Below are 56,990 nucleotides of genomic sequence, written 5' to 3'. Positions count from 1 at the left end.
CGCCATCGCCCGCGAATGCGGCGCGGGCGTCTTCCTGCACGCCGGTCCGGAGGTGTCGGTGGCGTCCACCAAGGCGCTCACCAACATGACCGTCTCCTTCGCCATGCTCGGCCTCGTCCTGGGCCGAGTACGCGACCTGTCCGCCGCCGCGGGCGAACGCATCGTCTCCGGACTGCGCGCACTGCCGGAAGCCATCGAATCGGTCCTCGAAGCCGACGACCAGATCGCCGATGTCGCCGCCCGATATGCCAAGGCGCGCAGCATGTTCTTCGTCGGCCGCGTCCGCGCCTGGCCGGTCGCCCGCGAGGGCGCGCAGAAACTCAAGGAGATCAGCTACATCCACGCCGAGGCCTACCAGGGCTCCGAACTCAAGCACGGCCCCCTGGCCTTGATCGACCCGGAAATGCCGAGCGTGGTCCTCGTCCCCAAGGACGAACTCCTCGCCAAGAACATCACCACCATCGAACAGATCAAGGCCCGCGGCGGCCCCGTCATCGCCGTCACCAATACGGACCTTCCGGACGGCTTGGCAGACGCCGTAATTCGCGTCCCCGAAGTTGCCCCCGAACTCGACCCGATCATCCTCACGATCCCACTGCAGCTACTGGCCTATCACACGGCGGTGGCTCTCGATCGGGATGTGGACAAGCCCCGCAACCTCGCCAAGAGTGTGACCGTCGAATAAGGGGTCCCGGGGGCTCAGCCCCCGCCTCTTAAGGGGGTTTCGGAGGCTTAGCCCCCGCTCCCCACACCACCCTTTCGTGCACGAAAGGGATTGCTGTGCCACAGTGGTCGAATGGAGCTGGGGAGCATTCGCAACAAGGTCATCATCGCCGCTCTGCTCGCGGTCGTGGGCGGCATCATCACCGTGCTGGTGAGCAAGCGCCCGCAGCTGCCCGCACCGGCCCCGGAGCCGCCGCGCCTGGGTTACTCGCGCAACGGCTCCGCCCCGGAGCGGGACCTGTCAGCGACTCACTGACCGCTTGTACTGCCGCACCGCCAGCGGCACGAAGATCACCAGGATCACCGCGATCCAGATAAACGTGGTCGCGACCGGATGTCGCATGGACCAGACATCCGCGCTCGGCCCGAGCGGACTGGTGTTGCCGAACAGGTTCCGGGTGGCCTGCGTGACCGCCGAGACCGGATTCCATTCGGCGATGACCCGTAGCACCGTCGGCAGTTCCGAGGCCGGCACGAAGGTATTGGCGATGAAGGTGAGCGGGAAGATCACCATGAAGTTGGCATTGTTGTAGAGCTCGGGCGTCCGCACCAGCAGCCCGATCACCGCCAGAATCCACGACACCGCATAGGCGAACAGCAACAGCAGGACGTAGGCGAGCACGGCGTCGAAGAACGATCCGCGAATGCGCCAGCCCACCGCCAGTCCGGTCAGCGACATGACCACCAGGCTCACCACATTCATCACCATGTCGGCGAGGGTGCGCCCGATGAGTACCGCCGCGGGCGCCATGGGCAGTGAGCGGAAGCGGTCGATGATGCCCTTCTGCATATCCTCGGCGAGGCTCAGGCCGGTGTAGGTGGCGCCGAAAACCACGGTCTGGGCGAAGATTCCGGCGATCAGGAATTCGCGGTACGAGGTGCCTTCCAGCTTGATCGCCGATCCGAAGACGTAGGCGAACAGCAGCACGAACATGATCGGCGAGAGCGTCGAGAAGACCAGTACATCGGGTACGCGCCGGATCTTGATGACATTGCGTTTGGTGATGGTCAGGCTGTCGCTCACCAGCATGGCGAAGCGCTGTGCCGCCGAAGGCTTTTCGGCGACGGCGAGGGTGGCGCTCATCGGGCTGCACCGCCCACCGGCTGCTCGGCGGGCTTGGCGCCGTTGACCAGCTCGTCGGCCTCGTGGCCGGTGAGCGACAGGAACACATCGTCCAGTGACGGCCGGCGTAGCCCGACATCGTGAATCGTCACTTGATGTTCGGTCAGCAGTCCGATCGCATCCACCAGTGCCTGCGAGCCGTCCGCGACCGGGACGATGATGCGGCGCAGTCCGGGCTCCAGCCGAATCTCCCCCTGCGCCAAGCCTTCCAGCGCCCGCTGCGCGAGGGCGAGACTGTCCACGTGATCGACGACGAGTTCGATGCGGTCGCCGCCGACCAAGGCCTTCAACTGGTCGGAGGTGCCTTCGGCGATGACCCGGCCGTGGTCGATGACGGCGATGGAATCGGCCAGCCGGTCGGCCTCCTCCATGTACTGGGTGGTCAGCAGCAGCGTGGTGCCGCCCGCCACCAATTCCTCGATGACATCCCAGAGATCGAGGCGCGCACGGGGATCCAGGCCCGTGGTGGGTTCGTCCAGGAACAGCACGGGGGGATTCGCGACCAGCGCGCCCGCCAGGTCCAGGCGTCGGCGCATACCGCCCGAATAGCCCTTCACCGGCCGATCCGCGGCGTCGGCGAGACGGAAGCGATCCAATAGTTCGCGAGCGCGCTCCTTACTGCGCTGCGTCCCCATGTGATACAGCCGCCCGACCATCTCCAGGTTCTCGAAACCGGTGAGGTATTCGTCGACGGCGGCGTATTGGCCGGACGCTCCGATCCTGGAGCGCAGCAATTGCGGATCCTTCAGTACATCCACGCCGGCGACCGTGGCGTGCCCGCCGTCCGGGACCAGCAGGGTGGTGAATACCCGGACCGAGGTCGTCTTCCCGGCGCCGTTGGGGCCGAGCAGGGCGGTGACCGTTCCTTCGGGGACCGAGAGGTCGAGTCCATCCAGTGCGGCGACTTTGCCGTACCGCTTGACCAGTCCCTCGGCGACGATTGCGTCGGGCATGACTCTCCTGATGTCTCGTGTGTGCGCAGGTGGCGGGGCAAGACCGGACTTCGCTGACCAGTATTCACCGACCGATTGGTCCTGGTCATCCGAATTCCAGTGCTACGAACACATGTTCGCACCGGGGTACGACACTTTTTCCTCAAAAAATCTTCGAACTCGGCGACCCGATAGCCACACAAAACCGTGTTGTCGCGTAGGATCGGTGCAGTCGGCCCCTCCCCCCCGGGCCGACCTTACGCGGGCCTCGGCTAACTCCCCCCCTTCGCCGAGGCCCGCCCCCATGTCCGGGGTAGGTTCACACCAGGGGGCGAATCACATTGCGGCGCAGCACATGCCCGTGCAAACGATTGATTCCCTTCACGCGCACCGTCGCCAAATTACGCAAAGAGAATTCCGGATCATCCTCGATCGCGAGAGCCGCACCGTCGTCGATCAAGACCGTTCCCGGCCGCGCCACACCGGTGAGCCGCGCCGCCACATTCACCACCGAACCGTAGAGATCACCGAACCGCTGCAGCACTTCGCCGTAGGCCAGGCCCACCCGCAATTCCTGCGTCACACCGTGCGAGGCCGTCGCGGCCTCCTGCACGGCCAGCGCGATCCGGGCGCCCTCGGTGGCGGTGGTGGCGGCGAACATGACTTCGTCACCGACGTTCTTGATGACCCAGCCGCCATTGGCCACGATCGCATTGCTGGTCGCCGTCTCGAACGCCTCCAGTAGTGACGACAGTTCCTCCGGCTCCAGGTGCCGGGTGAGCCGGGTGTAGCCGACCATGTCGGCGAACCCGATGGCCAGCACCCGCATGGTGTCGCCGGCGACCGCGCCCTCGTCCAGTGACCGGGCCAGCGCCGCGTCCAGGTGCCGGCGGAAGGCGTACCGCTGCAAGGCCTCGAACTCGGTGATGACCTCTTCGGTCGCGACCCGGGCCAGCTCCTTCGGATCGGCGGTCGGATCCTCCTGGGTGCGGGCGGCGATCCGGGCCAGGATCTCCTCGGTCACCAGATCCACCTGCCACTCGGCCAGCCGCGCCATGGACCGGCCCAGGGTGCGCGCCGCCGTGGTCTGCCGGTGAATGTCCGCGCTGGCGAGCACATTCAAGCGACTGAACCCCTTGGCGGCCTGAATGTCCGCATCGGTGTATTCGACCGCGGCGTCATCGGGATCGGCCGGGAAACCCAGTGACACCCACAGCCGGCGGGTGGCCGAATTGGGCAGCCCGCTCAGCTTCTCCACCTCACGCCGGTTGTATTTGCGCGGTCCGTCGAGCAGGTACGGCTCCACCACGGACTGCACCAGTTCGGAGATCTCAGCGGAAGCCATGATCGCCACCTTACGTCCGCACCGCGCCGGAAATCCGCCCCTTGTCCCGTGTCACAGCCGAGCGCTGTCGCATGTCACAACGGATCGGCCCGCCTTCGGTTTCACTGCACGATTCACGTGAAACCACGCTGCAACCTCGCCCGCCTATACACCGCATCTCCGCAGATCCGACACTCACGCCGGCTGCTTTGCCGACGCCGTCGTCTCTCCCAGTTGCAGTGCCGTCGTGACCATTCCGACCATCAACTCACGCGGCGCGGCCGCCCACCCGGCGCCTCGGCCGGTCCCCTGCCAGAAGGGCTGCGATCGCTTCCGGTGATGCGTCAGGCAGGAGGTGATGTATCGCAAGCAAGCTCAACAGACGCTCGCGATCCTGCCCCGGTGGCAACTTCGACGCCGCGTCCTTTGCCGCCTCGGTGCGCTTCGAGTTCTCAACAGCCCGATCCAGGCGACCGAGGTTGTCCTGGACAACCTTTTCCAGGTCACCGGCTCGTTTGTAGAACAAGGCGGCGATCCCGGAAGGGAGAGCGTCACTGATTGTCGTGAAGATCGCGATGTCCGGACTACCGAAGATGACGATGCCAGCCGCGGTCAGCAGTACGGCGATTCCGAGGACGCCGGATATCAGGTAGGCCCAGAAGTAGATTCCACTCCGGCGCTTGGCGGACTCGATGTGATCCAGATACTGCTTTGCTTGCAGCGCGTCGATGCTGGAGGCAGGCTGCGAAATGGCGTCATCGCCAGCGTCCCGCACCATCTCGTCGACAGCGGCGCCGCGCATGTAGGCGACGACGTTGCACATATCCGAGCGCGTCATACGCCACTGTTTGCCCGCGCGGACAGCTGTCACTTCGCCGGCGACGATGCGGCGGCAGAGCCAGGCGGCCGACGGCGCACCGGTGTACTCGCAGACCTCATCGAGTGAGAACGTCTCAAACTCGGCATGTTCAGGCCTCATGCGGGCATCGCTCGAATCTGATCCATATGGATCAGATTAATAGACAGATGGATCACTTACAATCGGCCGATCTGTCCCATTTGGATCACAAATTGATCCGAAGGGGTTGCATGCTATTTGGAACAGAACAGATACTGATCCGCATGGACAACAAACAGGCGAACGCCGTCATCGGCGCGAACCTGCGCGGCCTGCGCGGGAAGCGCGGCTACAGTCGCGAAAAGTTGCACGACCTGTCCGGAGTGCCGGTGATCACAATCAGGCGAATCGAGGGCGGCCTCCGAGCCGCCCCCGTCGATGTCCTCCTCGGGCTATGCAAGGCCCTGGGCGTCAACGCCGGCGACTTCCTCAACGCCGCCCAGGCCGAAATCGAGCAGGTCGCCAGCGCGCAGGCCGGCGAGTGACGCGGCGATCAGTAGCTCGGACGCGTCGAACGCGACCCTGCGGTCGAGACGGGCCCGTAGCCCTTTGGCGGATAGCCCGAGCGATCGCTCGACCTCAGCACGGTCACGACTACCCAGCCCGCCGGTCAGTGCGGCGGTCGCCGACAAGCTCTGCATCCACCGCGTCGCCCCCGGCGGAAATTGTCTCGATGAGCCCCGGAACACACCGCGGGCCAACGGCGGCAACTCCTTTCGATGGGGGGTGTTTGAATTCCCTTCCGAAATCACGTGATTCAACGCTCCTCCGCACCCGAGAACCATGTCGGCATGCCAAGCCCCCCGACTTGGGCCGGTACGCCGAATTGACCTGCCGACCTCCCGGCAGCTAGGTCAACACCGCAAACAGTAGTGCCCATATTTGGGCACCGCAATAAGGAGACGGGATAACCTCACGCCATGGATCGGGGCAGCCTCAACCGAGCGTTCGGACAGGAGCTACGAGATCGCAGAAAACTTGCTGGGATGACGGCCGAGCAGATGTGGACACGACTGCGATGGCGTCGTAACACCTACCGGCGCACCGAGTCCGGTGAGCGGGATGTGACGCTGGCCGATGTCTTCGATGTTGCCGAGATCCTGAACATCTCCCCCACAACGATTTTCGCTGCCACGAAGAAGCGATGGCAGACCGGTGAGTATCCAAATCCGTCCGCCGGCGATGAATGGCGTGAAATCCTCGGATTGTGAGCGATTTGTCCAATTCGGCGCAGTAGGTCATTGAATTAGTCGCAATCTGTCACTGATGAATCGTACGATGCCGCTATGCTTTCCGCACTGTCCGTGCTGTCCGCCCTCGTGTGGTTGCTGCTCACGATTTGTGCGGTTCGAGTGCTGTACCTTCGTCGGGACTACTCTCTCCTCACTGGCGGCCTATGCGCGGTCGCGCTCGCATTCGTGCTCTATCTGCCGGGGGTCAATCGCGTCGTCGACCGGCAGCTGGCGGACGCTCCCCTTCATCTGGTGAACGTGGCACACCTGGGGCACATCCTGCTCACGCTTGCAGCGTGGTGCGCACTCGGGCGCAGTGCGTTGAAGGTCTTCAAACGAGAACAAGACACCCCGGACTGGCTGCGTGGTGTCCTGGACCGCACCCGGCGCAGTGCATCGGCCTTCACGAACACCGTCATGTGGTGGTGGAACATCTCGAACGCCGTGACCGCGGCGGTGGTTCTGGTGCTGTGGTTTTCGAGCGACCTCTCGCGAATCCCGGTGGACGACATGCTCGATCTACACGATCCGAGCTCACGCGCGGTAGCTGTGCTCTATGGCACGTGGGCCTTCGTCGGCGGGACCCTCGTCGTGACCGGCTCGCTCATCGGGTTGCGATCCGTCCGTGCGCCACGCCGTGCACTGTGGGTGACGCTCGGAATCGGCTGCTGCGGCATCGGATACGCCGCGACGGCTCTCGGCCTCGCTGCAATGGGGGGTACGCCCCTCCTGCAAGCGCACAGAGAGACCGTAATGGAGATCTGGGCCATCCCCGGCATGGTCCTGCTGTCAATAGGGGGAACGGCCGCCATCGTCGCCAAGGCTCGTGGCACTGCTACATCCAGGGTCGCCGACTAGGCATCGGCCTGCGGGCAAGCCAAGGGGGCACAAACGCGAAAAACCGCCCCGGGGGGCGGTTTCGGGCACAGGATGAGTAAAAGAGTGGAGCCTAGGGGAATCGAACCCCTAACCCCTGCCTTGCAAAGGCAGTGCTCTGCCAATTGAGCTAAGGCCCCGTACGGGATTCGTGAATCCCTGAGACTTGAATCAGCGGGTGGTGACCTCGTGCCAGAGGTCCGCGTCGCTGCGCTGGCGCAACTTGCTGATTCCGAAGATCACCGCGGCGACAATGCCGATCGTGAGGAGAAATTTCATGAATCCCACCCTACTGTGATGTTCGGGAGTGGGCCTAGGAGGACTTGAACCTCCGACCTCTTCGTTATCAGCGAAGCGCTCTAACCGCCTGAGCTATAGGCCCTCATCTTCGGCTCCGAGTGTGTTACTCGAACCGAGGCAGAAGATTACCGTACCCACCCGAAGATAACCAAAACGGCCGGTCAGCGGCCTGCGAGCGCAGGCGCGGACCGGCCGTCCGGAACATCGTTTTCTAGTCGGGATCGGCCAGCGTGACCTGAATACCGCCGACGAGATCGGTGCACTGGTTGTAGACGAAAACGCCCACTGTGGACAGGGCCGTCAACAGCACGACATTGATCAAGCCGATGATGCCGGCGTAGCCGAACACCGTGCCCGCGTCGATGAGCGACGACGAGGAGCTGTCCGACGACACCATGTCGGTGAAGGTGGAGTTCAGTCGCTCCCACACGCCCATGCCCTCGAGGACGAGGTACAGCAGGCCGACGGCCAGCATCCACACGAAGAACAGCGCCACGCTGATCACCAGCGAGACCTTCAGCGTGGACCACGGATCGATGTGGCGCAGCTGCACGGTGGCCCGCAGCGGCTCACCGGTGGCGGCGGCCTGCGCGACCGCCGAAGGGGCGGACGGCGAGACCGGTCCGGCCGGCGGGATCGGCTCCGGCGGCGGCAGCGGGTGCCGCAGTTCGGACAGATCCGGCAGATCCTTGACCAGTTCGGGACGCGCGATGCTGCGGGTGGGTCCGTCGATGCCGACGGACTTCACCATGGCCGCCTCCTTGCGCGCGGCCTTGGCCGCCAAGTCGGCGGTCGTCCGGGCATTGGAGACACCGGCGTTCAAGCCACCGCCTCCGCCTCCGCTGCTCAGACCGCCGCCGGGGCGGCCGGTGGTCGGGGCCTGGCCGGGCCGGTACAGGTTGGACTGGGGTTCCCGCTGCGGCAGCTGCGACCAGCCCCCTTCCTGATAGGGCGAACCACTCTGCTGCTCGTCACCCGACTCGGCTGCCGTGACCTCGTGCGCCTGCGCGTCGGCGAAATCGCCGGACTGGTCCGACATTTCGGGCGATTGCGGTGCACTGCCCTCGCCCGAACCCGTGCGCGGAATGGGCCGCGGCGGGATCGGAGACGGAGCAATTCTCTCGGTCACGCCATTGGCATGACCGCGCTGGTCATTCGGCTGATTCGTGGTCAATGGTGAATCCTTCGATCCGTTGTGCCGCCGCTGCTGTGGTGAAACTACTGCTTCGCCGAACCGCTGGTGTCATCTTCGGCAACCTGGTCGGGCTCATCCGCGTTCCGAGCGATCGCGAGCAACGTATCGCCCTCGCCCAGGTTCATCAACCGCACACCCTTGGTTTGGCGCCCGGCTTTTCGAACCTGGTTGGCCGCGGTGCGAATGACCCCGCCGCCGGACGTGATCGCGTACAGCTCATCCTCGTCATTGACGATGAGCGCACCGACCAGACTGCCACGCTTCTCGTCGTACTGAATCGTCAGGACACCCTTGCCGCCACGACCCTGCGCCGTGTACTCGCCGATGGCGGTGCGCTTGGAGTACCCACCCGCGGTCGCGACAAGCAGATAGATGCCCTCTTCGTCGCGAACCACGTTGAGCGACAACAGCTGATCGTCGGCATTGAAACGCATGCCCTGCACGCCGGAGGTGGCGCGGCCCATCGGGCGCAGCACCTCGTCATTGGCGGAGAAACGGATGGACTGACCGTGCGCCGAGACGAGCAGCAGGTCGTCCTCCGCGGAACACAGTGCCGCGCCGACCAATTCGTCACCATCGCGCAGATTGACCGCCACGATGCCGCCGGTCCGGTTCGAATCGAAGTCGGTCAGCTTCGACTTCTTCACCAGGCCGTTGCGAGTCGCCAGCACCAGATACGGCGCGTCCTCGTACGAGGTCAGCTGAATGACCTGGGCGATCTTCTCGTCCGGCTGGAACGCCAGCAGGTTCGCCACGTGCTGACCACGCGCGGTGCGGTTCGCCTCCGGCAACTCGTACGCCTTGGCCCGGTACACGCGACCCAGGTTGGTGAAGAACAACAGCCAGTCGTGCGTGGACGTGATGAAGAAGTGGCTGACAACATCGTCCAGCTTGAGACCCGCACCCTGCACGCCCTTACCGCCACGCTTCTGCGAACGATAGAGGTCGGTCTTGGTGCGCTTGGCGTACCCGGTCTCGGTGATGGTGACGACCACGTCCTCGCGGGCGATCAGATCCTCGTCCTGAACGTCACCGTCCGCCGCGATGATCCGGGTGCGGCGATCGTCACCGTGCTTGTCGACGATCTCCTGCAGCTCGTCGCGGACGATCGAACGCTGCCGCTCCGGCTTCGCGAGAATGTCCTTCAGGTCCGCGATCTCGGCCTCGATCTTCGCCAACTCGTCGAGGATCTTCTGCCGCTCCAGGGCGGACAGGCGGCGCAGCTGCATATCGAGGATGGCGGTCGCCTGGATCTCGTCGATATCCAGCAACTGCATCAGGCCGGTGCGCGCGGTCTCGGTGTCGGCCGAACGGCGGATCAACGCGATCACGGCATCCAGCTGATCGAGCGCCTTCACCAAGCCGCGCAGGATGTGGGCCCGCTCCTCGGCCTTGCGCAGCAGGTACCTGGTCCGCCGGACGATCACTTCCAGCTGGTGGGTGACGTACAGCCGGATCATCTGATCCAGGCGCAGCGTGCGCGGCACCCCGTCGACGATCGACAGCATGTTCGCGCCGAACGACGTCTGCAGCTGGGTGTGCTTGTAGAGGTTGTTCAACACCACCTTCGCGATGGCGTCCCGCTTCACCGTCACCACGATGCGCATGCCCGCGCGGTCCGAGGACTCGTCGTGGATGTCGGAGATGCCGGCGATCTTGCCGTCCTTCACCTGCTCCGCGATCGCGTTGATGAAGTTGTCGGTATTGACCTGGTACGGCAGCTCGGTGATGACGATCGTGGTGCGGCCCCGGTTGTCCTCCTCGATCTCCACCACACCGCGCATGCGGATGGAACCGCGGCCGGTGGTGTAGGCGTCGTGGATGCCCTGGGTGCCGACGATCAGGCCGGAGGTCGGGAAGTCCGGGCCCTTCACGCGTTCCATGCAGGCGGCGAGGGTGGCTTCCTCGTCGGCCTCGAAGTTGTCGAGAGCCCAGTAGATCGCCTCGGCCAGCTCGGTCAGGTTGTGCGGCGGGATGTTCGTCGCCATACCGACGGCAATACCGTTGGAACCGTTCATGAGCAGCGCGGGCACCCGCGCCGGAAGCACGACCGGTTCCTGCGTCTTACCGTCGTAGTTCGGGATGAAATCGACCGTCTCGTGGTCGATCTCGCGCAGCATCTCCATGGCCAGCGGCGTCAGCCGGCACTCGGTGTAACGCATGGCGGCCGCGCCGTCGTTACCGCGCGAACCGAAGTTGCCCTGGCCGTCGACCAGCGGATACCGCAGCGACCACGGCTGCGCCATACGCACCAAGGTGTCGTAGATGGCCGTGTCACCGTGCGGGTGGTAGTTACCCATGGTGTCGGCGACCGGGCGCGCGGACTTCACATAACCGCGGTCGGGCCGATAACCGTTGTCGTACATCGCGTACAGGATCCGGCGGTGCACCGGCTTCATGCCGTCCCGCACCTCGGGCAGCGCACGTCCCACGATCACGCTCATGGCGTAGTCGATGTAGGAGTTCTGCATCTCCTGCTGGATATCGACCGGTTCGATGCGGTCGCCGCCCGACGGCGGAAGTTCGGTCTCAGTCATGAATTGGTCTCCGTAGGAAGTCTTTTGGTGGTCCGATGACGCAGCAAGGCCGAAAGGCAGGGGTCAGGGGGCGATTCCCGGTCCCCTACCTGCCTCCGCTACACGTCGAGGAACCGCACGTCCTTGGCATTGCGAGTGATGAAGCTGCGCCGCGCCTCCACGTCCTCACCCATGAGGATGGAGAACAGCTCGTCGGCGGCCGCGGCGTCGTCGAGGGTGACCAGGCGCAGCACCCGGACGGCCGGGTCCATGGTGGTCTCCCACAGCTCCTTGGCATTCATCTCGCCGAGACCCTTGTAGCGCTGGACGCCGTCGTCCTTGTTGATCTTCTTGCCTGCGGCCAGACCGCGCTCCATCAGGCCGTCGCGCTCGCGGTCCGAGTACGCGAACTCGGGCTCGCTGCGCTGCCACTTCAGCTTGTACAGCGGCGGCTGCGCGAGATACACGTGACCCTGCTCGACCAGCGGCCGCATGAAGCGGAACAGCAGGGTCAGCAGCAGCGTCGAGATGTGCTGGCCGTCGACGTCGGCGTCGGCCATCAGCACGATCTTGTGGTACCGCAGCTTGGCGATATCGAACTCGTCGTGGATGCCGGTGCCGAAGGCCGTGATGATCGACTGGACCTCGTTGTTCTTGAGGACGCGGTCGATCCGGGACTTCTCCACATTGATGATCTTGCCGCGCAACGGCAGGATCGCCTGGTACATCGAGTCGCGGCCGGACTTGGCCGAACCACCGGCGGAGTCGCCCTCCACGATGTAGATCTCGGACTTGCTCGGATCCTTGGAGCGGCAGTCGGCCAGCTTGCCCGGCAGGCCACCGATATCGGTAGCGGACTTGCGCCGCACCAGCTCTCGCGCCTTGCGTGCCGCGACCCGGGCCTGCGCCGACGAAACCGCCTTCTGCACAATGGTCTTCGCGTCGGCCGGATTGGCCTCGAACCAATGCGAGATGTGCTCGTTGCAGGTGCGCTGGACGAACGACTTCACCTCGGTATTGCCGAGCTTGGTCTTGGTCTGGCCCTCGAACTGCGGGTCGGCGATCTTCACGCTCACGATGGCGGCCAGGCCCTCGCGGATGTCGTCACCGGTGAGGTTCGCGTCCTTCTCCTTGAGGAGCTTCTTGTCCTTCGCGTACTTGTTCACCACCGTGGTGAGCGCCGCGCGGAAGCCTTCCTCGTGCGTGCCGCCCTCGTGGGTGTTGATGGTGTTGGCGAAGGTGTGCACCGACTCGGAGTAACCCGAGTTCCACTGCATCGCGACCTCGACCTCGTGACCGGTGCCCTTACCGGTGAAGGACATGATCGAGTTGTGGATCGGCTGCTTGGTGCGGTTGATGTGCTTGACGAAGTCCTCGAGCCCGCCCGGGTAGTGGTAGGTGCGAGTCTTCACCTTCGGCGTGGCGACCCGCGCGGTCTCGTCGGCGTGCTTGGGCGCCTCGGCGGTCTCGCTGACCACCTCGTCGGTGATGTCGGTGTCGCTGATGCGCTGGTCGGTCAGCGTGATGGTGAGTCCCTTGTTCAGGAACGCCATCTCCTGCAGGCGCCGCGCCACCGTCTCGAAGCTGAAGGTGGTGGTCTCGAAGATCTCCGGATCCGGCCAGAACCGGATGGTGGTGCCGGTGCGCTTGGTGGGCTGACCCTGGATCAGCTTGCCCGGCTTGGAGTCCTTGTATTCCTGGGTCCAGTGGTAACCGTCGGTGTCGACCTCCGCCTCGAGGCGGGAGGACAGCGCGTTCACCACCGAGATGCCGACGCCGTGCAGACCGCCGGACACCGCATAGGATTCGCCGTCGAACTTACCGCCGGCGTGCAGCTGGGTCATGACCACCTCGATGGTGGGCACACCCTGCGCGTGCATGGCGACCGGGATACCGCGGCCGTCGTCGACGACCTCGACGCCGCCGTCGGCGAGCATGGTGACATCGACGCGCGTGGCGTACCCGGCCATCGCCTCGTCGACCGAGTTGTCGACGACCTCCCAGATCAGGTGGTGCAGACCGCGCTCACCCGTGGAACCGATGTACATACCGGGGCGCTTGCGCACCGCTTCGAGACCCTCGAGGACGGTGATGGAGTCGGCACCGTACGTCTGCTTGCCTTGCGTGGGCTGGGTCGAGCCGTCTGCATTGGAGTCCATGGCAGCCACTGGTCGGTAGCTCTCCTTACTTGCTGATCCTCCCGGCACAGTGAACGGCACACGTCGGGCCCTCTTGGCATGTCTGCTCGAGAGTTACGGGGCCCCACGCGCGGGCGCTGCGGAACGCGCCGGGAGGTATCGCCGCTAGTTACTCCACCATCCTACTGGTACGACCCGCACAGAATGCACCTATGACACCCCTGAGTGACCCGTACGGGAGTGAAATCGACCATCAACGTGTCCGGCCATAGGCGCGGGGTGTCCCGGTAGCTTCAGCGGGCACTCACACGGGTCGCCGGAAACTGTTAGCGACAGGGTTCGCGTCGATCATCGTGGTTCCACGTGAAACAGGTCGGCCGACCAGCATCGACGGGCTACCCGTAGGTGTCGCGCGGGCCCCTGCCCTTGATGTGCCGCTCACCCTTGCGCCAGCTGGGCGCCGTCGGGCCGTTGATGCGCAACTGGGTCACCACGTTGTTGCCCACCGCCGCCGCGATCTTGGCCAGGATCTGCGACTGGAACATGCGTAGCTGCGTCGCCCAGGCCGTCGACTCGGCCTGAATGCTCAGCACGCCGTTCTCCAGGGACACCGGCTGCGCATGCGAGGCGATGTCCTCACCGACCACCTCCGGCCAGCGGCCGAACACCGTGCCCTCGGCCACCTTCCCCGACCAGCCGCGCCCCTTCGCCAGCGACATGGTCAGCGACGACAGCAGTTGCGGATCACGCTCGTCCGGACCCGCACCGGACCAGCCGCGGCGCCCGCGCAGCGCACGCACCCCGCCCTTGCGCGGCGACGCCCGGCCCTGGCCCACGGACTTCCCGGCCGCGCGGGCCGCGGCTCGCGCCTCCTCGAGGGCTCGCCGCGCGAGATCCACCCCGCGCAGTTCGGGCTCCGGACTCGCAGCACCGGAATCGTTGTTTTCCGGCTGGTCAGCCATCTGCAACCTCTCTCCGTCCGGGACCCTGTTCCGACCGATTCTGCCCCATGCCACCGACAACCATCCGGGACATCTATTCGGCGATCCGGGAAGTGCGACTGTCGGCCTCGCCGACCGTCTCCACACGCATCGGCGTGGACTCCAGTTCCGCCGGAACATCTTCCGCCACAGCGGCGGTGATCAACACTTGCTCGGCGGTCGCGGCCACGGACACCAGCGCGGTGCGGCGGCGGCGATCCAGTTCGGCGAACACATCGTCGAGAATGAGCACCGGATCGGTACCGGCCGTCCGCAGCAGCTCGAACGCCCCCAGCCGCAAAGCCAGTGCGAACGACCACGATTCACCGTGACTCGCGAAACTCTTCGCGGGCGCGGAACCCAGCATCAGCTCCAGATCGTCCCGATGCGGGCCGACCAGGCATACACCGCGCTCCAATTCCTTGGGACGAGCTGTGGACAACTCCTGCAAGAGGATGGCTTCCAGCACCTCCTCGTCATCGTCACGTGGCGTTCTGGTGACGTCGAGGAATTCCGGCGGCAGGCTCGAGCTGCGGTAACCGATTGCGGCGGGCCGCGATTCGGGCGCGATACCCGAATAAGCCTGTGCAATATGTGGATAAAGCTCGTGTACCAACCGCAGCCGCTGCGCCACCAGCACCGCACCGTGCGCCGCGAGGTGCCCGTCCCACACGTCGAGGGTGCTCATCTCCGCACCGCGCGCACCCGAACGGGCATTCCGCCCAGCGGTTTTCAACAGGGCCGAGCGCTGCCGCAGCACCTTGTCGTAGTCCGCGCGCACGCCGGCCAGCCGCGGTAGTCGCGCGGTGGCCAGCTCGTCCAGGAAGCGCCGCCGCTCCCCCGGATCGCCCCGGACCAGCGACAAGTCCTCCGGAGCGAACAGGACGGTCTGCAGAATCCCCAGGATCTCCCGCGTCCGGCGCACCGGAGAACGGTTGATCTGCGCGCGATTCGCCGAACCCTGGTTCAGCTCCATATCCACACGCAACTCACGACCGGTGTTGACAACCGTCGCACCGATCCGCGCCCGCTGCGCACCCATGCGAATCAGCGGCGCATCGGCCGCCACCCGGTGTGAACCCAGTGTGGACAAGTAGCCGAGGGCCTCGATCAGATTCGTCTTGCCGTTCCCGTTGGACCCCAGGAAAACGGTTCTACCAGGCGGTAATTCGAGCTCGGCCGCCTCCCATGACCGGAAATCGCGCAGCGACAGCGCACGCACGTACACGCGGCAGTTACCAACTCTCGGGACACTCGGGGGCTTCGCCCCCAAAACCCTGGCCTGGGGAAAAGCCGTGTGGATACCCGAACGCGCGCAGCGAATCCGCTACGCGCGCCGAGTTTTTCACAGGTTTGTCAACACTGTGCACAGTTCGCGCCCGGGTCAGCCCGGGAGTCGCACCGGCATCAGCAGGTAGATGTAGTTCCCGGCCAGCGCCGGATAGGAACCCGACTCCAGCGGCTGCGGCTCCTCCTGCGGCGCCGGCAGCAGCACCGCCGGACGGCTCGGAGTGGTGAACCCGAACGCCACCTTCTCGGCGTGCAGCGCGGACAGGCCGTCGATCAGGTAGCCCGGATTGAACGCGATGGTCAGCGGCTCACCGAGGAAGTCGGCCTCCAGCCATTCCTCGGCCCGTCCCGCATCGTCACCGCCGGCGGAGAGCAGCAGGCCCTCCTCGGAGAACTCCAGCCGCACCTGGGCGCCGCGCTCGGCCACCAGGGCCACACGCTTGATGGCCTCGGTCAGCACGCTCACGGTGAGGATGGCGATGGAGGTGTGCTCCTTGGGGAGCAACTGACGGAACTTGGGGAATTCCGCATCGAGCAGGCGCGTGGTGGTGCGGCGGCCGCCGTTCACGATGCCCAGCAGGCCGTCGGTGCCGGTACCGAACGCCAGCTGCACCGGCTGATCGGAGGCGCCGAGCGTCTTCGCCGACTCGGACAGCGTGCGGGCCGGAACCAGCACCGCCGTCTCCACATCCGCGCGGCCCGGCTGCCACTCCAGCTCGCGCACAGCCAGCCGGAAACGGTCGGTGGCGGCAAGGACCACCTTCGGGCCCTCGATCTCCACCCGGATGCCCGTGAGCATCGGCAGCGTGTCGTCGCGGCCCGCGGCCACGGCCACCTGGCCCACCGCCGCCGAGAACAGATCCACCCCGAGTTCGCCGGTCTGCGGCGGCAATTCGGGCAGCTGCGGGTAATCCTCGACCGGCATGGTCGGCAGCGAGAACTTGGCGCTCCCGCACTGGATCAGCACGCGCGTGCCGTCCACGGAGACATCCACCGGCTTGTTGGACAGTGCCTTGGTGATATCGGCCAGCAGGCGGCCCGATACGAGCACCTGCCCGGGACCGGCGACCTCGGCGGCCACCCGCATCTGCGCGGAGACCTCGTAGTCGAAGCCGGACACCGTCAGGCCGTCCTCGTCAGCCACGAGAAGAACGCCGCCCAGCACGGGCACCGGAGGCCGGGAAGGCAGACTGCGCGCCACCCACGCTACGGATTCGGCGAAGTCCTCGCGGGCGACCCGAAACTTCATGCTGGCAAGCTCCATCGCCCGTTTGTCCTCTCCCAGTCTCGATCAGTCGTGTAATCGGCAGTCTCGCACACGGGGCCGACACCAAACCGTACCTGCGCAGCGCCGCGACGCCTACGCCGACCCTCCGGCATTCCGGCCCGCCTCGGGACGCATCGAGCGAACGGGGATCCTTCGCCCCTCTTCTCCTTGCCTACCGATCGGGTGGGGAGGAGCTACCCATCGAACCGTTCCCTCCCAAACCGGCTTTCCACACACCCTGTTTTAGAAGAAGGATTCTTAGAAGAGAAATCTCAGTAGTAATAGGTCCTGTTAGTTCTGTGGACTTCGCCCGTTTCCGCAGGCAGGAGCGTGCGGCGGCGTGGGGATGTCGTCTGGATGGCTCGAGGGTTAACGGCGGGTGGCTGTGGAGGCAACGCCTTACTCCACATCCATCCTCGAGCCATCCTCGAGTTGCTCCCCGGTTTCCAGGCCTGCTGCCAACATCTGAGTCGATCCGGGGACAACTCGAGGATTCCTCGAGGACTCGACAAGGACTCCTCGAGGAATCCACATGGCACAACTGCCATCACCGCTGGTCAGCCCTCGAGGATGAATCCACCTGTGGGAACTGTGCACTACTCGTTGTGCACCCCTGTTAGTAGAGGCCTGGTAGCAAACCGGTGGACAACAGTGGGATTCCTCGAGGAATCCACACACCCTCCTCGAGGACTCCTCGAGGAATCCACACCCCCGAAAACAGAAGACCCCCACGTCAATCGACGTGGGGGCCTGTGGACTGTGGACTACCGGGACCGCTGTTTGATTCGGGCTGTTAGTTCCTGAACCTGGTCGTACACACGCCGCCGCTCGGTCATCTCCTTGCGGATCTTCTTCTCCGCGTACATGACCGTGGTGTGGTCGCGGCCGAACGCCTGGCCGATCTTCGGCAGGGACAGATCCGTGAGCTCGCGGCACAGATACATGGCGATCTGCCGGGCCTGCGCCAGCGGCCGCGCCTTACCCGGACCGGTCAGCTCTTCGAGCGTGGTGTTGAAGTACTCCGCGGTCACGGCCATGATCGTGGCCGCCGTGATCTCCAGCGTCGCGGTATCCGGCATCAGATCCCGCAGCACCACCTCGGCCAGCGACAGATCCAGCGGCTGCCCGTTCAGCGACGCGAACGCCGTCACCCGGATCAGCGCGCCCTCCAGCTCCCGGATATTGCGCTCGACCCGGCTGGCGATGAGTTCCAGCACGTCGTGCGGCACATCCAGGCGATCCATCCGGGCCTTCTTGCGCAGGATCGCGATCCGCGTCTCCAGCTCCGGCGGCTGCACATCGGTGATGAGACCCCACTCGAACCGCGTCCGCAGCCGCTCCTCCAGGGTCGCCAGCTGCTTGGGCGGGCGGTCGGAGGACACCACGATCTGCTTGTTCGCGTTGTGCAGGGTGTTGAAGGTGTGGAAGAACTCCTCCTGGATGCCTTCCTTGCCCTCGATGAACTGGATGTCGTCCACCAGCAGGATGTCGGTCTCCCGGTAGCGGCGCTTGAACGCCACCTTCCGGTCGTCCCGGAGCGAGTTGATGAAGTCGTTGGTGAACTCCTCGGTGGACACGTACTTCACCCGCATCCCCGGGAACAGCCGCTGCGCGTAGTGACCCGCCGCGTGTAGGAGGTGCGTCTTGCCCAAACCCGAAGCGCCCCAGACGAATAACGGGTTGTAGGCGCGCGCCGGCGCTTCCGCGATGGCGACCGCCGCGGCATGCGCGAACCGGTTGGACGCGCCGATGACGAACGTCTCGAAGGTGTACTTCGCGTTCAGGCTGGCCGACGGCGAGGACGACTGCGGCTCCCGCTCCGGCGGCCGGTTGAAGTAGGTCGGCCACGAATTCCGGACGTTCACCACGGGTTCGTCGTCGTGGTCCTCGTCGACCGGGCGGCGGGCCGGTTGTTCCTCGGGCATGCGGCGCGGCGCGGGCCGGGGCGGTTCGTCGTCGTCCGCTTCGGGCGAGAAGAGCGTTTCCTGGCCGGGCGGCATGTTCTGGGCCCGGTGATTATCGCGGCGACGCGGCGGTTGCTGCGGCTCCGGAGCGGGCGCCGGCAACTCCTCGGCCATCGGCGGCTGCCCGAATTCCACAGGTGGATAAGCATCCCGCTCGCCGTACTCGGCCGGGTAGTCCTGGGGAGGAAGGTAGCGGGTCGTCGGGTAGTCCTGCGGCGCCGGATAACCGGGTGCCGGACGCTCGGCCGGCTGCGGTTCCTGGGCGTATCCGTTGGTGTCCTGGCCGTATCCGACCGGCTCCTGGCCGTAGCCGACGGGTTCCGGAGCGTAGGACCGAGGTGCGGGTTTGGGTTCGCGGGGCCGCTCGGGGCGGGAGGTCATGCGCGCGTGCCGCGGCGGATTCGCCGACCGGTCCGACGGCGGATGCTGCTGGGCGCGGATGCGCACGCCCAGGCCCTCCACCTGCAGGCCGCGGCGGGCGAGGGATCGCAGAATGATCTCACGCAGATCGCGCTCCACCGTGACCTGCGCCATCGTGCCCGGCACCGAGAGCAGGGCGAATCCCTGTGCGAAGGTGATCGGTTCGATAGTGTTGAGCCACGCCTTGTGCGCCTTGCTGACCGGCTGGATCTCACCGTCCGCCGAGCCGTCCGCCAGTTCGGCGATCACCTCCGGCCAGACAGCGGTCAGCACATTCTGCTCGTCGTCCACGAACGCGTTCCTCCCCGGATCAGGTAGATAGGAGCAGACGGCCGTCGTATGCTCGGCTCCCCCAGTTGCCGGGCGTCGGCGAGGCACCGCCAGCCCTACGAATATGCCACTCCAGGGGTCTTTCCACACAATTATCCACAGATGTGGAAAACCTGGGGATACACGTCTCCGCGTGTCCGATGGGGCGAATCCGGCCTGGACCTGCAGGTTCACAGCTAATTGCTGGCAATGTCATCCGCGGTCGCTTCGAGGCCGTGGAAAGGACCGTACACGAACCACCCGCCCGGAGACGAACTCCCAGGACCTGGCCACGCGACCAGGGTCACTCGACCCCGAGTTTGATTCTCGTTCAGCGGGTAAGTACCCTTCTACAGTCACCCTACGGTGCGGTGGCGGCTGTCTGCTGCCCGTGCCTACCAGGGTATTGCGCCGGAGAATCCCAGGATTCACCGAGAGCACGTATCACCGACAAAGCTTCGGGCGTCAAAGGACGCCCACCACCTAGAGGAGTGTTGACCGTGGCCAAGGGCAAGCGGACGTTCCAGCCGAACAACCGTCGTCGGGCGCGCGTCCACGGCTTCCGTCTCCGGATGCGGACCCGTGCGGGTCGCGCCATCGTCTCCGCGCGGCGTGGCAAGGGCCGCGCCAAGCTGACGGCCTGATTCGGTAATCCGGATGCAGAGTCGCTCGCACGGCTCGCCGTCCGGTCTCCGGTCCCCCATCCCCCAGCATTCCGACGGATGCTCAGGTGCTGCCTGAGCATCACCGGCTGCATCGACGCATCGACTTCTCCCGGACGGTGCGGCAGGGCCGGCGGATCGGGAGACGGGACCTCGTTGTGCATCTACTGCTACACGACGACCAAGCGAACGGATCCGACCCGGCAATCCGGGTGGGCGGTCCGCGCTTCGGCTTGATCGTCAGCAAGGCGGTGGGTCCGGCGGTGGTACGCCACCGGGTGGCCCGCCGCCTGCGTCATATCTGCGCATGCTTCGTGGCCGAATTGCCCGACGGCGCAGACATTGTCATTCGCGCGCTCCCCGGAGCCGCGGACGCGACCTCCGAAGAACTGCATCGGCAGCTGCAAGCCGGATTACGCAAACTCGGGATGCTCACTCCTGAAGGTGAGGCGGGCATCTCTGTGAGTGGCGAATCATGAATGGTGTGCGCGCCGCTGCCCGGCTCCCGGCCAAAGCTCTGATATTCCTCATCGAGCTGTATCGGACCTATATCTCCCCCACTCGCATGCCGGTGTGCCGGTTCACGCCCACCTGTAGCGAGTACGCGGTGACCGCGTTGCGCACCCGCGGACTGTTCGTCGGTATCGGACTGACGGCCGTCCGTTTGGCCAAATGTGCGCCCTGGCACCCTGGTGGGTGGGACCCCGTACCGGAACCTCGGTCTGCTCGCAAGGACCACGGTCACCGGCACGCGGCACAAGCTTGTGAAGGGTCACCGCCCGCGGTGACCGGCGATACGAACGACGGGAGTGCATAGAGCCGTGCTCGACTTCATCTATTACCCGGTGTCGGCCATTCTGTGGTTCTGGCACCAGGCCTTCGGGTATGTGCTGGGCAAGAACAGCGGGTTCGCCTGGGCACTGGCCGTGGTGTTCCTCGTGTTCACCCTGCGACTGGTGCTGTTCCAGCCGTTCGTGAAGCAGGTGCGCACCACCCGGCAGATGCAGGAGCTGCAGCCGCAGATCAAGGAACTGCAGAAGAAGTACAAGAACGACCGTCAGGAAATGACGGTCCAGATGCAGAAGCTGCAGAAGGAACACGGCTTCAACCCGCTCATGGGCTGTCTGCCCGTGCTGCTGCAGGTGCCGGTGTTCCTCGGTCTGTTCCATGTGCTGCGCTCGTTCCAGCGCACCGGCCACGGCATCGGCCAGCTCGGCATGTCGCCGGAGCAGAATGCCAATACGCCGAACTACATCTTCAGTGTGCCGGATGTTCAATCCTTCCTGTCGGCACGGCTTTTCGGCGCTCCCCTCTCGGCGTACATCACGCAGCCGACCACCATGCTGGATTCCTTCGCGCACTACGGCGGCATCCCGAGCAAGGTGGCCATCGCGGCCGTCTCCATCCCGCTGATGGTGATCGCCGGTGTGGCAACCCATTTCAACGCCCGCGCCTCGGTGGCCCGGCAGTCGGAGGCGGCCGCCGCCAACCCGCAGGCCGCCATGATGAACAAGCTTGCGCTGTATGTGTTCCCGCTCGGTGTCATGGTCGGTGGCCCGTTCCTGCCCGTCGCCATCCTGATCTACTGGGTCTCCAACAACATCTGGACCTATGCGCAGCAGCACCTCGTCTTCGGTCGTATCGAGAAGGAAGAAGAGGCGAAGAAGGCGGCCGCATTGGAGCGCCGCGCGCAGAACGCTCCCAAGCCGGGGGCGAAGCCGGTCGACGTCCGGAAGAAACAGGATGCCAAGACCGATGGCGTGCAGGACGCTCCGCTCGAAGACGCTCCGGCACAGGCGTCGCAGAACGGCGCCAAGCCCGCGCCGGGCGCCAAGCCTTCGCCGGGTGCGCGACCCGCGACCGCCAAGAAGCGTTCGGGCAATCGTGGCCGGCCGAACCAGAAGCGGCGTCGCTGACTCTCCGGCCGCTGTGGAGATTTGAGAAAGCTGCTGCGGCGCATCGCGCCGACAACTCCAGATGAAGGAAACAACCATGACTGTTGAAACCGACGGAGGGGACCCCACTGTGACGGCTGCGACGGCAGCGACCGAAGTCGCGAACGACGCGAACGACACCGAGGAAGCGCTCATCGAAGAGGGCGAGATCGCGGGCGACTACCTGGAGCAGTTGCTGGACGTGCTCGACTTCGACGGTGACATCGACCTCGATGTGGAGGGTGACCGCGCGGTCGTCAGCATCGACGGCGGTAAGGATCTGGCGAAGCTGGTCGGCCGGCGCGGTGAAGTCCTGGACGCGCTCCAGGAGCTGACCCGTCTGGCCGTGCAGCAGGCGACCGGCGTCCGCAGCCGGCTCATGCTGGATGTGGCGGGCTGGCGCGCCAACCGCCGCTCCGAGCTGAGCGCCCTCGGCACCGAGGCGGCGAAGCGGGTGCTGGAGTCCGGCGAGCGCGAGGTGCTCGTCCCCATGACTCCGTTCGAGCGCAAGATCGTGCACGACGCCGTGGCCGCTGTCGACGGGGTGGTGAGCGAGAGCGAAGGCGTCGAGCCGAGCCGCCGCGTGGTGGTCCTGCCCGCCTGAGTCCGCCGCGCGGACACGCAGTCTCGGGGCCCCCGGTTCGAATGGACCGGGGGCCCTACGCTTATCTGCAAGTGGCAATCGGGGTTCGAAGACGCCCCGGAAGTTTGGAATCACCCCGCGAGAGTTGGAAGGATGTTTCACGTGGAACCTGACGCCGAGGCGATCGATCAGGGTTCGGCCGAGCCGCCCGCCGCTGCCGCGGTCGTCTTCGGAGAACGGCTGCCACTGGCCCGCCGCTACTACGAAGTGCTCGCGAGCGCGGGCGTGGAACGCGGACTGATCGGACCCCGCGAGGTGCCCCGGCTGTGGGATCGGCACATCCTCAATTGCGCCGTGATCGGTGACCTCATCCCCCAGGGCGCGTCGGTCGTCGATATCGGCAGCGGCGCGGGCCTGCCCGGTATCCCACTCGCCATCGCGCGCCCGGACCTTCGAATCACCTTGGTGGAGCCGCTGCTTCGCCGCACCCTGTTCCTCGCCGAGTTCGTCGACGCGGCGGGACTCACCAATGTGACCATCGTGCGCGGGCGGGCCGAGCAGGCCGGCGTGAAGAAGGAAGCGGGCGGCGCCGATGTGGTCACCTCCCGGGCGGTGGCGCCGCTGGCGAAGCTCGCCGGTTGGTCCATGCCGCTGGTCCGCGATCACGGACGGATGCTGGCGCTCAAGGGAGTCAGCGCCGCGGAGGAGATCGAGCGCGATCGCGAAGAGTTGACCAAGGCGGGCGCCGGCAAGGCGGAGGTCTTGGAATGCGGTGTGGGAGTGCTCGAGACGCCCACCGTCGTCATCAGCGCCGAGCGGCTTCCCCGGAAGGAACGACGCGCCGGGGTTCGTGCCGACAAGCGCGCGAAGGGGTAGCGTCCGAATCATCCCCGCGGATGCGATGGCACCGGGCGGAGGCGGAAGTCGCGGTGCGGCTGCGGGATGCGCTGCAGGAGTACCCATGAGATCTGTCCGGAGTGCCGGTGTGGGGGCCGGCCTTTCCCTTGTTCTCGCCGCGGGCGTGTGGTGCGCCGCGCCCCGCGCCGAGGCGGTCGTCCTGAATGTCGAAGTGTCTGCCGTCCGGGTCTCGGTCGGGGAGACCTATACGGTGACCGCCACGGTGGCGCCGAGCGACAATCCCCTCCCGGTTACCTTCACCGACAATGGATCCGAGATCGCTCAGGTGATGGCCACCGGCCCCACGGTGTCGACGGACTGGACCCCTTCGACCGCGGGCACGCACGACTTGGCTGCGAGTCAGCCGGATGCCGGGGCGCGGTACGTTACCGTCACCGTGACGGAGTGACCCCTCCCCCGGACACCCCTCCCCCGGTTGCCCGCTCGGGCAATGTTTCCCGTGAAACATGACTCGAATGGGGTGCGAGGTTGCTAGATTCGCGTGTCGCACCGAGATGATTCCCGTTCAACTTCCGTATTGTGTCCCGTACTGGCAAGCTAGTGAACGTCGAGCGTGAGCGCAGACTCACGATGCCCGGCACCGGCTCGAAATCGGCTGGGAGTCAGCGGAACGGCTTCGGAATGGGTATCGATCTCACACCTCGCATCTCCTCGGTGACGACGCAGCGTTGCGGCTGCTGCTGTCAGGTGCGCGGAATTCTGCTCGGCCACGTGTCTTTGAGTTCTCGGGGTTAGGAGCCTGTATGTCCAACGGTCCGGCGAATGTTTCACGGGAAACAACGTCCCGGGTTCCCGGCATGCTCGATAGCGGTCCCTTCGATGCAGAGGAGTTCAGCCGCACCCCGTTCGGGAACATCTCCGGCGCCGAGACCCCGATTGCCGCCGAAGCGCAGCGTGCCACCCAGGTGCTGTCCGGCACCGCCGCTTCCATCCCCCGCCCGCGGGAACAGCGGATCCTCACCATCGCGAATCAGAAGGGCGGCGTGGGCAAGACGACCACCGCCGTGAACCTGGCCGCGGCCCTCGCGATCCAGGGCATGCGGGTGCTGGTGATCGATCTCGACCCGCAGGGCAATGCCAGCACCGCGCTCGGCATCGACCACCACTCGGGTATCCCCTCCAGCTACGAGCTCCTCATCGGCGAGTGCACGGTGAGCGAAGCGATCCAGCAGAGCCCGCACAACGAGCGCCTGCTGTGCATCCCCGCCACCATCGACCTCGCCGGTGCGGAGATCGAACTCGTCTCCATGGTCGCCCGCGAGGGCCGCCTGAAGGCCGCCATCCAGGAAGCCAATCTCGCCGGCTACGACATCGACTACGTGATGATCGACTGCCCGCCTTCTCTGGGTCTGCTCACCGTCAATGCGATGGTCGCGGCCAAGGAGGTGCTCATCCCCATCCAGTGCGAGTACTACGCACTCGAGGGCGTGGGCCAGTTGCTCCGCAATATCGGTCTGGTGCAGGCGCACCTGAATCCCGAATTGCATGTCTCCACCGTCGTTCTCACCATGTACGACGGCCGCACCAAGCTCGCCGATCAGGTGGCCGAGGAAGTGCGCTCACACTTCGGTGACGCGGTGCTGCGCTCGGTCATCCCGCGCAGCGTCAAGGTGTCCGAGGCGCCCGGCTACGGCATGACCGTGCTCGACTACGACCCGGGTTCACGTGGCGCCATGAGCTACCTGGATGCGGGACGAGAGATTGCGGCGCGCACGGCGCGCCAGACCGAGCCGGTGCCCCAGCCCGGCGCAGAATCCGGTGTGTAGTTGAATCTCGGGTGCGCTGAACAACGAAAGGGGTCGGTAAGCCGATGAGTCAGGCGAAGAAAGGTGGACTGGGTCGCGGTCTCGCGGCCTTGATCCCGACCGGGCCCGCGACCACACCCGGCGGGCTCGGCAGTGCCGCCGCCAATGTCGTCATCGGTGTAGACCCGATCGGTCCGCAGCCGGCGTCCGCGTATCTGCACCGGGTCCCCGATCCGGTCGAGGGCATCGATGTGACGGACGCGGGCGCGGTGTATCGGGAGATCCCGCCCGAGCACATCGAACCGAACCCGAAGCAGCCGCGTCAGGTTTTCGAGGACGAGGCACTCGCCGAACTGGTGCACTCCATCAAGGAATTCGGGCTCATGCAGCCCATCGTGGTGCGGCAGGTTTCGACCCTGCCGGAGCCGCGCTATCAGCTCGTCATGGGCGAGCGGCGGTGGCGGGCGAGTCAGGAGGCGGGACTCACCGCCATCCCGGCCATCGTGCGCGAGACCGCGGACGAGTCGCTGCTGCGCGATGCGTTGCTGGAGAACATCCATCGGGTGCAGCTGAATCCGCTCGAAGAGGCGGCCGCGTATCAGCAGCTGCTCGAGGAGTTCGGCGTCACCCACGAGGAACTGGCTTCCCGGATCGGCCGTTCCCGGCCGGTCGTCACGAATATGATTCGGCTGCTGAAACTTCCGATCCCGGTGCAGCGCCGGGTCGCGGCGGGCGTGCTGTCCGCCGGGCATGCCCGGGCGCTACTCGCCGTGGAAGCCGGAGCCGAGGCACAGGAAGCGCTCGCCGCCCGGATCGTGGCGGAGGGCATGTCGGTCCGGGCCACCGAGGAAGCCGTCACACTGGCCAATCGGGATCCGGATGCCGGGGCCACTCCCCCGGCCCCCAAGCGCAAGCCGATTCAGATGCCGGGTCTGCAGGATGTGGCGGAGCGGTTGTCGGAGTCGTTCGACACTCGCGTCACGGTGAGCCTCGGCAAGCGCAAGGGCAAGATCACGGTGGAGTTCGGATCCATCGACGATCTGGAGCGGATCGTGAGTCTCATGGAGCAGTCCAAGCTCTGAAAAGGGCCCTATGCGGGGGCCTCGGCTGAAACGTCACAGTGACGGGGCTCTTTTCCTATGCGGTGGAGAGGCATATTGCGGTGATCGCATATCCTGGCTGGCGAGCAGTTGATGCGGCGTGAGTGTGGATGAATCGGACAGCTGGAGGCTGAGCAGAGCAGTGTCGACCAGCGTGACCGCACTTACCCTCGGCGGACTCGACAAACTCCCGACGCACGCACGGCGCTGCGTGTTCTGGGAGATGGATCCCGCCGTGGCCGCGGACTGTCGTGAATTCAGTGACCCGGTCTTCGAGAAGGAGGCCTGGTTGTCCAGGGTCATGCTCGAATGGGGTTCCTGCGGGCAGGTCGCCATGGTGGAGGACAAGTCGGCCGGGTGCGCGCTCTACGCGCCGCCCAGCGCGGTGCCGCGCGCGGGGCTGTTCCCCACGTCCCCCGTGAGCCCGGATGCCGTGCTCATCACCACGCTGCGGGCCGAATCCCCTTACGAGGGCACCGATGTGGCCAATCAGCTTTTGCAGGCCGTGGTCGGCGATCTGATGCGTCGTGGCGTGCGGGCGATCGAGGCGTTCGGGATCCGGAAGGATCCGCCGACCTCGCCCATGCCTTCGGTGGGGTCGATGACCCTGCGGGAGCGGATCGGGACGCCGCTGCGCTCCCCCGCGCCGGCGCCGGCGGGCTGCTCGCCGGAGAACTGCATGATCGAGGCGGACTTCCTCGAGGATGTCGGTTTCAAAGTGGTTGCCTCGCATCATCGTTTCCCGCGCCTGCGGCTGGAACTCGATACCGAGCACCTGTGGAAGGAAGACGTCGAGCGCGCGCTGGATCAACTGCTCGCGGCCGCTTCCATGACCATGCCGAACCGAGTTATGACCTTGTAACAACTCTCGTAGCTCGCGGCTCCACCTCCCTGCGCCGGGGCCTCCGGCCCCCGAACCCCCGAAAAGGAAGAGGCCCTGGGCAATCCGCCCAGGGCCTCCTCCATGTCTTCGAATCGGCTAGATGCGATCCGCCGCGGCCAATTCCTCGGCCAGCAGTTCGGCGAATGTGTATGTGCCGGTGGGCTGATCGTCCTGGCCGAGCAGGTAGAGCCGCTTGACGGAGATGAGGATGGCCTCGGCGATCACGTCGCGCATGCGCGGGTTGGTGAGGACGCCGGAGTCGTAATCGTTTGTCAGGTAACCGATGTCGACCTGGACGGTGGGCATCTTGGTGAGGCGCAGCAGGTCCCAGGTGCGGGCGTGGGTGCGGCAGTCCTGCAGTGAGGTGCGGGCCACGATCTCGCGCTGGATGAACCCGGCCAGCACCTGCCCGATCATCGAGGTGGAGCCGTGTGAATTGCCGAAATGGAAGCTGGCCACGCCGCTGGCGGAGGTGCTGGGGTTGCCGGCGCAGCGCAGCGAGATCATCAGATCGGCGTCGAAAGTATTGGAGGTGTCGGCCCGTTCGGCATCGGAGGGGTTGGCGCCCCACGGCCGGGACAGGAAGGTCTCCATGCCGGTGGCGGCCATGCGGCCCTCGAGGCGGCTGGCCAGGTCCCAGAGGATCTCCGACTCGTACACGTCACCGAATTCGGTGGGTACGGCCGAGCCCTTGTACGGTCCGCCCAGGCCCGGGTCGATGACGATGCGCTTGCCGGTGAGCTGTGGTCCGGCCCGGTGCACCACTTCTTCCTCGGCGATGCGGTGCGGGTTGCCGCCGGTGACGCGGGCGCCGAGCAGTTCCAGCGAGCGCAGCGTGTCCGGACCGCAGATGCCGTCGGAGGACAGGCCGATCTCGCGCTGGAACGAGGTGAGCGCGTCGTGGGTGTGCGGCCCGAAGTAGCCGTCCACGCGGTGCACGTAGAACCCGAGGTCCTGCAGGCGGCGCTGCAGGGTGGCGACATCGTCGCCGTACAGGGGCGCGGAGAGCTGGTAGATGAGGGTGCGGGCGCCGAGCCGGTAGGAGGCTTCCTTCAGCGCGCGATAGGTGGCCGGGCCGACGACACCGTCGACGAGCAGGCCACGATGCTGCTGGAAGGCGCGCACCGCGGAGTCGAGGTCGTGACCGAAGGAGGCGTCTGCGTCCTTCCAGTACTCACCGTTCACCCCTTCGACGGGGTGGGTGTGCAGGAACCCGAGGCTTGCCAGGGTGCTCCGAACCTCTGCTACGGCTGGGCCGGTATCGCCGTGACGAAGTCGGTGCATGCGTGAGAGCCCTTTCCTTCCGCCAACCCGGGTACCCACTCATGCGTCGGTTCACACCTTCGCACGATCGGAGCGTCGGTCGATTCTCTCAGACCCGGACCGAATTTCGGCAACTGTCGAGTGCAGGAATACTAACTTGACGCCAGTGTGAGGGGCCGGAGGCGGGAGCTTTCGCTACCAACTCCGGCCCCTCCTGGCGCCGAAATCCTACACAGCGGTGTCAGAGAACGCTTTCGAGTTCGCGCAAGAGGGCGGCTTTGCCCTTCGCACCGACGATCCGCTTGGTTTCTTTGCCCCCCTGGAACAGGATCATGGTGGGCAATGCCATGACACCGTAGCTGGCGGCGGTCTCGGGATTGTTGTCGGCGTCGAGCTTGGCGATGGTGATCTTGTCGCTGTTGGCGGCGGCGATCTCGTCCAGGACCGGGGCGATCATCTTGCAGGGACCGCACCAGGCCGCCCAGAAGTCGACGAGCACCGGCTTCTCGCTGAGCAGCACGTCGTCCGCGAAGGTCTTGTCGGTGACGGTCTTGGTGGCGTCGGACATGTGGTGCTCCTTCAGTTGTTCACTTCGACCGGCGCGCCGGCGTGATCGAGGGTGTTGCTGGTGATGTCGCCCTGGTCGGCGAGCCACCGCTCGGCGTCGATGGCCGCGCGGCAGCCGGTGCCGGCGGCGGTGATGGCCTGGCGGTAGGTGTGGTCGACCAGGTCGCCGGCGGCGAAGACGCCGGGCAGCGAGGTGTAGGTGCTCTGGCCCTTGACCAGCACGTAGCCCTCGTCGTCCAGGTCGACCTGGCCGCGCACGAGCTCGCTGCGCGGGTCGTGGCCGATGGCGACGAACAGGCCGGTGGCCGCGTGCTCGCTGGTCTCGCCGGTGCGGGTGTCGCGCAGGGTCAGGCTGGTGACGCTCGAATCACCGTGCACACCAATGACTTCCGAGTTCAGGACGAACCGGATCTTGTCGTTGTTCTTGGCACGCTCCAGCATGATGCGGGAGGCGCGGAACTCCTCGCGGCGGTGGATGATGGTGACGCTGGAGGCGAACTTGGTGAGGAAGGTCGCTTCCTCCATGGCCGAGTCGCCGCCGCCGACCACCACGATGTCCTGGCCCTTGAAGAAGAAGCCGTCACAGGTGGCGCAGGCGCTGACGCCGCGGCCGAGCAGTTCCTGCTCGCCGTGCACGTTCAGGTAGCGGGCGGCCGAACCCATGGCGAGGATGACGGCGTACGCCTCATAGGTCTCGCCGCCGACCGTCACCTTCTTGATCGGGCCGGACAGGTCGAGGGCTTCGACGTCCTCGGTGCGGATGTCGGTACCGAAACGCTTGGCCTGCTCCCGCATTTCCTCCATGAGGTCGGGGCCCATGATGCCCTCGCGGAAGCCGGGGAAGTTCTCGACCTCGGTGGTGGTCATGAGCGCGCCGCCGAACTGGGTGCCCTCGAAGAGGAGCGGTTGCAGTTCCGCGCGCGCCGCGTAGACGGCTGCCGTGTAGCCGGCCGGCCCGGAACCGACAATGATCAGGTCGCGTACAGGCGTGCTCAAGGGGCCCTCCGAAGCAGATTTGTGGAACGAGCGTGTCGGTCAACAACAGCGTAAACGCTGTTGTTCCCTGCCCTTCGGCAACGGGCTCCGGAGGGCTCGGGTCTCAGCCGATGTCGGCGCGGCCGAGGACCTGCGGATTTCCTGCGCCGCAGCCGTTTCCGAGGACCACCGCGGTGATCTGCGGCGTCTTGGCTCCGGGTAGCAGTACGAGGACGGCCTGCTGGTTCGAATACGTCACATTCCGGGCGCCGAGTATCGGGCGATTCAATCCGGCCGCGGTGAGACATGCCGTGAGGTTGGTCCCGGCCGCCAGCGGGCCGGTGAAGGACTGGTTGCCCATGGCGCTCAGCACGACGGTGGGCGGCAGATCGGCGGCCAGCTGGGTATCGGCCGCCGGGGCGCTGCCAGGAGCCACGGTACGGCTGTTCAAGGCGTCCACGGCGACGACGCCACCCGCGGCCACCGCCGCGACCGCTGCCGCGGCGGTGAGCCAGCGCAGCCGCCGGGAGGGGCGCTCGGGCAGCCGGATCGGCGTGTCGTCGGTCTCCGTCTCGAAAGCCTCGTCGCTGTCCGGCGCGAAAATGCCGTCGGCGCCGGGCAGGCCGGCCTCGAGTTCGCGCGGGTCGAGCCGGCCGGTGTCGAAGATGGCGCCGCCGAGTGCGGGCATGGGCGCGGTGGCCGGTGGGAGCTGCACCGGCTGGGGTGCGGTGCCGGTCGGCCCGGCGTGCCGGGGCAGCGGGTGCACGGTGGCGGCCGCACGCGGGGCGGTCGTGGTCGCGGTCGGTGCGGTGGTGGCCGTGAGGGGGGTGGCGGCCAGTTCGTCGATCATCCGTTCCAGTCGTTCGGTGACGTCAGCGGGCATGGGGTGCAGGATGCGCGGGTCGCGGCCGAGGTCGCGGACGTGATCGCTCACCTGGTCCAGGGAGTGCAGGTAGCGCATGGCCGCGGGGTCCCGGCGGACCGCGGGCCAGAGTTGCTCGGACACCTTCGCCGGGATATTGCCGGCGTGCAGGTCGGCGAGCAGTTCGGCGGAGAAGGGCGGCATGGTTCCGGCCATGGCTCCTGCTCCGTTATCGGCCGGGTGGCGACGCGCGCCCGTTTCGGCCTTCTCGTCCATTGCCCCTCCAGGGCTTCGGGTAGGAAATTCGCAGACCTGACTTTATTTCTGACGCAGCGGAGATCGTTACGGTTCCGCCCGTTTTTCCGGTACCGGAATTTCGCGGCGCCGGAACGGAATTCAGTTGTTCATGGCCTGGAAGTGCGCGGCGAGCCGCTGACGGGCGCGGGCGCACCGGCTCTTGACGGTGCCTTCCGGAATCCCCAGCCGCTCAGCCGCTTCCGCGATGGTCAGGCCGTGTAGTTCGACGGCGACCAGTGCGGTGCGCTGTTCGTCGGGCAGGGTGAACAGGGCGGCGTCGACGAGCAGCGTGGCTTCCAGGGCCGCGTAATCGTCTCTGTCGTACCGGTGTTCGTCGGCCTTGTCCTCGGTGAGCGGGACGGTGGTGCGGAGTTTGTTGCGCCGGATGCGGTCCAGGCAGGCGTTGACGACGATCCGGTGCAGCCAGCTGCGGACCTCCGCGTCGCCGCGGAATCCGGCGGCATTGCGGTGGGCGGAGAGCATGGCCTCCTGGACCGAGTCCTCGGCGTCGACCTGGGTGGGGCAGGTGCGCCGGGCGACTTGGTAGAGGTGGTCGCGGTGGCGGCGGAAGAGTTCCGCGAAGGCGTCGCGTTCACCGGCGGCGTGTGCGGCGAGTAGCTCCCGGTCCGAGGAGGCTTCCAGGTTCGGCCGGACGGCCGTCGCCACCGCTCGAGCATTCCGCTCGACCGCTCGCCCGTATCCGTTCAAAGGCGACATGAATCCCCTCAGGCCGGTGAATTCGACCACAACGACGAGGCAAGATCATATCGAAGATAACGATTCGATAGCAATAGGGAATAAGAAAAAGTGCTGGTAGCGGCCGTTTGGTACGGAATGCGCGACGAATCCGTTATCCACCCTGGCTATGACTCAACGCTCATGGTTCGCGGCCGGCTCGGTTCTGGACTGAGTGGAGCGGGGGAGCGAAGCGGAGGAGCGGAGGGAGGGAAGAATCGAGACTTAGGGCCGCGAACCCCGCCGGAGCGCAGCGGAGGCCAAAGTTATTGCGAGGCCTCGAAGTGGATCTTGGCGATCGACGACTGGAACTGCCCCCCACTGTTGGCCAGCTGAGTGATCCACACGAGGACGTACCGGGCAGGCTGGTCGGCCTGCACCGGGATCTCCGTGGTGCCGTCGCCGAGCACCGCCGACCCGATCAGCTGTGTCTGATCGAGGGTCGGCGAGGCGGTCGGCGAGGTGCGGATCTCGACCTTCGTTCCGGGCGAGGGCGATTCGATGATGGCCTTGGTCAGCTTGCTGGGGCTGCCCAGGGTGGCCAGAATGCCCACGCCCTTCTTCAGGGCGGGGAACTGCTGGAAATAGGCGTCGGTGCGCCAGGATGAGCCCGGGTTGTTGTCCACCACCGACCCGACGCTGCCGACATTGTCCGGAGTGCCCTCCGGCGAGAACACCATGGCCCCGGTCACCGGCACCGGCACCCCACCCGTGGGGGTGGTGGCCGCGGGCGCCTGTGGCGTCCCCGGCGGTGGCGGTACCGGCTGTGAGGTGGTGAGCCCGATATTGCGCTGCTCGTTGAGCGGTGCGTTGGCGGAGCCGGGCGCGAAGACGCTCAGCAGCCACCAGATGATCACGCCGACCACCAGCGCGGCCAGTACGCCGAGCCCGACCAGGATCCACATCATGCGCTGCGACCGTTCCTTCTCGGCCGCAAGCAGTTCCGGATCCGCGAGGGTTTCGTCCGGCGCGCTCGGCGGGCGCTGGCCCAGCCGCAGCACGGGGATGAAATCGGTCTTCTGGTCGACCACGGACGCCTGTTCCAGCACGTGCTGGACCGTGGCCGCGGTGCGCACGCCCTTGTTGGATTCCAGCGACCGGACCGCGACCGCCGAGATCTCGAACGGCACCTCGGGCCGAATCGTCCTGGGCTCCACCGGAGTTCCGTCCGGCCCGAAATCGGCCAGTGGCAGTCCGCCGACGGTGGCGGCGCTGCCGCTGATGCCGCCGACCCGGATGGGCCAGTGCGCGGTGATGAGCGCGTAGAGCATGGCGCCCAGGCCGCGGACATCGGATTGCGCGTCGGAGTCGGACAGGGTGCCCGGGAAGGCCAGCACCGCATCGCCGGTGGCGCTGATGCGCACCCGGTCCGGGTGATCGATGGAGAGTGATCCGCCGCCGCGGTGCGCCATTTCGGCCGCCGCGGCGAGGGCCCGTACGGCGCGGGCCGCGCCGATGGGTGAGGGCACCGTGTCGGCCATCTCCTTGAGGGAGCGGCCGGGTGTCCATTCCGCCACCACGATGCCGCCGGAGGAGCCGCGGACCACGTCGAGCACGCGGGCCAGGCCCGGTGAGTTGATGCGGCCCAGGCGCAGGGTGCGGGACAGGATGGCCTGCGGCCCATCGTGTCCGGAGTTGTCGGCGGACTTCTGGTCCGCGTCGACGAAGGTGAGCGCGACCTCGCGGTCGAGTTTCACGTCCAGCGCCTGCCAGAACCGTAGTCCGCGCGCCCCGCCGTGCCCGGCCAGCAGGCGGTATCTGCCGCCCGCCACCGAGGCGCCGGGGATCAGCTTGGGTCCGCGTTGCATTTTCTTGCTCGGCGATTCCACCCGCATGGGTGGCATCTGTGGCGAGACCGCTTCGTAGACACCGGTTTCGGGACCGGCATGGTCCTCTTCCGGTAGGTTCTCCGGCGCGTCGTCGCCGGACTCGCTGGTCCGGGCCGTGGATTCGGGGTTGCCGCCAGGCTTTCCGCTCTGCCCACCGGGCGGAGGGGTATCCGTGGAAAGGGCGCCACCCGCGGTTGTTGCAGCCTCTGCGGCCGGCACACCGCCTGCCGCGTCGTCGCTCACCCTCATGCCTCCTTCGCCCTGGTATCTCGAAGACCGATGTGTCGGGGCCGGAACCGAGCCACCGGCATCCGATGTCGTGCGGACTCCGGTGTCCGATGCGCGGGCGCTGTCCGACGGCCCGCGATTGTCCGTGGGCGCGCCTGATCCGGCGGTTGCGCTTCTCTGCGGAACAGGGTACGGGAACTCATCCGAGCGGGTGATGTCAACCGCATCGGGTCGGATGACGGGCAGCACCATGGTCTGCGCGTCGAGGTACGGGTCGAACCGGTAGTAGTACGGTGCGGCGCGCAGATCGGGCCGGGGCAGCACGGTGGTTTCGTGGATGTCGTCGATCGGCGTGCCGTCCAGCCCGAGGTCGGGTGCGGGCGGGGTGATGCCGAGTCGCCGGGAGATGGCGACGGTGATGGCGACGATCTCCGGAATCCCCGCGAGCCGCATCAGTCCGAAGGCCACGCCGAACATGATGACGGCGGTGAGGCCGACCCGGAGCAGCGAGCCGAACCCGCCGAACGAGTCCGAAAGCCGGTGCAGCCCCAGCACTTTGTCGACGATCAGCATGACGGCGCCGCCGGCCAGCGAGGCCAGGACGACGCGGCTGATGGTGCGGCCGACATTGGTCATGCGCAGGTCGCCGAGGCTGCGGTGCAGCAGCCAGCCGCCGATGATGGCGCCGCACAGGAACCCGAGCCCGCGGGCCACGCCGAGCGCGATGACCACATGGTCGGCGGACACGAACGACGGCGCCAGCGCGGACAGCGTGATCTGGACGCTGGTGATGCCGAGGATGATCCAGGTCGGCGTCCACGCCTTCTCGCGGGCGTAGAAGACGCGGAGGTGGATCAGCACCAGCGAGTACGGGATCAGCGTGAACGCGGACCAGGACACGGCCTCGCCGAGGCGTTCGGCGTGGTGGTGGAAGCGGCCGTAGCCGTAGATGGCCTGGCCGATCTGGGGTCCGGCGAAGGTCAGGAAGGTGACGATCGGGACCAGCGCGATCATGGTGAGCCGGGTGGCCGCGCCGAGATCGTCCACCACGGCGGGCGTGTCGTCGGCGGCGGCATTGCGGCTGAGCCGCGGCATGATCGCGGTCAGCAGGGTCACGCCGAGCACGCCGTACGGCAATTGCAGCAGTAGCCAGGCGTTCTGGTAGATGGTCGGGCCGGCCACGTCGGTGTGCGAGGAGACGCGCAGCGTGAAGCTGAAGCCGGCCTGGCTGATCAGGACGTAGAGGATGATGGCCGCGGCCATGCCGCCGAACTGCTTGAGCCGCGCGTCGACGCCCCACAGCGGCCGCAGGTTGATGCCCTCGCGCCGGATGGCCGGCAGCAGCGTCGCCACCTGGACGGCGACGCCGAGGGTGACGCCGATGCCGAGCAGCAGCAGTTTGGGTTCGCCCATCCGGACCGGGTCGAGGCTGATCTCGCCGGGCAGGATCAGGTAGAGCGCGAGCACCACCAGCACGACCACGTTGTTGAGGACGGGCGCCCAGGCGCCGGGTTTGAACACCTGATGGGTGTTCAGAATCGCCATCAACAGCGCCGACATGCCGTACAGCACGACGGCGGGCAGCAGCAGGTAGGTGAGCGCGGTGGTGAGTCCCGTGCTGACCTGACCGTCCTTGGTCAGGAAGATGTGCTCGGTCAGCACCGGCGCCAGCACCATGGCGAGGACCGTGCCGGTGACGAGCACGGTGAGCGCCGCGGTGAAGAGCCGGCGCACGAAAGCCGCTCCCCCGTCGTCGTCTTCGCGTTCGGCGCGTACCAGGGTGGGCACCACGATGGCGGTGAGCACCGCGCCGAGCAGCAGCTCCGAGATCATGTTCGGGATCGAGCTGGCGACGGTGAAGGCGCTGGCGATGGCCGGGCCGAGCACGGTGAGCAGCAGCGCCTGTTTCGCGAACCCGGTGATGCGGCTGATCAGTGTGGCGATGGCGATGGAGCCGGTGTCGCGGACCAGTTTGGCGTTCGCGCTCTCCGGCTTCTCCTCGCGCTGCACGGTCGCGGTGGCGCCGGGCAGCTTCCGCGGAAGTGATTGCTGCGGCCGCGGATTGGACATCGGGGGCGTGGGGTACCGCTGGGGGGCTTGTCCCGGTGGACGATTGGCGTCCCCGCCGGAGTGTCCCCAGTGGTAGCGCTCTTCGCTCGGGACGCGGCCTGCCGCACCGCGATCCGGCCCGCCGGGATTCCGGTTGGGCTGTGGCGGTCGCTGGGCGCCGGGCGGTGCGGGCCGGGGCTGCCGGTGCATGACGGGCCCGGATTCGGGGGCCCAGGGTTCACCGGTCCGCGGACCGGACGGTTGTCCTTGCGGTCGTGGCGGAATCCGCTGCGGCCCCGGCGGCACGCTCACGCCGGGCACGGCCCGTTGCTGTCCCGAGCCGGGTCCCTGCGGGGGCACACCCCGCTGCTGCCCGGACGGAGGCCCGGGCGGTACCGAACGTTGTTGCCCCGAGGCAGGTCCCGGCGGTACCGATCGCTGCTGTCCCGACGCTGGTCCCGGTGGCACCGAACGTTGTTGTCCGGAGCCGGGTCCCGGTGGGACGGATCGCTGTTGCCCCGACGCGGGCCCCTGTGGGGGCACCCCGCGCTGTTGGCCCGACGCCGATCCTTGTGGCCGGCGTGGCGCTCCGCGTTCCCAGGGTGCCGAGGGCGCGCGGCGCGGCGACGGCCCGTCATTCCCTTCCGGTCGTTCGGTCACCGCGCCTCCTTGCGTCGCAACTCCTGCTTTCGCGCGCGCCGGTACCGGTTGACTCGACGTCGTGTCCCCGGATCGAACCCCTCGTCAGCCGGGTCGGACTGTCCGCGGAAGCGGTGCCACAGTCGGCGAGCGACCAGCAGAAGCAGGAGTGCACAAGCGCACGCGGTAATTATTGCCAACACTCGACCGTAGGCGTTGGACCGCACCGATACCGAGACGGCCTTGCCCAGCGACACGCCGTCGGGTGTGGTAAGAGCGATGGGAATGACCAGGTTCCGGCGGTCGGAGACCTCGGTCGGGATCTGGAACGAGCGATTGCCCTTGGCGGGAAGTTGCTGTTCACCGATATCGGTGATGTTCGTCTCGGCGGGCGCGTCGATGTGGAAGCGGACGCGGATGGCGACCGGCAGATCGTTGCGCGCGACCAGCAGCAATGGGCTCTGTTCCGAGGCCAGCGTGTAGACGCCGCCGGGTGGGAGCACGGTCACCGAGTTGTAGAGGCCGTCCATGGTCGAGGTGGTGAGGTCGAGGCGGCGTTGCGCCGAGGTGTCGGCGAGCGAGCCGCCGGCCCACCGGTCGGAGAGCGAGAGCACCCGGACCAGGTCGTCGCGCAGCGGGGTGAGGAAGTCGTGCGGGCTGAGTTCCTGCTGCGGCACGTCGACGAGGGCGCCCATCAGCTGGGTGATGCGCTGCGCCTGCTGCCGGACGGGTTCGGCGAAGTGCGCGGGCACGGCGTCGTCAGCGGCGGTGCTGAGGTAGTCGAGTTCGTAGGGCTGCGGGTCGGCCGGCTGGGCGAGCAGATCGGTGAGGGGCCGCGCGGTCGCCAGGTTGTTGCGCAACAACAGATCGAGCTGGGTGAGCAGGGCGTTGGCCTCGTCGCGATTGGCGCCCCACTGTTGCGGCGGCATGAGCAGCTGGGAGCGGGGGTGGCCGGGCATCGGGTTCAGGGACGTCCAGGAGACCGCGCCGAGCGCGTCCTGCAGCCGGGCGGCGCGGGAGTCGTTGGTGACGTCGTAGCGCACCCGGTCGGGGGTGAACGGCGGGGTCGGCGGATGCGACCCGATGGCGGCGAGGGCGGTGGCCGACCAGATGTCGAAGGTGGCGGCCCGCAATTCGGTTGGCGGCGGCTTGTTCTCGCCGCCGGCGGGTGCGGGCAGGGGGATGCCGTCGAGTTGCACGATGTCCGGATTCACCGAATCGTTCGCGGGCGTGGCCGATTTCAGGGCGGTGAGATTATTGTGCCCGTCGGGCGCGGTGACGGCATTGTCGGCGAGCAGGGTGGTGGTGAAGCCGTGCCGCGCGAGCAGATTGGCGCCGTCCGCGTCGATGGTGCCCGCGTCCGGCAGTGCCACGCCGCGTACGGATTTCACCGACAGCCGCGAATCGATGATGTCGGCGGGCGCGGTGAGCGCGCGATCGGTGAGGGTGGCGTCGTCGGTGGCGGCGAGGGCGCTGGGGTCGGCCTGCGCGAAGGGCAGGGCCACCACGCAGAGCCGGGGTGCGATGGCGCGCAGCCGGTCCAGCCAGGCCTTGGCGGCCTTGTCGCCGGTGCCGGCGCGGGTGGGCCCGTCCGGGTCGGAGGGGCTGGCGAGGACCTGGTAGCCGTTGGTCATATCGGACACGGTGATGAGCAGGTCCGGGTCGACGGCCAGGCAGAGCGCGCCGGTGAGGTTCTTGTCGTGCCCGCTGTCGGGTTTGAGCGCGCCTTCCAGCGCGGACAGCAGCTGGTCCAGCCGTCCGCCGGTGGCCAGGGAAGAGGCCAGGTCGTCGTCGGTGAGCAGGGCGTGGTTGTCGGGTGCGCCGGGGCGTCCGGCGACCAGGCGGGGCCGATCGGCCAGCGGCCAGATCAGGGTGGTGGCGACGGGCGGCGCGGCGGGCGCGGCCGGGGGCGCCGGGTTGTCGGTCTTGTTCGCGTTCGGGTCGGCGGGGATGCCGAGGACCGGCAGCAGGAAACGCGCGTCGTCGAGCCGGGCCTGGCCGCCGTAGGCCGGTTGCCCGTTCACATTGAGCAGTAACGGGTAGACGCCGGGGCTGGTGATGTCGAGTGCGGAAACCCCGTCGGGCAGATCGGTTCCCGAGCGCACGGCGACGGTGAGGCTGAACTGTTTGCGCTGCCCGGGCGTCAATCGGTCTGCGACATCCTGGAATTCGCCGGTGATGTCGTAATTGGATTGTTCGAGCCGCAGGCTGGAGCGCAGTCCGCTGGGATTGGTGACGGCGGCGGTGCGCTGGACGCGGATGGCGATGTCGTCGACATTGCGGTCGCCGATATTGGTGACGGTGCCGGACACCACGAAGTAGGGGTCGCTGGTGGCGGTGATGGCGGTGGGCGTGACCGAATCGAGCGACAGTTTCAGGAATTTGGGTCCGCTGGTGTCACCGGTGCCGCTGCCGGCGCCGGTGGTGGGTTCGCCGAGGGCGGCGGCCGGTCCGATACCGGCGACCGTGAGCACGGCCAGCAGTACCGCGACGAACGACAGCAGCCGCTGAGGCAGCGTCCTGTTCGTAGCTGTCGGATGTGCCGCCGCGGTGTCGTGTTCAGGACGCCCAGACCCCGCACGCGTCATTGTCTGCCGTTCTCCATCCGGTCGATCAGCCGGTTCGCGACCTCGGCGAGCCTGCGTTCGTCGGCGTAGGCGAGGCGGGAATCGAGTTCGCTCAAGGGAACCCAGGCCACCTTGGTGACCTCCACATCGGCGTCCGAGAGTTCGCCGCCGAGGGATCGCATGAGGTAATGGTGCACGGTTTTGTGTACCCGCCGGCCTTCGGTGACGAACCAGTAGTCGATGCTGCCGAGTTCGGCGACCACGGTGCCGTGAATTCCGGTCTCCTCCTGGACTTCACGGATGGCGGTCTGCTCGGCCGTCTCGCCCTCTTCTATGTGTCCCTTGGGTAGCGACCAGAGCAGCCGGCCGCGCCGGTCGGTGCGGCCGATGAGGGCGGCGGCGCGTTTCTCGCTGGGCCCGTCGAGCCCGTCGACCACCAGTCCGCCGGCGGAGGTTTCCCGCACGGTACGCATGCGTGGTTTGCGTTCCGCCTCCCCGCGCTGGGCACCACCGGCTTTCGCCGCAGTACCGGCCGAACCACGGCGCCGGGGCTGGCGGCGTCGACTGTTCGCGCGATCGGCCGGGGACACTGCGTCAGTCTAGCGGGGATCGTTCGCTTGCCTGACCGTCGTGGCCCGGCGGTTTGCGCCCCTCCACTAAGCTGCATTTTCGTGGTATCGCCGAAGTCCGAAGAAGCCAGTGTGGATCGTCGTACCCGATTGCTGGCGTCGGCGGCGATAACCCTGGGGCAGCTGTCGGAGGTGATGACTCCGCTGGGCGAGCTGTTCGCGGCACACGGCCATCAGTTGTATCTGGTGGGCGGCAGTGTGCGGGATGCCGTGCTGGGCCGCCTCGGCACCGATCTGGATTTCACCACCGACGCGCGGCCGGAGGTCGTGCAGGAGTTGATGCGCGGCTGGGCCGACAACCTGTGGGATACCGGCGGGCTGGCGTTCGGCACGGTGACGGCGTCGAAGGCCGGTCAGCAGCTGGAGATCACCACCTTCCGCAGTGACGCCTACGATCGGGTCTCCCGCAATCCGGAGGTCACCTTCGGTGACACCCTCGAGGGTGATCTGGTGCGGCGGGATTTCACGGTGAACGCCATGGCCGTTCGCATCGGCGCGCTGGGCGAGCTCGAGTTCGTGGATCCGCTGAACGGTATAGAGGCCCTCCTGGAAGGCGTGCTCGATACGCCGGCCGCGCCCGAGGATTCCTTCCGCGACGATCCGCTGCGCATGCTGCGGGGTGCGCGTTTCGTATCGCAGCTGGGTTTCCGGCTGGCGCCGCGGGTGCGGGAGGCCATCGTGGCGATGGCGCCCGAGCTGGATCGGATCACCGCGGAGCGCATCCACACCGAGCTGGACAAGCTGATCGGCGGCGAGTACCCGACCGACGGCATCGACATCATGGTCGAGACCGGCCTGGCGGAGCGAGTGATGCCGGAGATCCCGGCCATGCAGCTGGAGATCGATGAGCACCACCAGCACAAGGACGTCTACCAGCATTCGCTGACGGTGCTGCGGCAGGCCATCGACCAGGAGCAGGGCGACCCGGACCTGGTGCTGCGCTGGGCCGCGCTGCTGCACGATATCGGCAAGCCGCCGACCAAGCGGAACGAGGCGGGCGGCGGCGTGAGCTTCCATCACCACGAGGTGGTGGGCGCGAAGATGGTGCGAAAGCGCATGCGCGCCTTGAAGTATCCGAAGCAGTTCACCGAGGACGTGGCGAAGCTGGTGTACCTGCACCTGCGTTTCCACGGCTACGGCAAGGGCCAGTGGACGGATTCGGCCGTGCGCCGCTACGTGACGGACGCGGGAGAGTTGTTGCCGCGCTTGCACAAACTGGTGCGCGCGGACTGCACGACCCGCAACAAGCGCCGCGCCGCCCTGCTGCGTTCCACCTACGACGACCTCGAGGTCCGCATCGAGCGCCTCGCGGAGCAGGAGGATCTGGCCCGCGTCCGCCCGGATCTCGACGGCAACGCGATCATGGAACTGCTGGACCTGCAACCGGGTCCGGACGTCGGTAAGGCGTGGCGTTTCCTGAAGGAGCTGCGCTTGGACCGCGGCCCGATGAGCCGCGACGAGGCCGAAGCGGCTCTGCTCGAATGGTGGCAAGCAGCCGAATAGGCCGAGGGGGTTCGGGGGCGAAGCCCCTGAGAGCCCGAGAGTTGGGTTCTCCGCTAGAAGATGATCAGCGTGGTTCCGGCGACGATGGCGGCCCGGATCTGCGCGAGATCGAAAGACCCTGTCATGGCGGGTATATCGGCGGTGAAGTGGATCTTGTCGTCGACCCGTTCCGCCCGTGCGATGCGCGCCTGATTCGGCAAGTCCGACAGGAGGATCGGGTCCAGCTTCGTCATTCGCCTGGGGGCCCGGACTTTTCGCCAGTGCGCCCGGTGCACCCGGATGGTGAGCACATTGTCGCTGATCTCGGCGTCGGCAAGAGCGCGGATCCGACGCCGGCGATGCCTGGCGAGCACCAGCCCGCCCTCGGCGGGTTCGAGTTCCCAGTCGGCCTGCCAGCTGTTGATCCATTCCAGCAGCGCCGCAACGGATATGACGCCGGTGAGATCGAGCTGCGCGGACCGGACCTTGGTGGGTACGCCCGGAATCAGCCGGACGCCGTGCGCGATCACGGTCACTTCGTCGACGGGGTGGCGGTTCCAGCGCAGGCCGGTGAGCACGGTCTTGGTCTGGAAGTGCGCCCCGCGTCTTCGGACCTTGAGTGTCTGTAGCGTGGCGCGCATTTCGTGCCCGAGCAGGGTGGCGCTGACTTCTTTCCCGCCGAATTGGCTGAGGATGCCTTCGGACAGCAGGGTCATGAGCACGTCGGGCATGAGGGCGGTGACGGCGCCGACGCCGAAATCGGTGGCAGGTTCCAGCCAGGCGGTGGTGAAGCTTGCCCAGGCCTTCGGGTCGAAGTACGTGGCCATGATTGCAACGAGCGTACCGACGTTGGGTGACAGTGCCGGGAACGAGCAGGCGGGCGGCGGGGAACGGGTAGGTGACGTGAAACACGCGTCCGGGTTACGTGTCCGCAGATACGGTGCGATTCGATTGATTGTTCCGCATCTGCGGAAGTACTCTGCTCCTCATGCCCGATATTCGGATTCGTGACGCCGCCCAGTTGCTGGGCGTCAGCGACGACACTGTGCGCCGGTGGATAGACAACGGCACCTTGTCCGCGCGTCGTGACGAGTCCGGTCGCCTGGTGGTGGACGGACGGGAGCTGGCGGATCTCGCCGTCGAGCAGGCTCGCACCCCGCAGACCCGGATGGGTAGTGCCAGTTCGGCACGAAATCGATTTCCCGGCCTGGTCACCCGTGTGGTGGCCGATACCGTGATGGCACAGGTGGAGATGCAATGCGGACCATTCACAGTCGTATCCCTGATGAGCACCGAGTCGGTGCGCGAGCTGGGCTTGCAGCCGGGCAGCGTGGCGATGGCCACGGTGAAGGCGACCACGGTCGTGGTGGAGACCACCGCGGAGTCGGGTGGCGCCGGGTAGGCACCCGGACCGGCGTCGCGGTGGCCGCGGCGGCGGTGCTGGGCGCGGGCCTGCTGTCGGGGTGTGGTTCGTCGTCGAGCAGCAGCGGTTCGGGCACCAAGACCATCACGGTGTTCGCGGCGGCCTCGCTGCAGCAGGTGTTCACGCAGCTGGGCAATCAGTTCCAGACCGAGCACCCGGGCACCAAGGTGGTGTTCTCGTTCGCCGGTTCCTCGGATCTGGCGGTGCAGCTGAATCAGGGCGCGCCCGCGGATGTGTTCGCGTCGGCGGATCAGGCGAACATGGACAAGGTCACCAAGACCAATCGGATCACCGCCAAGCCGCAGACCTTCGCGACCAATGTGCTGACCATCGTGACCCCGCCGGGCAATCCGGATCACATCGCGAATTTCGCGGATCTGGCCAAGCCGAACGTGCACCTGGTGGTGTGCGCCCCGCAGGTGCCGTGTGGTACGGCGACCAAGAAGGTGGAGGGCGAGACCAAGGTGAAGCTGTCCCCGGTGTCCGAGGAGTCCTCGGTGACCGATGTGCTCACCAAGGTGGAGACGGGTCAGGCGGATGCCGGCCTGGTGTACGTGACCGATGCGTCGTCGGCCGGTAACAAGGTGACCACGGTGGCGTTCCCGGAGTCGAAGACCGCGGTGAACACCTATCCGATTGCCGCCGTGGCGGATTCCAAGAATGCCGATGTGGCGAATCAGTGGGTCGCCATGATCACGGGCGCGGAGGGGCAGAAGGCGTTGAGCCAGGCCGGATTCGGCGCTCCGTAATGACGGGTGCGGAGACGACCGAGACCGGCGTCCCGGACCGGGGCGGGGTCGACGTCGGCTCCGCGCCGGATGCGGCGGCCCGGGTAGTCACGGGCCGCCGGTTCCCCGGGTGGCCGCGGCGAGTGCCGAATCGTCGTGGTGGCACGCGTATTCCGGTGTGGTTGTTGTTGCCGGCCGCGCTGGGTTTCGGTTTCGTGGCGGGCCCGCTGGTGGGTTTGACTGATGCGGTCGATTGGTCGCATTTCCTGGGTCTGGTCACCTCGGATTCGTCGCGGATCGCGCTGCTGCTGAGCCTGCGCACCTCCCTGACCGCGGCGCTGTTGTGCGTCGTGTTCGGGGTGCCGATGGCCGCGGTGCTGGCCCGCATGCACTGGCGCGGTATGCCGGTATTGCGGGCACTGGTGTTGCTGCCCTTGGTTTTACCGCCGGTGGTGGGCGGTATCGCGTTGCTGTACCTGTTCGGCCGGCAGGGTCTGCTCGGTAAGCAGCTGGATGCGATGGGTATCCAGATCGCGTTCAGCACGACCGCGGTGGTGCTGGCGCAGACGTTCGTGGCGCTGCCGTTCCTGGTGATCACTCTCGAAGGCGCGATGCGCACCGCGGGCGATCGATACGAGCGAGTGGCCGCCACGCTGGGTGCGCGCCCGACGATCGTGTGGTGGCGGGTGACCCTGCCGCTGCTGCGCCCGGCTTTGATCTCGGGCACGATCCTCGCGTTCGCGCGGGCCCTCGGCGAGTTCGGCGCCACGCTGACGTTCGCGGGCAGCCTGCAGGGCAAGACCCGGACCCTGCCGCTGGAGATCTATCTGCAGCGCGAGGTGGATCCGGATGCGGCGGTGGCGCTTTCGCTGCTGTTGGTGCTGGTGGCGGTGTTCGTGGTGCTGGTCGCCTACCGCCGTTCGGGCGTGTCCGGAACGGACCGCCGTCCCCTGGTGCGCGGGTAGCGTGGCCGGAATGCCGAGTGTTTTCGCTGATCGCGCGGAGCGCATCGTCTCCGCCGTGCTGTCCGCCGACCCGCAATTGGCCGCGTTCGTAGGTGATCACGGCGCCGATCACCGGCTGCCGGACTATTCGCCGGGGGCGGTGGCCGCGCAGGTCACCATGCTGCGTGAGGCCTCGCACGCACTGGCCGAGGTGGACGACGACGAGCTCGATCCGGAGGATCGGGTGGATCACGCCATGCTGCAGCAGCACGTGGACGGGATGCTCTTCGAATTCACCGAGGCGCGGGAGCACGAGTGGAATCCGCTGCTGCACAATCCGGGTCCGCTGCTGTACGGCCTGATGGCGCGCCCGTTCGCGCCCGCCGAGGAGCGGCTCGAAGCGGTGCGATCCCGCCTGGAAGCCCTGCCGGATGCGCTGGCGACGGCCCGCAAGGTGCTGGGTGACTGCCCGCGCGTGCATGTGGAGACGGCGATCGGCCAGTTCGGCGGGGTCAAGTCCCTCATCCACGACCTGCTGCCCGAATTGACCGCGCAGGCGCCCGGATTCGAGATCGACGCGGCCGCGCGGACGGCGGTGGCGGCGCTGATCGAATTCAAGGGCTGGCTCGCCGAACGCGTCGAGCATTCGGAGCGCGACCCGCGACTGGGCCGCCGCCTGTGGGAGGCCAAACTCTGGCACACCCTCGACACCGACCTGAGCGCCGCCGCGGTGCTGGACCGCGCGCACACCCACCTCGATCGCCTGACCACCGAGATCCGCGCCGCCGCAGGCGAACTGCTCGGCGTCGCGAATCCGGACGACGACACGGTCCGGGCGGCGCTGGCCCGCCTGGCCGCCGATCATCCGAGCAATGCGACGGTGGTCGGCACGGCCACCACCGCGCTCGAGGAGGCGACCGCGTTCGTCGCCGCCCACGAGCTGGCGACTCTCGTCGACGATCCGCTGGTGATCCAGGAGATGCCGGAGTTCGCGCGCGGTGTGGCCGTCGCCTACTGCGATCCGGTGGGCCCGCTCGAAACCGCCGAGCTGCCCACGTTTTTCGCCATCGCCCCGACCCCTTCGGACTGGTCGGCCGAGCGGGTCGCCTCGTTCTATCGCGAATACAACGACCACATGATGCGCAATCTCACTGTCCACGAGGCCATGCCCGGCCACTACCTGCAATTGGCGCGGGCCCGCCGTTTCCGTGGTTCCACGGCGGCGCGCGCCATGTGCTGGAGCGGCACCTTCATCGAAGGCTGGGCGGTCTACACCGAACAACTCATGTCCGACCACGGCTTCGGCGGCCTCCCGGTCCTCCTGCAGCGCTTGAAGTCCCACCTCCGCATGACCATCAACGCCATCCTCGACCAGGGCGTCCACTGCGCCGGTATGACCGAGTCCGACGCCATGGACCTCATGCTGCGCCGCGGCTTCCAAGAAGAAGGCGAAGCCGCCGGCAAATGGCGCCGAGCCCTCCTCAGCTCCACCCAGCTCTCCACCTACTTCGTCGGCTACACGGAAATCTCCGCCATAGCCGCCGCCCGCCCCACCACCACCCCCCTCCGCACCTGGCACGACGCCATGCTCGCCCACGGCTCCCCCGCCCCCCGCCACTTGGCCGCCCTACTCGGCGTGCACGATGGCTGACCCCGAGTCCCCGGTGGCCGTGGCGGATTCGGGTCTGGTGCTGTCGGCGACCCTGGCGCAGCGCGACTTCCAGGTCGAGTTGCAGGTGCCGCCCGGTGAGGTGCTGGCGATCCTCGGCCCCAACGGTGCGGGCAAGTCGACGCTGCTGGATATGGTGGCCGGGCTGCTGGTCCCGGATTCGGGCCGGCTGACACTGAACGGTGAGGTGCTCACCGATATCGCGAAAGGCATTGCGGTACCGCCACACAAGCGGTCGGTGTCCATGCTCGCCCAGGACGCCTTGCTCTTCCCCCACTTGTCGGTCCGCGCGAATGTGGCCTTCGGCCCGCGCAGCCGGGGCGTGCGCGGTCATGCGGCCGGTGCGGTCGCCCGGGAATGGCTGGAGGCGGTCGACATGTGGGATTTCGCCAGGCGCGCACCGGGTTCGCTGTCGGGTGGGCAGGCGCAGCGGGTGGCTCTCGCTCGCGCATTGGCCGTCCGGCCCGAAGTGCTGCTGCTCGACGAACCCATGGCCGCCCTGGATGTGACCGCCGCACCCGCAATGCGAACCCTGCTGCGTCGTGTCCTCCGACCGAATCCGCTGTCCGAGCCGGCACTCACGATCACCGATGACGCACCGTCGACGCCCGCAGGAGCTGCGGCGGCCGGCAAGGTCACGCGCGCGCCGGGTGCCGCCGGCAATGCGGGCGCCGCCGCTGCTATCGGGCAGGGTGCGCTGGGCGGCGCCGCCTCTCCTCGCCTGGTGCGCGCTGTCGGCGGTGCGGGTGTGGCGGCGACTGCCGGTCGCGCGGGCCGGATTGCCGGAGTGCGGGAGTCCTGGCGGCCGGTGGCGACCATCCTGGTGACGCACGACATCATCGACGCGGTGACGCTCGCCGATCGGGTAGCGGTCATCGAGTCCGGCCGGGTGGTCGAGTCCGGGCCGGTGGCAACGGTTCTCGCGCGGCCGCGGAGCCGGTTCGCCGCGCGGATCGCGGGTGTGAATCTGATCGTCGGTACCGGGGCCGACGGCGAGACCGCCGGTCTTGTCACCGTCATCGACGGCGATATGACTGTGACCGGTCGGTCGGCGGAGAACGTTGTGCCGGATTCCCGCGCGGCCGCGGTCTTTTCACCGGCCGCGGTGGCGGTCCATCGCGAGCATCCGGAGGGCAGTCCCCGCAATGTATTCCGGGTGCGGATCGCGGAGTTGGAGGATCGCGGCGGTATCGTCCGCGTGCGCGCCGAAGACGGTCCGGGGGCGACCGCGGGGCTGGCCGCGGATCTGACGCCCGCCGCGGCGGCCCAGCTGGATCTTGCTCCCGGCATGGATGTGTTCTTTGCCGTGAAGGCGACCGAGGTCGAGGTCTATTCATACTGAGCTGCGGGCCACTGTCTCATCGATGTGACCTGAGTCATATTCTGGAGCTCGGGAGGAGCTATGACCCTGGACCTCAACAGCGATCTCGGCGAGGGCTTCGGCGCCTATCGGATGGGCGATGACGCGGCCATGCTGGACGTCGTGACCAGTGCGAATATCGCGTGCGGATTCCATGCCGGGGATCCGGCCATCATGCGGCGCACCTGTGCGCTGGCGGTGGAGCGGGGTGTGCGGATCGGTGCGCACATCGGGCATCGGGATCTGGCGGGGTTCGGGCGGCGCGCGATCCCGGTGACTCCGGACGAGGTGCGGGACGAGACGCTCTATCAGATCGGCAGCCTGGACGCCTTCGCTCGCGCGGCCGGTGACCGGGTGCGCTATGTGAAACCGCATGGCGCGCTGTACCACCAGGCCGCCGCGGACCGGGCCCTCGCCGATGCGGTCGTCACCGCCCTGCGCGAATTCGATTCCGCGCTGGCCCTGCTGGGACCGGCCGCCACCGAATTGGAGCAGGCGGCGCGGGCGGCCGGAACTCCGTTCGTGGGTGAGGGTTTCGCGGATCGCGCCTACACGCCGGAGGGCCTGCTCGCCCCGCGGGGCACGCCGGGCGCGGTGCTGCACGAGGACGAAGCGGTCACGCAGGCGCTGTCGATCGCGAATCATGGAAAGGCCGTCACCGTGGGCGGCGGTACGGTCGCAGTCTCCGCGACGAGCATCTGCGTGCATGGTGACACTCCGGCGGCGGTGGTGATGGCGCGCCGCATACGCGCCGCCCTGGATGATTCCGGAATTCCCGTGCGGGCCTTCACCTGACGGTGCGGCCGCGAGCTACGAACTCGGCATGTTGATGGGTGAACAATGAACGATTCCGATTCGGCCGGCACGCAATTCCGTTCTGCCCCGCGGGAGCCCGGCGATATCCGGGCCGCCGGCGATTGCGCCCTGCTGGTGATCCCACCGCAGCGCGATCTGCTGACCGAGCTGGTGGCGGCCCTGCGAACCCGGCCGGCCGGAGTCGTCGATGTGCTGCCCGCGGCCGAAACCGTCCTGGTCACACTGTCTTCCCCGGCGGCGGCCGAACCGGTCCGCAAACAGCTGTCGGCCCTGCTGGCCGGCTTGGCCGGGGCACCGGTGGCGGGTGACCCGCTGGGCGGCAATGGCTCCCGCACGGATCCGGTGGAGATCCCGGTGCGCTACGACGGCGAGGATCTGCCCGAGGTGGCGGCCTTGCTGGGCCTTACCCGCGCCGAGCTGATCACACAGCACACAGGTGCCGTATGGCGTTGCGCTTTCGCGGGTTTCGCACCGGGCTTCGGCTATCTGGAATCCCCCGACCGCAGGTTGACGGTCCCCCGCCGCGCCCAGTCCCGCACCGCCATCCCGGCCGGCGCGGTGGCTTTGGCAGGCGGTTATTCGGCGGTCTACCCCCGGCGCAGTCCGGGCGGCTGGCAGCTCATCGGCACCACCGATCTGACCTTGTGGGATGTCGATCGCGACCCGCCCGCATTGGTCCGCGCGGGGACCCGCGTGCAGTTCGTGGATATCGAAGGCGGTGCAGCGTGATCCGCGTGGAGCGGGTGGGCCCGCTGGCCACCATTCAGGATCTCGGCCGTCCCGGCTGGTTCGACTCGGGTGTCGGCGCGGCGGGCGCGGCCGATCGCGGTTCGCTGCGGCTGGCGAATCGCCTGGTCGGAAATCCGGAGGGCGCGGCCGCCATCGAGGCCCTGCTGGGTGGCGTGGAGCTGCTCGCGCAGCGGCATCTCACCGTGGCCGTGACGGGCGCCGCCGCCCCTATCACAGTCGACGGTCGTCCGATGGGCACGGCCAGCGTGCTGGAAATCGAGGAGGATCAACGGCTTCGGCTGGATTTCGCCCTGTCGGGCCTGCGCAGTTATATCGCGGTGCGCGGCGGTATCGATGTGCCGCCGGTGCTGGGTTCGCGCAGTCGCGACACGCTCTCGGGTATCGGCCCGGAGCCGTTGCGCGTGGGTGATCTGCTGCCGGTGGGCAAACCGCCCCGCACGCATCCGACAGTGGATGTGGCCCCGATCGCGGCGCTCCCCGCCGGACCGCTGACGGTGCGGGTGGTGCCGGGCCCGCGCGCTGACTGGTTCGCCGATGCCGCAGCGCTTTTCGCGGGTGAGTGGACGGTCTCCTCGGATACCGATCGCATCGGCGCCCGCCTGGATCGCCGTTCGGGTCCGATCTTGCGGCGTGCGGTGGACACCGAATTGCCCACGGAGGGAATGGCGCTGGGTTCCATCCAGGTCCCGCCGAGCGGTCAGCCGGTGGTGTTCCTGGCCGATCATCCGATCACCGGCGGTTATCCGGTGATCGGTGTGGTGGTGGACGCCGATGTGGATGTGGTGGCGCAGGCCCGCCCGGGGCAGGCGGTGCGGTTCCGGCTCAGTGCGCCGGATCCAGGCTCGCGTGCATGAGGTACACGTTGTAGCTGTTCCAGGCGGACATGGTGAAGTACAGGTCCTTGCCGGTCGACCACGGGTGCATGAATCCGCCGTAGGCGGCGGGATAGTCGTCGGTGTCGACCAGCGGTACCGGCGCGGACCAGGTGCCCTGCGGTTCGGTGGCGGTGCGCAGCACGATCTGGTGTTTGCTGACGTCGAGGTAGGTCATCTGCCACAGCTGACTGTCCTGGTCGTAGCGCACCGAGACCTCGCCGGCCATGCCGTCGGCGATGGAGGTGGCGAGCAGCTGGCCCGGTCCGGCGGTGGGTTCCCAGTTGCCGTTGACCCAGTACTGGTAGGCGGACTTGTTGAGCACCTGGTCCTTGGGTACGCGCCCGAGGCCGATGAATCCCATACGCCCGTTGGGTGTTCCGAACACGTAGACGTAGTCGTCGTGCGGCACCATGGTGGAGACCTGGAACCGGTTGGCGCCGAACAGGTTGTCCCATTGCGCCCATTGCGATTTGGTCCAGGTGCGGCCGTTGTCGTCGGACCAGGCGATGCCGCCGAGGTTGGTCCACCACATGCCCGGGATCTTGCTCCACCGGTTGATCGACATGTAGGTCAGGTACTGCCGGTCGCCGACGGCGAAGCCGGAGGTGGGGATGGTGGTGATCTCGAAGTTGGCGATCTTGCGGCTGTCCAGGATCTGGGCGGCGTGGCAGCGGCTGTCCTGGACGAAGCTGTCCAGGGTGAGGCCCTTCGACAGGTCGCGGTTGCTGCTGTAGGCGATGGTGTTGCTGCGCCAGTCCTGGTCGCCGGTGCCCGCGCCGGGCGCCTCCCAGCCCTTGCCGAAGGTGTCGCCGAAGACGACGGCCACCTGACCGGGTTTGGTCTCCCAGATCAGTCCGAGGTCGGTGCCGTCGACCGACCACCGCATATCGGTGCGGTTGGCGGAGCCGTGCCCGGTGACCTGATCGACCAGATCCACGGACTGCACCTGCGGTTTCGCCGGTGCGGCCGCGACCGGAGCGGGTGCGGCGGGCTGCACGTCGGGGGTGGGCGCGGGCTGCGGTTCGGGTGGTTCGCCGCCGGGGACGGGGATCGGGATGGGCTCGGTCTGCGGGTCGATCTGGATCTGCGGCAGGCCCAGCGGATTGCCGGTGCTGGGTGGCGGTGGCGTGGTGGCGGGCGGTGGCGTCGTGGCAGGCGGCGTGGTGGTGGGTTGCGGCGGTTCCCCGGTGCCGGTGGCGGCGGGGTCCTGGGTCGTGGCCGGATCATCCTGCGGTGCAGGCACATCCGTCTTCGGTTTGGCATCGTCGCGAATGTCCGGGCAGGGGTTGGTGCACGGGTCCTCGGGCAGCGGCTGCTGGTCGATGCGGGTGTTGTCGGGCAGGGGTCCCGGAATCGGCACCGGCATGATCTGCGGGACCGGCACGGGGATGTGGATGGTCGGATTCGATTGCGGCGGCGGCGGTCCCGGCGGTTGCTGGCGGGCCAGCGGGTCGTATCCCGTTTCGCCGCAACTGTTCACGGGCGGCGGGGCCCAGGGCGCGAGGGGTGCGGCGCCGGCGGTCGCGGTGGGCAGCAGGAGCGCGGCGACGGCGGCGACACTGCCGGAGAGGGTGAGTGCGGCGGGGATTTCGGAACGTCGTGGTCTCGCGACCGAACGGAATCCCATGCCGTATGCGTCTCCTCATCCGGGGCTGGGGGTGGCACCCCGGGCGATATTAACATCGCGAACACGGAAAAACGGGCCGTGCCGACCGCACTGTCGGCCGACCCCAAGACAATTCGATCGCCGTGACCCGTCGGATGGGTGCCGGGGCCGGGAAGATCGTTATCGCTCCGGTGTGATCGCTACCGTGTCGCCCGGCCGCGCCGCGAATTGAGTGCGATGCCGGCGATACCGCAGGCGTAGACACCGGCCGCGGCCACCACGACGGCCGGCGAGCGCCCGTCGGACGGTATCCACAGTGCCGTGCCCGCCAGTGCCAGCACATAGGTGATGTTGAAGATGGTGTCCTGCAAGGCGAACACCTGCCCGCGGTGCGCGTCGTCGATACCGATCTGCATGGCCGCGTCCCCGGTCAGCTTGATGGTCTGCCCCGCCAGCCCGAGCAGGAAGGCCGCGGCGAGCAGCATCATTCCGGCCCGATCCTCATCCGCGCCGTGCGCCACGGTGATCGGCGTGACCAGCGTCAACTGCACCACGATCGCCACGATCAGCCCCGCCACCACGGTCCGGGGCCGCCCGAGCCGCGGAATCAGCACCGGCGCGACCACCGCCGCCCCCAGCATCCCCGCCCCGGTAGCCGTGATCGCCGCACTGAACTGCGCGATATGCGCCCCCACCGCCGCCTGATCCCCCCGCCGCAGCACCAGCACCATCAACAACGTGTCGGCCCCGAACACCACCCGATGCGCCCCGATCCCGATCATCGTGGTCGTCACCTCCGGCACCCGCCAGACAGCCACCGCCCCCTCCCTGAGGCCGGCGGCTATGGCCCGCACCGCACTCCGCTGCCCGGGTACCGTGCCGCGTTGGACGGGCACCGCAGCGGGCTTGCCGGGTGCCGCCGCGGGCTGGGTGCTGGGCTCAGCGTCGGGTCGGCCCGTGGTTTTCGTGTCGGGCTGGGTTATGGGCGTCGCGTCGGGCTGGACCATGGGGGCTGCGCCGCGCGGGGCGCCGGGTGCCTCGGGTTGCGGCCGGGTGGTCGCCGCGGCCGCTGCCGATGCGCCGCCGGATTCGCTTGCCGGCCAGGCGGGTCCGAGGGCGCGCGGGCGGAACCCGGCGGCGGCCACCGCGCCCACGATGGATCCCGCGGCACTGCCCGCGACGGCGAGTCCGGAGGCGGTGTTTCCGGCCCCGGCCAGGCCGATGATCGAGAAGGCCACGCCCGCACCGAGGATCGCGCAGCCGGAGGCGGCGGTGGCCATGATCGAGTTCATGGGGACCAGCCAGCGCTGGGCGAGCACGCGTGGGAGTGAGGCCGACACGCCGGCGTTGACGAACCGGCTGACGCCGACCACCGCCAATGCGAGGGCGAGCAGCACGCTGTCGCCCGCGCCGGCCGCCAGGCTGACGGCGGTGATCGCGATGAGCAGTCCGCGCAGCACGTTGGCGACCAGCAGCACGAGCCGCCGATCCCAGCGGTCCAGCAGTGCGCCCGCGTAGGGCCCGATGATCGAATACGGCAGCAGCAGTGCCGCGAATCCGCCCGCGATGGCGAGCGGATCGGTCTCGCGTTCGGGATTGAAGAGGATCGCCCCGGACAGCGCGGCCTGGAACATGCCGTCCCCGAACTGCCCGGCCAGCCGCACCGCGGTGAGCCGTAGCGTGCCGGGGTTCTCGGCGAGTCCGGTGCGCGCGGCCGCCAGTCCGGTGCGGGCCGCCGCCAGCCTGCCGCGCAGCGGGGCCGTCCGGGTCACCGGGCCGGGTGCGTGGTCACCAAGGCGAAAACCGCGGCGCGCATATCGTCGGCCATGGGCAGGTTGTCCAGGCTGTCGGCGTCTATCCATTGGTATTGATCGTGCTCGGCCGGATCGAGCAGTACGTCGCCGGCCTCGGCCTCGGCGACGAAGCTGTATTTGCGGACCCGGGATTTGGTCCGGGTGGCGTAGTCGAAGCCGCCGAGTACGTCGGTGATGTTGAGTACGCGCAGTCCGGTTTCCTCGAAGAGTTCGCGTTCCACGCAGTCGGCGAAGCTTTCCCCGGATTCGACGCCGCCGCCGGGTAACTCCCACATGCCCCGGTATGTGCCTTCGACACGCCGCACGACCAGGAGTTTGCCCGCGCGGAATACCGCCACCCCCACCACGAAATGCGCGATCCCCTCGGCCTCTGCCTGCTGCCGGAGTTCGCGTTCGATGCCCGCGAGTACTTCGGGTCGCATCCCCCTGCTCTCCCTCCGGTTTCACTTGCGGCACATCATGATACGGTCGCCACCCGGATCACGCCGTCGCGCGGACTTCCCGATGATCATCGCCAGTCATTTGCCCGCACCGCGTGCCGAGGGTGAAGCGCCTGGTCGGCGGCGGGTAGGGCAACGGTGCTCTCACGCTAGACTATTTACCTGGAGTTCAGCTCAGGGCATGGATTATGCCCCTACCCTGGAATCCGATCGGTGCTCGCCGGTGAGAGGAGTACGGCGGTGTCCACCCTCACGACACCACACATCGATGTCCATCGTGGCGGCGACCGCATGAAAACCCGTGTGGCGTGGCTGGATTCGAAGCATTCGTTCTCGTTCGGGGAGCATTACGATCCCGACAACACGCATCACGGCCTGCTGCTGGTGAACAATGAGGACATCGTCCTGCCCGGTGAGGGATTCGAAACGCATCCGCATCGGGATATGGAGATCGTCACCTGGGTGCTGAGCGGCAGCCTGGTGCACCAGGATTCGCTGGGGCACAACGGTGTCATCTATCCGGGTCTGGCGCAGCGGATGAGCGCGGGTACCGGCATTCTGCATTCGGAGAAGAACGATTCGTGGCGGCTGAGTACCGCGCCCGAGCATGACGAGCCGGTGCATTTCGTGCAGATGTGGGTGGTGCCGGACGAGCCCGGCCTGACGCCCGGCTATCAGCAGCTGGAGGTCGACGACGAGCTGGCCGGCGGCGGTCTGGTGACGGTGGCCTCGGGTCTGCCGCGCTATCGGGATCGCAGTGCCATCGCCATTGCCAGCAGTCATTCGGCCTTGCACGTGGCCCGCATGGCGGGTCCGGCCGAGCCGGTCGAGGTGCGCCTGCCGGAAGCCCCCTACCTGCATGTCTTCGTCGCGCGCGGCGAGGTGGAGATGGAGGGCGTGGGCACCTTGTACGAGGGTGACGCGGTCCGCATGGTGCGCAGCGGCGGTCAGCGGGTGACGGCGAACCTGCCGTCGGAAATTCTGGTGTGGGAGATGCATGCCCGCCTCGGTGGGCAATAGCATCGACCCCATGAGCCAGTACCCGCCGCCAGGTCAGTACGGCAACTATCCGCCGGGTAGTTATCCGCCGCCTCCGCCGGGCAATTACGGTCCGCCGGGCGGGCAGTATTGGCAGGAGTCGCCGAAGAGCAAGGGCCTGGCGATCACCGCGCTGGTGCTCGGCATTCTCGCGGTGATCGGTTCGGTCACGGTGGTCGGCGGCATTCTGTTCGGCCTGTTCGCGGCGATCTTCGGTCTCATCGCAATGGTGAAGGCGCGCAACGGCACCGCGGGCGGCCTCGGTATGGGCGTGGCGGGCCTGATCCTGGGCATTGTCGGCATCATCATCTCGATCCTGCTGGCGGTCTTCGCCTACAGCTGGTTCGTCGACAACGGCGGCAAGGATCTGGTCGACTGCCTGAACAAGGCGGGGAACGATCAGGCCAAGATCGACCAGTGCCAGAACGATTTCAAGACCACCATCAGCGACAAGTACGGCATCACCGTCACGCCCGAACCCACCCCGTGAGCGGTCGCTCGGTCACCCGGCGGCCGGGCGGCATTCGCGGGTAGCGCCGACCACTTCGGCGAGTTCGGGCCGAAAGTCGCCCTGCGGCGGGCAGATCCAGGCGCGGTAGCCGGTGTGCTCATCGCTGGGCGACGGCAGCACGATGCGGCTACCCGGCAGCGCCACCGAGGCGCAGTCCCGGAACAGGTCGGAGAACAGGGCCATGTCGAGGTAGGAGTCGTCCATCGGCCCGGTGAGGAAGGTCCACCGCCCGGACCGCGGATGCGCGATGACGGGCCCGCACCGGTGTTGCGCCTGCAGCCGGTTGCGGACGCGTGCGCCGAGCTCAGCGGGCATGGTGACCGCGCCGACCGCCCCGACTTCCAGCATGATCCGCCCGAGTGCCGAGTCGACGACTCCGTAGAGGCCGTGCTCCTTGCGGTAGCGCCGGCAGCGGGCCAGTGCTTCCTGGGTGGCGGTGTATGAGGACGGGTCCAGCGCGCTCATGGCGAACCTCCTGCTACCGACCCTATTATCCCGCAATCGGTATGACAATAGTCACACGCCAGTGAGTTGTGCGGAGTAGGATCGCCTGTCATGGCACCCGTCTCGCCCACGGTCGCCCGGTGGGAGCTGGTTCTGCGGCTGCGTGAACTCCGCGAGCAGCGCGGCTTCGATTCGGCCACCTTCGCCAAACGCACCGGCTTCACCCCGGCCAACTGGTCGCATGTGGAGAAGGGCCGGCGCGTGCTCACCGCGACCACCATCGGCCCGGTGCTGGAACTGCTCGAGGTGGACGGCGAGGAACGCGGGGAACTGCTCGACCTGCTGACGGAGAGCAAGGAACGCGGCTGGTGGGCCAAGTCCTCGGCCCTGCTGGGCGCGGAACTGCAGCGCTATTACGGCATGGAGTTCGGGGCGGAGAGCATCCGCAGTTACGACAGCCTGGTGGTGCCGGGCCTGCTGCAGACGGAAGAGTATGCGCGAGCGCTCATCAGCGCCGACGTCATGATCCGCCCGGTACAGGTGGAACAACTGGTGGCGGTGCGGTTGCGGCGGCAGGAACGATTGCGCGGTGACGACCGGGTCGAATTGACCGCGGTGGTCGGCGAGGCCACGCTGTTGCAACAGATCGGCGGCCCGAAAGTATTGCGCGGCCAACTCGAACACCTGGTGGATCTGCTCACGGAACTGGATTCCGTTTCGGTGCGGGTGATTCCGTTCACCGCCACGCGCGGTGCGATGCTGGGTGGCTCGAGTTTTCATCTGCTGGATTTCGCTTCCGAGAATCTGCCCACCTTCACCTGGGTGGAGAGCGCGGTTTTCGGTGGCGCCGTGGAAGATACGGATCAGGTTCGCGATCTGGGGTTCGCATTTGTGCGTGCGCTGGACCAATCACTCAGCCGCGCAGATTCTTTGGAGCTCATCGAACGCTATTCGAAAGGGTGGGATACGGAGGCCGGACGGTAAAATGCAGCGCATGCTTACCACCGCGAAGTACCAGCCGGAATCCACCGGCTGGTTCACGTCGACCCGTACCAATAACGGAAATCAGTGCGTGGAGGTTCGATTCGACGGTGTGGCGGTGCTCATCCGCGACAGCAAGTACCGGCGCAACCCGGAA

Annotated in this window: 53 protein-coding genes and 2 tRNA genes (2 of these 55 running past the window's edge); 28 read left to right on the top strand and 27 right to left on the bottom strand. The window is 67.3% G+C overall.

Annotated features, from left to right (window positions below):
* Both glmS and ACH438_RS22000 read left to right on the top strand, forming a co-directional pair.
* A protein-coding gene (glmS, locus tag ACH438_RS22005; RefSeq protein WP_397007971.1) for a glutamine--fructose-6-phosphate transaminase (isomerizing) crosses the window boundary here: on the top strand, window positions 1-685 show its end. It extends 1,154 nt beyond the left edge of the window; only the last 685 of its 1,839 coding nucleotides appear in the window; its start codon lies off the left edge, out of view; it ends in the stop codon at window positions 683-685.
* Window positions 686-796: 111 nt separating this feature from the next.
* Window positions 797-979, top strand: a complete 183-nt coding sequence (locus ACH438_RS22000) for a hypothetical protein (RefSeq protein ID WP_397007969.1) — start codon at window positions 797-799, stop codon at window positions 977-979.
* Here the strand turns inward: ACH438_RS22000 and ACH438_RS21995 are convergent.
* The 4 genes from ACH438_RS21995 to ACH438_RS21980 form a co-directional block, all read right to left on the bottom strand.
* Window positions 965-1,807, bottom strand: coding sequence for an ABC transporter permease (locus ACH438_RS21995; RefSeq protein WP_397007967.1), 843 nt, complete (start codon window positions 1,805-1,807; stop codon window positions 965-967). The genes ACH438_RS22000 and ACH438_RS21995 overlap by 15 nt on opposite strands.
* The gene (locus tag ACH438_RS21990; protein ID WP_397007965.1) at window positions 1,804-2,799 is read right to left on the bottom strand and encodes an ATP-binding cassette domain-containing protein; all 996 of its coding nucleotides are present in this window, start codon (window positions 2,797-2,799) and stop codon (window positions 1,804-1,806) included. The genes ACH438_RS21995 and ACH438_RS21990 overlap by 4 nt, the downstream gene beginning before the upstream one ends.
* A 298-nt stretch (window positions 2,800-3,097) precedes the next feature.
* Entirely contained in the window at window positions 3,098-4,126 is a 1,029-nt protein-coding gene (locus ACH438_RS21985; RefSeq protein ID WP_397008246.1) for an adenylate/guanylate cyclase domain-containing protein, read from the bottom strand.
* Between the two features lie 244 nt (window positions 4,127-4,370).
* Complete coding sequence (locus ACH438_RS21980; RefSeq protein ID WP_397007963.1) at window positions 4,371-5,081, bottom strand: hypothetical protein; 711 nt, start codon at window positions 5,079-5,081, stop codon at window positions 4,371-4,373.
* A gap of 143 nt (window positions 5,082-5,224) precedes the next feature.
* Here ACH438_RS21980 and ACH438_RS21975 point away from each other — a divergent pair, with 143 nt between their 5' ends.
* From ACH438_RS21975 to ACH438_RS21965, 3 genes are all read left to right on the top strand, one after another.
* Complete coding sequence (locus ACH438_RS21975; protein WP_397007961.1) at window positions 5,225-5,485, top strand: helix-turn-helix domain-containing protein; 261 nt, start codon at window positions 5,225-5,227, stop codon at window positions 5,483-5,485.
* A 435-nt stretch (window positions 5,486-5,920) separates the two neighbouring features.
* A complete protein-coding gene (locus tag ACH438_RS21970) occupies window positions 5,921-6,211 on the top strand; it encodes a helix-turn-helix domain-containing protein (RefSeq protein WP_397007959.1) in 291 nt (96 codons plus the stop codon).
* A gap of 75 nt (window positions 6,212-6,286) precedes the next feature.
* The gene (locus ACH438_RS21965) at window positions 6,287-7,090 is read left to right on the top strand and encodes a hypothetical protein (protein WP_397007957.1); all 804 of its coding nucleotides are present in this window, start codon (window positions 6,287-6,289) and stop codon (window positions 7,088-7,090) included.
* Between the two features lie 85 nt (window positions 7,091-7,175).
* Here the strand turns inward: ACH438_RS21965 and ACH438_RS21960 are convergent.
* The 10 genes from ACH438_RS21960 to dnaA all read right to left on the bottom strand — a co-directional run bounded on the left by ACH438_RS21960 (window position 7,176) and on the right by dnaA (window position 19,469).
* A tRNA-Ala gene (locus ACH438_RS21960) sits at window positions 7,176-7,248 on the bottom strand.
* 31 nt (window positions 7,249-7,279) lie between these two features.
* A complete protein-coding gene (locus ACH438_RS21955) occupies window positions 7,280-7,387 on the bottom strand; it encodes a DLW-39 family protein (RefSeq protein WP_355125342.1) in 108 nt (35 codons plus the stop codon).
* 29 nt (window positions 7,388-7,416) lie between these two features.
* Window positions 7,417-7,490: transfer RNA gene (locus ACH438_RS21950), tRNA-Ile, on the bottom strand.
* Between the two features lie 129 nt (window positions 7,491-7,619).
* Window positions 7,620-8,447 (bottom strand): DUF3566 domain-containing protein, encoded by an 828-nt coding sequence (locus ACH438_RS21945; protein WP_397007955.1) that lies wholly within the window; start codon window positions 8,445-8,447, stop codon window positions 7,620-7,622.
* Window positions 8,448-8,626: 179 nt separating this feature from the next.
* Window positions 8,627-11,140, bottom strand: a complete 2,514-nt coding sequence (gene gyrA / locus ACH438_RS21940; protein ID WP_397007953.1) for a DNA gyrase subunit A — start codon at window positions 11,138-11,140, stop codon at window positions 8,627-8,629.
* Between the two features lie 98 nt (window positions 11,141-11,238).
* A complete protein-coding gene (gene gyrB / locus ACH438_RS21935) occupies window positions 11,239-13,278 on the bottom strand; it encodes a DNA topoisomerase (ATP-hydrolyzing) subunit B (RefSeq protein WP_397007951.1) in 2,040 nt (679 codons plus the stop codon).
* 374 nt (window positions 13,279-13,652) lie between these two features.
* A complete protein-coding gene (locus tag ACH438_RS21930) occupies window positions 13,653-14,219 on the bottom strand; it encodes a DUF721 family protein (RefSeq protein ID WP_397007949.1) in 567 nt (188 codons plus the stop codon).
* A gap of 73 nt (window positions 14,220-14,292) precedes the next feature.
* Window positions 14,293-15,465, bottom strand: coding sequence for a DNA replication/repair protein RecF (gene recF / locus ACH438_RS21925; protein ID WP_397007947.1), 1,173 nt, complete (start codon window positions 15,463-15,465; stop codon window positions 14,293-14,295).
* Window positions 15,466-15,621: 156 nt separating this feature from the next.
* On the bottom strand, window positions 15,622-16,791 hold the full coding sequence (dnaN, locus tag ACH438_RS21920) for a DNA polymerase III subunit beta (protein WP_397007945.1): 1,170 nt from the start codon (window positions 16,789-16,791) through the stop codon (window positions 15,622-15,624).
* A 767-nt stretch (window positions 16,792-17,558) separates the two neighbouring features.
* Window positions 17,559-19,469 carry a chromosomal replication initiator protein DnaA gene (dnaA, locus tag ACH438_RS21915; RefSeq protein WP_397007943.1) on the bottom strand — a complete coding sequence of 637 codons (1,911 nt, stop codon included), beginning with the start codon at window positions 19,467-19,469 and terminating at the stop codon, window positions 17,559-17,561.
* Between the two features lie 518 nt (window positions 19,470-19,987).
* On the opposite strand from dnaA, the gene rpmH reads away from it, so the two are divergent.
* From rpmH to ACH438_RS21865, 10 genes are all read left to right on the top strand, one after another.
* Window positions 19,988-20,131 carry a 50S ribosomal protein L34 gene (gene rpmH, locus ACH438_RS21910; protein WP_033085250.1) on the top strand — a complete coding sequence of 48 codons (144 nt, stop codon included), beginning with the start codon at window positions 19,988-19,990 and terminating at the stop codon, window positions 20,129-20,131.
* A gap of 86 nt (window positions 20,132-20,217) precedes the next feature.
* Complete coding sequence (gene rnpA, locus ACH438_RS21905) at window positions 20,218-20,628, top strand: ribonuclease P protein component (protein ID WP_397007941.1); 411 nt, start codon at window positions 20,218-20,220, stop codon at window positions 20,626-20,628.
* Window positions 20,625-20,966 carry a membrane protein insertion efficiency factor YidD gene (yidD, locus tag ACH438_RS21900; protein WP_397007939.1) on the top strand — a complete coding sequence of 114 codons (342 nt, stop codon included), beginning with the start codon at window positions 20,625-20,627 and terminating at the stop codon, window positions 20,964-20,966. The genes rnpA and yidD overlap by 4 nt, the downstream gene beginning before the upstream one ends.
* Window positions 20,967-20,970: 4 nt before the next feature.
* A complete protein-coding gene (yidC, locus tag ACH438_RS21895) occupies window positions 20,971-22,065 on the top strand; it encodes a membrane protein insertase YidC (protein ID WP_397008244.1) in 1,095 nt (364 codons plus the stop codon).
* A 76-nt stretch (window positions 22,066-22,141) separates the two neighbouring features.
* Window positions 22,142-22,687: a protein jag gene (locus tag ACH438_RS21890; RefSeq protein WP_397007937.1), complete on the top strand. Its 546-nt coding sequence runs from the start codon at window positions 22,142-22,144 to the stop codon at window positions 22,685-22,687.
* Window positions 22,688-22,819: 132 nt separating this feature from the next.
* Window positions 22,820-23,542 (top strand): 16S rRNA (guanine(527)-N(7))-methyltransferase RsmG, encoded by a 723-nt coding sequence (gene rsmG / locus ACH438_RS21885; protein WP_397007935.1) that lies wholly within the window; start codon window positions 22,820-22,822, stop codon window positions 23,540-23,542.
* An 85-nt stretch (window positions 23,543-23,627) separates the two neighbouring features.
* A complete protein-coding gene (locus ACH438_RS21880; protein ID WP_397007933.1) occupies window positions 23,628-23,972 on the top strand; it encodes a hypothetical protein in 345 nt (114 codons plus the stop codon).
* A gap of 409 nt (window positions 23,973-24,381) precedes the next feature.
* On the top strand, window positions 24,382-25,350 hold the full coding sequence (locus ACH438_RS21875) for a ParA family protein (RefSeq protein WP_397007931.1): 969 nt from the start codon (window positions 24,382-24,384) through the stop codon (window positions 25,348-25,350).
* Between the two features lie 44 nt (window positions 25,351-25,394).
* Window positions 25,395-26,411: a ParB/RepB/Spo0J family partition protein gene (locus ACH438_RS21870; RefSeq protein ID WP_397007929.1), complete on the top strand. Its 1,017-nt coding sequence runs from the start codon at window positions 25,395-25,397 to the stop codon at window positions 26,409-26,411.
* Window positions 26,412-26,571: 160 nt separating this feature from the next.
* The gene (locus ACH438_RS21865; protein ID WP_397007927.1) at window positions 26,572-27,291 is read left to right on the top strand and encodes a GNAT family N-acetyltransferase; all 720 of its coding nucleotides are present in this window, start codon (window positions 26,572-26,574) and stop codon (window positions 27,289-27,291) included.
* Between the two features lie 117 nt (window positions 27,292-27,408).
* Here ACH438_RS21865 and ACH438_RS21860 read toward each other — a convergent pair whose 3' ends face one another.
* The 8 genes from ACH438_RS21860 to ACH438_RS21825 all read right to left on the bottom strand — a co-directional run bounded on the left by ACH438_RS21860 (window position 27,409) and on the right by ACH438_RS21825 (window position 39,913).
* Window positions 27,409-28,596, bottom strand: a complete 1,188-nt coding sequence (locus ACH438_RS21860; RefSeq protein ID WP_397007925.1) for an N-acetylmuramoyl-L-alanine amidase — start codon at window positions 28,594-28,596, stop codon at window positions 27,409-27,411.
* A gap of 220 nt (window positions 28,597-28,816) precedes the next feature.
* Window positions 28,817-29,143 (bottom strand): thioredoxin, encoded by a 327-nt coding sequence (gene trxA / locus ACH438_RS21855; protein WP_397007923.1) that lies wholly within the window; start codon window positions 29,141-29,143, stop codon window positions 28,817-28,819.
* An 11-nt stretch (window positions 29,144-29,154) separates the two neighbouring features.
* A complete protein-coding gene (gene trxB, locus ACH438_RS21850; RefSeq protein WP_397007921.1) occupies window positions 29,155-30,138 on the bottom strand; it encodes a thioredoxin-disulfide reductase in 984 nt (327 codons plus the stop codon).
* A gap of 103 nt (window positions 30,139-30,241) precedes the next feature.
* Complete coding sequence (locus ACH438_RS21845; protein ID WP_397007919.1) at window positions 30,242-31,255, bottom strand: hypothetical protein; 1,014 nt, start codon at window positions 31,253-31,255, stop codon at window positions 30,242-30,244.
* Window positions 31,256-31,375: 120 nt separating this feature from the next.
* Entirely contained in the window at window positions 31,376-31,942 is a 567-nt protein-coding gene (gene sigM, locus ACH438_RS21840) for an RNA polymerase sigma factor SigM (protein WP_397007917.1), read from the bottom strand.
* Window positions 31,943-32,277: 335 nt separating this feature from the next.
* The gene (gene murJ / locus ACH438_RS21835; protein ID WP_397008242.1) at window positions 32,278-36,138 is read right to left on the bottom strand and encodes a murein biosynthesis integral membrane protein MurJ; all 3,861 of its coding nucleotides are present in this window, start codon (window positions 36,136-36,138) and stop codon (window positions 32,278-32,280) included.
* Window positions 36,139-36,773: 635 nt separating this feature from the next.
* Window positions 36,774-39,344 (bottom strand): DUF6049 family protein, encoded by a 2,571-nt coding sequence (locus ACH438_RS21830; RefSeq protein ID WP_397007915.1) that lies wholly within the window; start codon window positions 39,342-39,344, stop codon window positions 36,774-36,776.
* Window positions 39,341-39,913 (bottom strand): NUDIX hydrolase, encoded by a 573-nt coding sequence (locus ACH438_RS21825; RefSeq protein ID WP_397007913.1) that lies wholly within the window; start codon window positions 39,911-39,913, stop codon window positions 39,341-39,343. The genes ACH438_RS21830 and ACH438_RS21825 overlap by 4 nt, the downstream gene beginning before the upstream one ends.
* A gap of 111 nt (window positions 39,914-40,024) precedes the next feature.
* On the opposite strand from ACH438_RS21825, the gene ACH438_RS21820 reads away from it, so the two are divergent.
* Window positions 40,025-41,455, top strand: coding sequence for a CCA tRNA nucleotidyltransferase (locus ACH438_RS21820; RefSeq protein ID WP_397007911.1), 1,431 nt, complete (start codon window positions 40,025-40,027; stop codon window positions 41,453-41,455).
* A gap of 53 nt (window positions 41,456-41,508) precedes the next feature.
* Here the strand turns inward: ACH438_RS21820 and ACH438_RS21815 are convergent, their stop codons facing one another.
* Window positions 41,509-42,261 carry a hypothetical protein gene (locus ACH438_RS21815; protein WP_397007909.1) on the bottom strand — a complete coding sequence of 251 codons (753 nt, stop codon included), beginning with the start codon at window positions 42,259-42,261 and terminating at the stop codon, window positions 41,509-41,511.
* A gap of 161 nt (window positions 42,262-42,422) precedes the next feature.
* Between ACH438_RS21815 and ACH438_RS21810 the strand changes: the two genes are divergently transcribed.
* The 8 genes from ACH438_RS21810 to ACH438_RS21775 are packed head-to-tail and all read left to right on the top strand — an operon-like array spanning window position 42,423 to window position 49,978.
* On the top strand, window positions 42,423-42,836 hold the full coding sequence (locus tag ACH438_RS21810) for a molybdopterin-binding protein (RefSeq protein WP_397007907.1): 414 nt from the start codon (window positions 42,423-42,425) through the stop codon (window positions 42,834-42,836).
* A gap of 20 nt (window positions 42,837-42,856) precedes the next feature.
* The gene (gene modA / locus ACH438_RS21805; RefSeq protein ID WP_397007905.1) at window positions 42,857-43,606 is read left to right on the top strand and encodes a molybdate ABC transporter substrate-binding protein; all 750 of its coding nucleotides are present in this window, start codon (window positions 42,857-42,859) and stop codon (window positions 43,604-43,606) included.
* Window positions 43,606-44,550, top strand: a complete 945-nt coding sequence (locus tag ACH438_RS21800) for an ABC transporter permease (RefSeq protein ID WP_397007903.1) — start codon at window positions 43,606-43,608, stop codon at window positions 44,548-44,550. Before modA ends, ACH438_RS21800 begins: the two co-directional genes overlap by 1 nt.
* Window positions 44,551-44,560: 10 nt before the next feature.
* Window positions 44,561-46,180 carry a DUF885 domain-containing protein gene (locus tag ACH438_RS21795; protein ID WP_397007901.1) on the top strand — a complete coding sequence of 540 codons (1,620 nt, stop codon included), beginning with the start codon at window positions 44,561-44,563 and terminating at the stop codon, window positions 46,178-46,180.
* Window positions 46,173-47,540: a sulfate/molybdate ABC transporter ATP-binding protein gene (locus ACH438_RS21790; protein ID WP_397007899.1), complete on the top strand. Its 1,368-nt coding sequence runs from the start codon at window positions 46,173-46,175 to the stop codon at window positions 47,538-47,540. Before ACH438_RS21795 ends, ACH438_RS21790 begins: the two co-directional genes overlap by 8 nt.
* A 60-nt stretch (window positions 47,541-47,600) precedes the next feature.
* Entirely contained in the window at window positions 47,601-48,353 is a 753-nt protein-coding gene (locus ACH438_RS21785; RefSeq protein ID WP_397007897.1) for a LamB/YcsF family protein, read from the top strand.
* A gap of 45 nt (window positions 48,354-48,398) precedes the next feature.
* Window positions 48,399-49,103 carry an allophanate hydrolase subunit 1 gene (locus tag ACH438_RS21780; RefSeq protein WP_397007895.1) on the top strand — a complete coding sequence of 235 codons (705 nt, stop codon included), beginning with the start codon at window positions 48,399-48,401 and terminating at the stop codon, window positions 49,101-49,103.
* Window positions 49,100-49,978, top strand: coding sequence for a biotin-dependent carboxyltransferase family protein (locus ACH438_RS21775; protein ID WP_397007893.1), 879 nt, complete (start codon window positions 49,100-49,102; stop codon window positions 49,976-49,978). The genes ACH438_RS21780 and ACH438_RS21775 overlap by 4 nt, the downstream gene beginning before the upstream one ends.
* Here ACH438_RS21775 and ACH438_RS21770 read toward each other — a convergent pair.
* The 3 genes from ACH438_RS21770 to ACH438_RS21760 form a co-directional block, all read right to left on the bottom strand.
* Entirely contained in the window at window positions 49,947-51,626 is a 1,680-nt protein-coding gene (locus ACH438_RS21770; RefSeq protein ID WP_397007892.1) for a DUF4185 domain-containing protein, read from the bottom strand. The genes ACH438_RS21775 and ACH438_RS21770 overlap by 32 nt on opposite strands.
* Before the next feature lie 179 nt (window positions 51,627-51,805).
* Entirely contained in the window at window positions 51,806-53,467 is a 1,662-nt protein-coding gene (locus ACH438_RS21765; RefSeq protein ID WP_397007890.1) for a hypothetical protein, read from the bottom strand.
* A complete protein-coding gene (locus tag ACH438_RS21760; protein ID WP_397007888.1) occupies window positions 53,374-53,841 on the bottom strand; it encodes an NUDIX hydrolase in 468 nt (155 codons plus the stop codon). Before ACH438_RS21760 ends, ACH438_RS21765 begins: the two co-directional genes overlap by 94 nt.
* A 258-nt stretch (window positions 53,842-54,099) precedes the next feature.
* On the opposite strand from ACH438_RS21760, the gene ACH438_RS21755 reads away from it, so the two are divergent.
* Both ACH438_RS21755 and ACH438_RS21750 read left to right on the top strand, forming a co-directional pair.
* Window positions 54,100-54,879, top strand: coding sequence for a pirin family protein (locus tag ACH438_RS21755; RefSeq protein ID WP_397007886.1), 780 nt, complete (start codon window positions 54,100-54,102; stop codon window positions 54,877-54,879).
* 10 nt (window positions 54,880-54,889) lie between these two features.
* Window positions 54,890-55,387 (top strand): DUF4190 domain-containing protein, encoded by a 498-nt coding sequence (locus ACH438_RS21750; RefSeq protein WP_397007884.1) that lies wholly within the window; start codon window positions 54,890-54,892, stop codon window positions 55,385-55,387.
* A 12-nt stretch (window positions 55,388-55,399) separates the two neighbouring features.
* On the opposite strand, the gene ACH438_RS21745 is transcribed toward ACH438_RS21750, so the two are convergent.
* Window positions 55,400-55,873, bottom strand: a complete 474-nt coding sequence (locus ACH438_RS21745; protein ID WP_397007882.1) for a hypothetical protein — start codon at window positions 55,871-55,873, stop codon at window positions 55,400-55,402.
* A 90-nt stretch (window positions 55,874-55,963) separates the two neighbouring features.
* Here ACH438_RS21745 and ACH438_RS21740 point away from each other — a divergent pair, with 90 nt between their 5' ends.
* Entirely contained in the window at window positions 55,964-56,836 is an 873-nt protein-coding gene (locus ACH438_RS21740; RefSeq protein WP_397007880.1) for a Scr1 family TA system antitoxin-like transcriptional regulator, read from the top strand.
* Between the two features lie 10 nt (window positions 56,837-56,846).
* A protein-coding gene (locus ACH438_RS21735) for a DUF397 domain-containing protein (protein WP_397007879.1) crosses the window boundary here: on the top strand, window positions 56,847-56,990 show its 5' end (the start). It continues 237 nt past the right edge of the window; the window shows 144 of its 381 coding nt (coding positions 1-144); its start codon is at window positions 56,847-56,849; the stop codon falls past the right edge of the window.

The sequence above is a fragment of the Nocardia sp. NPDC020380 genome, assembly GCF_044386975.1.
In the GTDB taxonomy this organism is placed as follows: Bacteria; Actinomycetota; Actinomycetes; order Mycobacteriales; family Mycobacteriaceae; genus Nocardia.
This window is presented reverse-complemented; position numbering and strand designations above follow the sequence as displayed.

Coding starts and splice junctions, on each gene's coding strand:
- ACH438_RS22000 (WP_397007969.1), top strand. CDS start 797: ATGGAGCTGGGGAGCATTCGCAACAAGGTCATCATCGCCGCTCTGCTC.
- ACH438_RS21995 (WP_397007967.1), bottom strand. CDS start 1,807: ATGAGCGCCACCCTCGCCGTCGCCGAAAAGCCTTCGGCGGCACAGCGC.
- ACH438_RS21990 (WP_397007965.1), bottom strand. CDS start 2,799: ATGCCCGACGCAATCGTCGCCGAGGGACTGGTCAAGCGGTACGGCAAA.
- ACH438_RS21980 (WP_397007963.1), bottom strand. CDS start 5,081: ATGAGGCCTGAACATGCCGAGTTTGAGACGTTCTCACTCGATGAGGTC.
- ACH438_RS21975 (WP_397007961.1), top strand. CDS start 5,225: ATGGACAACAAACAGGCGAACGCCGTCATCGGCGCGAACCTGCGCGGC.
- ACH438_RS21970 (WP_397007959.1), top strand. CDS start 5,921: ATGGATCGGGGCAGCCTCAACCGAGCGTTCGGACAGGAGCTACGAGAT.
- ACH438_RS21965 (WP_397007957.1), top strand. CDS start 6,287: ATGCTTTCCGCACTGTCCGTGCTGTCCGCCCTCGTGTGGTTGCTGCTC.
- ACH438_RS21955 (WP_355125342.1), bottom strand. CDS start 7,387: ATGAAATTTCTCCTCACGATCGGCATTGTCGCCGCGGTGATCTTCGGA.
- ACH438_RS21945 (WP_397007955.1), bottom strand. CDS start 8,447: ATGTCGGACCAGTCCGGCGATTTCGCCGACGCGCAGGCGCACGAGGTC.
- gyrA (WP_397007953.1), bottom strand. CDS start 11,140: ATGACTGAGACCGAACTTCCGCCGTCGGGCGGCGACCGCATCGAACCG.
- gyrB (WP_397007951.1), bottom strand. CDS start 13,278: ATGGACTCCAATGCAGACGGCTCGACCCAGCCCACGCAAGGCAAGCAG.
- ACH438_RS21930 (WP_397007949.1), bottom strand. CDS start 14,219: ATGGCTGACCAGCCGGAAAACAACGATTCCGGTGCTGCGAGTCCGGAG.
- dnaN (WP_397007945.1), bottom strand. CDS start 16,791: ATGGAGCTTGCCAGCATGAAGTTTCGGGTCGCCCGCGAGGACTTCGCC.
- yidD (WP_397007939.1), top strand. CDS start 20,625: ATGAATGGTGTGCGCGCCGCTGCCCGGCTCCCGGCCAAAGCTCTGATA.
- ACH438_RS21890 (WP_397007937.1), top strand. CDS start 22,142: ATGACTGTTGAAACCGACGGAGGGGACCCCACTGTGACGGCTGCGACG.
- rsmG (WP_397007935.1), top strand. CDS start 22,820: ATGTTTCACGTGGAACCTGACGCCGAGGCGATCGATCAGGGTTCGGCC.
- ACH438_RS21880 (WP_397007933.1), top strand. CDS start 23,628: ATGAGATCTGTCCGGAGTGCCGGTGTGGGGGCCGGCCTTTCCCTTGTT.
- ACH438_RS21875 (WP_397007931.1), top strand. CDS start 24,382: ATGCTCGATAGCGGTCCCTTCGATGCAGAGGAGTTCAGCCGCACCCCG.
- ACH438_RS21870 (WP_397007929.1), top strand. CDS start 25,395: ATGAGTCAGGCGAAGAAAGGTGGACTGGGTCGCGGTCTCGCGGCCTTG.
- ACH438_RS21860 (WP_397007925.1), bottom strand. CDS start 28,596: ATGCACCGACTTCGTCACGGCGATACCGGCCCAGCCGTAGCAGAGGTT.
- trxA (WP_397007923.1), bottom strand. CDS start 29,143: ATGTCCGACGCCACCAAGACCGTCACCGACAAGACCTTCGCGGACGAC.
- ACH438_RS21845 (WP_397007919.1), bottom strand. CDS start 31,255: ATGGACGAGAAGGCCGAAACGGGCGCGCGTCGCCACCCGGCCGATAAC.
- murJ (WP_397008242.1), bottom strand. CDS start 36,138: ATGTCCAATCCGCGGCCGCAGCAATCACTTCCGCGGAAGCTGCCCGGC.
- ACH438_RS21830 (WP_397007915.1), bottom strand. CDS start 39,344: ATGACGCGTGCGGGGTCTGGGCGTCCTGAACACGACACCGCGGCGGCA.
- ACH438_RS21815 (WP_397007909.1), bottom strand. CDS start 42,261: ATGGCCACGTACTTCGACCCGAAGGCCTGGGCAAGCTTCACCACCGCC.
- ACH438_RS21810 (WP_397007907.1), top strand. CDS start 42,423: ATGCCCGATATTCGGATTCGTGACGCCGCCCAGTTGCTGGGCGTCAGC.
- ACH438_RS21800 (WP_397007903.1), top strand. CDS start 43,606: ATGACGGGTGCGGAGACGACCGAGACCGGCGTCCCGGACCGGGGCGGG.
- ACH438_RS21795 (WP_397007901.1), top strand. CDS start 44,561: ATGCCGAGTGTTTTCGCTGATCGCGCGGAGCGCATCGTCTCCGCCGTG.
- ACH438_RS21790 (WP_397007899.1), top strand. CDS start 46,173: ATGGCTGACCCCGAGTCCCCGGTGGCCGTGGCGGATTCGGGTCTGGTG.
- ACH438_RS21785 (WP_397007897.1), top strand. CDS start 47,601: ATGACCCTGGACCTCAACAGCGATCTCGGCGAGGGCTTCGGCGCCTAT.
- ACH438_RS21780 (WP_397007895.1), top strand. CDS start 48,399: ATGAACGATTCCGATTCGGCCGGCACGCAATTCCGTTCTGCCCCGCGG.
- ACH438_RS21770 (WP_397007892.1), bottom strand. CDS start 51,626: ATGGGATTCCGTTCGGTCGCGAGACCACGACGTTCCGAAATCCCCGCC.
- ACH438_RS21765 (WP_397007890.1), bottom strand. CDS start 53,467: ATGGATAGACGCCGACAGCCTGGACAACCTGCCCATGGCCGACGATAT.
- ACH438_RS21760 (WP_397007888.1), bottom strand. CDS start 53,841: ATGCGACCCGAAGTACTCGCGGGCATCGAACGCGAACTCCGGCAGCAG.
- ACH438_RS21750 (WP_397007884.1), top strand. CDS start 54,890: ATGAGCCAGTACCCGCCGCCAGGTCAGTACGGCAACTATCCGCCGGGT.
- ACH438_RS21745 (WP_397007882.1), bottom strand. CDS start 55,873: ATGAGCGCGCTGGACCCGTCCTCATACACCGCCACCCAGGAAGCACTG.
- ACH438_RS21740 (WP_397007880.1), top strand. CDS start 55,964: ATGGCACCCGTCTCGCCCACGGTCGCCCGGTGGGAGCTGGTTCTGCGG.